Here is a 57,671-nt window from a genome sequence, read left to right on the forward strand (position 1 = left end):
GTGCAGCGGACGGATACTAATCGGTCGAAGTCTTATCCACGCTCAGCACGATACGCGGCGGTGGCCGCGGTCTCGGTATTTGGTTGTCAGGGCCCGACGGGCCGGTCCGGTGGCAACAGCGAAGAGGCCCCACCCGTTCCCATGCCGAACACGGAAGTTAAGCTCTTCAGCGTTGATGATAGCCGGGGGCTCTCCCCCCGTGAAAGTAGATCGCTGCCGGGCGAGCTAAACCGTTTCCCTTTTCGGAGGGGAGCGGTTTTTTTATATTTTTTTCCTTTTTCTCTATGCTACAATAAACATACTAATTATTAGGAGGGAGAAAGATAATATGAATATTGTTCCTATCGGTGATCATGCCTTAAGTGTGCAATTGGAAAACGTAATTTCTCCCTCCGTAAACCGCAGGGTCCACCGGCTTTATAATGCTTTAAAACAAGAGCAGCCGACTGGGATTATCGAGTGCCTTCCCAGCTACTGTGCCTTAACCGTGTATTATGATCCTTTGAAAATAAAATATGAACGTCTTTGTGAGACAATTGATACTATTTTTTTGCATATGAATGATGAATTGGAAAAAACTATACGAACATATTATCTGCCAGTTTGTTATGACGTATCGCTCGGCCAGGACCTTGAACGACTTGCTGCAGAGAAGGAACTTTCTGTAGAAAAAGTAGTGGAGCTGCACAGCGATGCTGACTATTTTATTTATATGCTGGGTTTTACCCCGGGGTTTCCGTACCTCGGCGGACTGAATGAACGACTCCATACCCCTCGTCTTGAAACACCGAGAGGAAAGGTGGAAGCAGGATCTGTGGGCATTGCCAATGCCCAGACAGGGATATATTCGATTGACAGCCCGGGAGGATGGAACATTATTGGAAAGACTCCGGTGCCTTTATTCAATGTTAATAGTGAAGAACCTGCGCTTCTGGCTCCGGGTCATTTGCTCCGCTTTGAACCTGTGTCTCATAACGAATATATTGAAATTGAAGAGAGTGTCAGTCGCGGTGAATATAGCATCCGTATAGAGGAGGGGCAGACACATGACTATTGATTTAAATTGTGACTTAGGCGAAAGCTACGGCGTTTATACACTTGGGATGGATCAGGAGGTGCTTCCTTTAGTGTCTTCAGCCAATATTGCCTGTGGGGGCCACGCAGGAGATGCAGCAGTGATGGCGCACACTGTTGCTCTTGCTAAACAGTACGGCACGGCGGTTGGAGCGCATCCTGGGTTTTTGGATAAAGAAGGGTTTGGCCGTAGACATATAGCAATGAAGGAAGAAGAAATTTATCAGCTTTGTCTCTACCAGATAGGGGCTCTCCATGCCTTCTGCGTGGCAGAAGGAGTAAAGATGCAGCACGTGAAGCCCCACGGGGCTTTATATAATGCCGCCCTTCGCGATAGTGATGTTGCTAAAGGAGTGGTGCGGGCGGTGAAAGATTTTAATAAAGACCTCCTATTGTTTGCCCCCGTCCATACAGAATTGCATGCGCAGGGGGAAAGAGAAGGCTTACAGGTGGTAAAAGAAATATTTGCAGACCGCACGTATACGGCTGAAGGAACATTGACACCAAGAACAGAGAAGAAGGCGTTCATTGACCAACCTGAAAAAGCTGCAGACCAGGTGCTCGAGGTGCTCCAAAAGGGAACCGTGAGGGCAGTGGATGGTACAGTTGTGGCTATGGAGGCAGATACGGTATGCGTACATGGTGATAACGAACAGGCGGTGCTTTTTATTCAGCATCTGAAAAAGCAGCTTGAGCACCATGGTACCAGGGTGCAGGCAGCGGGGGATCGTATATGAGGCGGACACCTTTCTGTACAGTGCGAAAAGCTGGACTATTTACGACCGTTCAGGACACGGGGCGGAGCGGCTATCAGTATCTTGGCGTCCCGGTATCTGGAGCGATGGATATGTACGCCTTTCAAATAGGAAATGCCTTGTGTGGGAACTACCTGACTGCAGCCGGATTGGAATTGACCTTGATGGGGCCGACCCTGGCGTTTCATGAAGAAGCGGTCATTGCTGTTACAGGCGGAAATTTACAACCGGAAATAAACAACAAAGCCATCCCGATGTGGGCGACAAGAAAGGTTTACGAAGGAGATGAATTGTCCTTTAATGGTCCGGCCCAAGGCGCCCGTGCCTATATTTGTATTGCAGGAGGTATAGATGTGCCGGTGGTTTTAGGGAGCCGGGCGACATATACAAAAGCCGGCATAGGAGGTGTGGAGGGCCGTGAGCTTGAAAGCGGAGACAAGCTGTACCAAGCAGAGGGGCGCCCTGCTCCGACTCCTTTCGAACGGCGGTTGTCTTCTGCACTTGTGCCAGTTTATGACAAACAGCAGACACTCCGGGTAGTGGAAGGGCCGGAATTTAATCAATTGACAGCGGAGGCTGAACAGATTTTGCTTCAGGAATCCTACGTCGTGACCCAGGAAGCTGACCGAATGGGGATCCGACTTGAGGGAACGGAAGTTTTTATTCAGAAAGATGGCGGCATAATATCGGATGGAGTAGCTTTTGGAACTGTGCAGCTGGCTTCGAACGGCCGGCCGATGGTTCTAATGGCTGACCGACAGACGACGGGTGGCTATGCCCGGGTGTTAAACGTTATTAGTGCTGATTTACCAAAAGCTGCCCAATTGCAGCCAAAGGCTTCTATAAAGTTTGAACGGGTGTCGCTGAAAGAAGCCCACGAGGCTTTTAAACAGCAGCACCGGTCGATTGAAGACGTGTACTTTGCTGTAAATGATAAAAAATGGCGATAAAATATAAAAAACCCCTTGCGTTCATATAACCCACATGGTAAGATAATAATTGTCTTGTTGAGAGACAGTATACATAGTGCGGTGACAACAGCGAAGAGGTCCCACCCGTTCCCATGCCGAACACGGAAGTTAAGCTCTTCAGCGTTGATGATAGCCGGGGGCTCTCCCCCCGTGAAAGTAGATCGTCGCCGCGCTATACCACATCGCGGGATAGAGCAGTCTGGTAGCTCGTCGGGCTCATAACCCGGAGGTCGGAGGTTCAAATCCTCCTCCCGCAACCAATTATACTAATCGATTAAAGCCGGCAAGGCTTTTTTTTATGAAAAAATTTAATCGACGAAGCGGGAAACCAAGCTACCCTTTGTGCTTATGCACTGAGGGTAGTTTTTCGATAAACGGGGTACAGCCTGCTCGTTTACTGTACGCGATTGCAAGAATACGATAAACTGGCAGGAGACTATTATGAGAGATCATTGAGGAGCAGTTTATGCCATACGACGAATTTGACTGGATTAACGAACGAAAACCAACGCAGACCTTTCAGGAGCGCCTTGAAGTAGGAATAGGTGATGATGCCGCGGTCTATCGGCCGATGGCGCAAATGAATGAAATTGTCTGTGTGGATACGATGATTGAAGACGTCCATTTTCGGAAGGATACGATGAATCCGTTTGATATTGGTTTTAAAGCACTGGCTGCAAACATTAGCGATGTCGCTGCGATGGGAGGCGTGCCGCATTTTTACGTGATATCGATTGCGGTAACGCCCGGTTGGTCCGAAGAGGAATTAAACGAACTGTACCGGGGAATGAATGAACTGGGAGCGCGCTATCAGATGGATATGATTGGCGGAGACACGGTATCCTCCCGGCGCGACTTAATGGTGAGTATTACGGTAATCGGAGCAGTGGAAGAAAGACAGCAGCTGCTGCGGAGCGCTGCGGAACCCGGGGACATCGTATTTTTAACAGGACCGGTCGGCATGTCGGCTGCCGGGCTGGAATTACTGCTTGATCGGACAAAGGACGCTGCGTATTCCGAACGGGAAAAATCGTTGATTGCCTATCATCAGCGTCCGGTACCTCAGGTGGAAGCAGGGCGTCTGTTGGTGGAATACGGTGGCCGCATCGCTTTAAATGATATCAGTGATGGCCTTGCGAGCGAATGCTTTGAAATTGCGGAAGCGAGCAGTGTTTCGATAGAACTGGACTTTTCCGGACTTCCCGTGCATGCAGCCATGAAGCCTCTGGAAGTCCAGACAATGAAAAAGCATATGTTTTACGGTGGAGAGGATTTTGAGCTGGTCGGAACAGTAGCTTCATCAGAGTGGGAAAAGCTGAGAGAACAATTCTGGAACGCCGGGATGCCATTATATGCCATTGGAAAGGTTTCAGAAGGAAACGGACAGGTCATCCTGCAGGAAAACGGCTCCCGTACGAAGCTGCAAAAATCCGGCTACAATCATTTTCGTTCATCATAAGCAGCAGAAAGGAAGAAACGATATGACAGAGTGGGTCATCGACACTTCTTCCCCCGGGGAAACAGCAGCGTGGGGAGAGCTTTTAGGCCGGCAGGCGGAAGCAGATGAGAAAATATGGCTGCTTGGCAGCCTCGGAGCAGGAAAAACACATTTTGCCAAAGGCTTTGCCAGAGGCCTTGGTGTTACCGCGATGGTAAACAGCCCAAGCTTTACAATCGTTAAAGAATACGAAGGAAGGCTGCCATTGTTTCATATTGATCTTTACCGTCTTTCAGAGGAAGAAGCAGAGGAAATCGGGATTGAGGAATACTTTGAGGCAGGCGGAGTTTCGCTTCTAGAATGGCCGATCCGCCTGGAACAATGGCCGGAGGACCGCCTGGAGGTAGAGATACAATATACCGGGGAGACGAGCAGGCAATTGACCTTGAAGGCCGTGGGCGAGCGGTGGAAGGAAAAGATGAAGGAGTTGCAGAACGATGAAAATGCTCGCAATTGACACCTCAACGCATGTGTTGGGCATTGCCCTTGCAGATGAACAAAAAATCCTCGGGGAGTACACCACCAATATTAGAAAAAACCATTCCATCCGTCTGATGCCGGCTGTGGAATCACTGATGAAAGAGAGCGGGACAGCTCCGGGTGATTTGGAGGCAATAGCGGTGACTACCGGTCCGGGATCATACACCGGAGTGCGCATAGGAGTAACGACGGCTAAATCGATGGCCTGGGCTTTAAATATCCCTCTTTATCCTGTGTCGACCCTGCAGATGTTTGCCCAAAACGGTCTTGGATTTCCTGGCCTCGTTTCTCCACTGATAGATGCGCGCAGAAATCAGGTATATACCGCGGCGTTTTCTGGAGAAACGACAAAAAATATCGTGGAACGCCAGGCCGATGATCAAATCATTCTGCTTTCGGAATGGCTCGGGATGCTCGACCAACGGCAGGAAAACGTTTTGTTTGTCGGAGAAGATACAGATACCCGGCGGCCGTTGATCCAGGAACAACTCGGCAGCCGGGCAGTATTTGCGGATTGGGCGGAGCAGACCCCACGGCCTGCAGAAATCATCCGTGTCGCGCGAACTATCGGGGAGCCAAGGGAAGCTCATGCGGTAGTCCCGGAATACGCCCAGCTTGCCGAAGCGGAAAAAAACTGGCAGAAGGCCCAAAGTGGGAGATCCGAATGAAAGCAGAAATACTGATCCGTTTGATGAGCACCGACGATATCGATAACGTAATGGAGGTAGAGCATAACGCTTTTTCGATGCCGTGGAGCCGGCGGGCGTTTGAAAACGAGATGTATAACAACCAGTTTGCCCATTATCTGGTGGCAGAAGTTGATGGCAGAATTGTCGGCTACTGCGGGGTATGGATTGTCATCGACGAAGCTCATGTGACAAACATTGCGGTACACTCACGCTACCGCGGCCGGAAAATTGGGCAGGAGCTGCTGGCCAATTTGATGGAACTGGCCTACACGTACGGTGCCCGGACGATGACGCTCGAGGTGCGTGAAACCAATGAAACCGCCCGGAACCTGTACGATAAATTTGGGTTTGTGCCTGGCGGCGTTCGAAAAAACTATTATGTGGATAATAATGAAAATGCGATAGTAATGTGGGTGAATATGAATGAACGAGCATGAACCAATAGATATTCTGGCTGTGGAAACGAGCTGTGACGAAACAGCCGCTGCGGTGATCAGAAACGGCACGGAGATTCTGTCCAATGTCGTTCTCTCCCAGATGAAAAGCCATAAACGCTTTGGCGGAGTTGTGCCGGAGGTCGCTTCGAGACATCACGCGGAATCCATCACTCAGGTAATGGAACAGGCGCTCGAGGAAGCTGATAGTACATTTTCTGATTTATCCGCCGTGGCGGTTACAGAAGGGCCCGGACTTGTGGGAGCGCTTCTTGTGGGGGTAAATGCTGCGAAGGCGACAGCGTACGCAAAGGGACTGCCGCTGATCGGCGTCCACCATATAGCCGGCCATATCCAGGCGACCCGGCTGGAGGCAGAGTGGGAATATCCTGCGCTTGCGCTCGTTGTTTCCGGCGGTCACACGGAGCTTGTGCTGATCAGGGAAGAAGGACAGTACGAACTGCTGGGCCAGACGAGAGATGATGCAGTTGGGGAAGCATATGACAAAGTTGCACGCACGCTCGGCCTGCCGTATCCTGGAGGGCCGGAGCTCGATAAGCTGGCTAAGACGGGCGATCCATCTGTACCGCTTCCTGTGGCTTGGCTGGAGGAGGGGTCCTATGATTTCAGCTTCAGCGGCTTGAAATCAGCTGTCATGAATACGCTCCACAACGCCCGCCAGCGCGGAGAAGAATGGGCACCGGAAGACGTCGCGGCGAGCTTCCAGCAGAGCGTTATTACCGTGCTGACGGAAAAAACAGCCCGGGCGGCAGCGGCCTGTGAGGCGAAGCAGGTAATGGTTGTAGGCGGTGTGGCAGCCAATAGCGGCCTGCGGGCAGCAATGAAAGAGAAGTTCGAAGAAAGCGGCGTTAAGCTGCAGATTCCGCCGCTGCATTTATGTACTGATAATGCGGCTATGATCGGTGCTGCCGCCTATATCAACTGGAAAAAGGGAAACTTTTCCAGCATGGATTTAAACGGCGTGCCCGGCCTGCCGCTCCATATGTAACAAAAAGCCCGTGACCTCTTCTACTGAGGCCACGGGCTTTGCTGTGTAAAGGGAATGATCTAGGAACTGGATTCTTCAAGCTGCAGCTCTTCCCATTCTTCCATCAGCTGGTCGAGCTCGCTTCTTAATTCGTTAATCGACGACTGATAACCAGCTGCCTTTTCATGGTCTTCATATACGTCAGGTTCGAAGAGAGCAGCTTCCTGCTCCTCGACGAGCTGTTCCTTGGCTTCAATATCCTGTTCAATCTGTTCAATGCGGCGCTGCCGCTTGCGGGCCTCACGCTTGGCTGCTTTGTCGTCTGCAAATGAAGATTTTGCTGCCCCGGTGTCTTCAGGCTTTGGCCCTTCACGCTCAGCCTGGAGCGCCGCTTTTTCCCGTTCTTCTTCCTTTTTGAACAGATAATAGTCATAATCCCCGATGTAGTTGCGGACATCGCCATTTCCCATTTCAAGGATACGGGTTGCAATCCGGTTCAGAAAATACCGGTCGTGGGAAACAAACAAAATGGTGCCCGGATAATCAATCAGGGCGTCTTCAAGAACTTCCTTGCTGTCAAGATCGAGATGGTTGGTCGGCTCGTCGAGCAGCAGAAAATTCGACTTCTGCATCATCATCTTAGCAAGCGAAAGGCGCGCTTTTTCCCCGCCGCTTAAGTCAGATACCTGCTTCAGCACGTCCTCACCGGTAAATAAAAACTGGCCAAGCACCGTGCGGATGTCTTTTTCGTTTTCAAGCGGATATTCGTCCCACAGCTCCTGCAGCACGGTTTTGCCTGAATTCAGTTCGGCCTGCTGCTGGTCGTAATAGCCAAGGTCTACTTTACTTCCGAGCTGAATATGGCCTGCATCCGGCTCAAGCTCTCCCTTGATCGTTTTTAAAAAGGTACTTTTGCCCGTCCCGTTCGGTCCGATCAGCGCGATGCTCTCGCCACGCTGGGCCCGGACATTTAAATGCTCGAAGACGGGCGCCTTGTCGCCAAAGCGGAAGGTAAGGTCTTCTGCTTTTAGTACATCGTTGCCACTCTGCCGGTCAATGTCGAAGCGCAGGGAGGCAGATTTGCCGTCCCGCTGCGGTTTGTCGAGCTTATCCATTTTTTCGAGCTTTTTCCGCCGGCTCTGGGCCCGTTTTGTCGTAGAGGCGCGCACAATATTTTTCTGCACAAAGTCTTCAAGCTCGGCAATTTCCTTCTGCTGCTTTTCATAGGCCTGCATTTCCTGTTCAAACAGTTCCGCCCGTTTTTCCTGAAAGGCACTGTAGTTGCCGTAAAATAAGCGGGCTTTTTTATGAATGATTTCATACACCTTCGTCACGATCTGGTCCAGAAAATACCGGTCGTGGGAGACGATCAGGACAGCACCCGGATAGCTGCTTAAATACTGTTCGAGCCAGCGGAGGGTATCCATATCCAAATGGTTGGTCGGCTCGTCAAGAATCAGGAGATCGGGCCGGGACAGCAGCAGCTTGCCAAGGGCAAGTCGGGTCTTCTGGCCGCCGCTCAGTGACTGCACCGGTGTGTCGAGAGAGAAGCTGCCAAAGCCAAGGCCGGCAAGCACCGTGCGGATGTCGGATTCATAGCGGTAGCCGCCGCGGGCTTCGAATTCCTGCTGGCGCTGATCGTAATCGGCCATTAGCTTTTCGTAGGCTCTGGCGTCATCAATAATGTCGGGCTCAGCCATTCTTGCCTCCATGCGGCGCAGCTCGGCTTCAGCTTTTTGAAGGTGGGTAAAAACATCGAGCATTTCATCCCACATGGTTTTATCGCTGTTCAATCCGGTATGCTGCTCAAGGTATCCGAATGTCGTGCCTTTTGGCATCGTGACGGAGCCGGAATCATACGAGGATTCGCCAGCAAGAATTTTCAGAAGGGTGGATTTGCCGGCCCCGTTGTTGCCGACCAGGGCGACCCGCTCGCCTTCCTTGACTTCAAGTTTTATTTGATCAAGTACGGTTTCTGCCCCAAAAGACTTGGTGACAGCCGAACATTGAAGTAAAATCATATTTATATAGCTCCTTTAATTACAACTCTGATAATATCAGTGTATCGTACTTTTCCGTGAAACGCGAAACAGGATAAGTCTCGTGCATGACAAGCGTTTCGGTACGTTTTCACGGGGACACATGCTATACTGTCTACAGACGATGACAATACATTTAGGTGGAAATAACTATGAATACAGACCAGCAAAAAATTCCGCAGGCAACCGCAAAGCGGCTGCCCCTATATTATCGATTTCTAGAAAGCCTGTATGCAACAGGCAAAACCCGCGTTTCTTCAACGGAGTTGAGCGAGGCGGTGAAAGTGGACTCGGCAACGATCCGCCGGGATTTTTCGTATTTCGGTGCCCTCGGCAAAAAAGGCTACGGCTATAACGTCCAGTATCTGCTGTCGTTTTTTCGGAAAACCCTGGACCAGGACGAGGCAACGGACGTCGTGCTTCTTGGTGTCGGGAATCTCGGCAAAGCGCTGCTTCGCTATAATTTCTCCAAAAATGAAAACACTCGGATTGTGGCTGCATTTGATATTAATAAGGATATGGTGGGCGAGCAGATTGGAAATGTGCCGGTGTATCACACCGACGATCTGGCAGAAAAGCTTGAAGAACATAACGTGTCCGTAGCGATGCTCACGGTGCCATCCGCCGCCGCCCAGACAACTGGAGAAAAACTGGTGGAGGCAGGCATCAGCGGTATTTTAAATTTCACGCCGGCACGTTTATCCGTGCCGGCATCTGTACGCGTGCATCATATCGATCTTGCCATCGAGCTGCAGACACTCGTGTATTTTCTGAAAAATTATCCGCTGGACAGCGAATAGGGCTGCCGGGGGAAGACGTATATTAATCTATTAAAAAGGGACCGCCGAATACTGGCTGGTCCCTTTTGCTATTTCTTTTTGTTCTGCTCTGCCATGAGGCGCAGATAGTTGAAGCCCATAACGAAGTCATAGGCAGCAAAGGCGGCAAGCAGAATACTCCAGAATGACCAGGAGGACTCGCTGACGGAAAAATACGTAAACATCAGCAGCACTCCGCCCAGCACAAAGTAAAAAAGGGCAGCGGTGGAAGCTTTCATATTACATCAACCCCTGAACAAGCAGAATGAGTGCACCCTCGGCTTCACGCATAATACGCTCAATTTCATCCTGAAACAGTACCTGAATGCCAACCACAAACGCGTTCATGACAGAGTGAACGATAATCGGCACAATGATCCGTCCGGTTTTAACATACAAATAAGCAAACACAAAGCCGATCATGGTATAAACGAGCAGGTGCGTAAAATCCAAATGCACAGCAGCAAATATCAAAGAGCTGATGATGGCGGCAACGAAAAAGTTTGTGCGCTTGTACAGGGAGCCAAATATAGCTTTACGGAATACAAGCTCTTCAAGAATCGGGCCGATCACCGCCACGATAATTACAAAGGCTGGCATGCTGTTAACGAGCTCGATAATCTGCGCCGTATTTTCGGAGGCTGAATCAATGCCGAGCAGGTTCTGCTCAATCAGGCCGGCAACAATCTGACCGGCGTAGGCAAGGGCAAAGCCGATGAAAATCCAGGCAGTAGCGTTGGGCCATGGCATCTTCGGTTTATTAAACGCGAGCTGTTGGCCGCGTTCCGGGATTAACAAAATCAAAATGACAATTAAAGCGGTAATAAAGCTTGCAAAAATCCAGAAGTATGAAGCCTGCTGGTCGGAATCAAAGCTGCCTATAGCTAAAAGAGCCGGAACGGCAACGATGCCCGAGAGCTGCATAAGTACGTAAATGATAACAATGCTCCAGTAACGTGCGGCCATGGAAGGAAATCACTCCTAATCTTCGGTTAAATCTGTGTTAGAACGCTCCTATTGTATCACAGGTCTCTGCAGGAATAATAAAGAGAGCAACTGCGAATTTATGACAATTTTCAAATAGAAGGTTAACAAAGAGAGCAGCAGGGAATGTGAATGCAGGTGCCATCAAGCACCGGAGTGGGAAAAGACAGAAAAAATTTTCGGTTCCCTCTTGCAAACAAAGCCCAGGTTGATTAATATAATAATTGGGTTTAGCACTCGGGTTTAATGAGTGCTAACAAAATGGTGTTACTGTCGTTTCCGTTACATATAACGGACGATGAAAATATTCTAAGGAGGTTGTTTTCTTTGTTAAAGCCTTTAGGTGATCGACTCGTACTCGAACAAGTGGAATCAGAAGAAAAAACTGCTGGCGGTATTGTGCTGCCGGACTCCGCCCAGGAGAAACCACAGGAAGGACGCGTGGTGGCTGTTGGTTCCGGAGCTTTAAAAGACAACGGTGAACGCGTAACGCCGGAAGTAAGCGAAGGCGATATCGTCGTTTATTCGAAGTTTGCAGGCACAGAAGTAAAATACGACGGCAAAGAATATTTGATCGTTCGCGAAAGCGACATCCTCGCGGTAGTTCAGTAATCAGCTTCATTTCGAAATCAATATTTCATTAGGAGGATTTCATCATGGCTAAAGATATTAAGTTTAGTGAAAATGGCCGCCGCGCGATGCTCCGCGGTGTGGACGAACTGGCAAACGCTGTAAAAGTAACGCTTGGACCGAAAGGCCGTAACGTTGTTTTGGAGAAAAAGTTCGGTTCCCCGCTTATCACCAATGACGGTGTAACCATCGCCAAAGAAATCGAACTCGAAGATAACTTTGAAAATATGGGTGCGCAGCTTGTATCCGAAGTTGCCAGCAAAACGAATGACATTGCCGGTGACGGTACGACTACAGCAACCGTGCTCGCCCAGGCAATGATTCAGGAAGGCCTGAAAAACGTTACGTCCGGTGCGAACCCAATGGGTATCCGCCGCGGTATGGAGAACGCGACCAAGGTAGCGGTCGAGGAACTCCGTAACGTCAGCAAGCCAATTGAAGGCAAAGAATCCATCACGCAGGTCGGTGCTATTTCCGCAGGCTCTGAAGAAATCGGCCAGATCATTGCAGAAGCGATGGAGCGCGTAGGAAACGACGGCGTTATCACAGTCGAAGAATCCCGCGGCCTTGAAACAGAGCTTGAAGTTGTGGAAGGTATGCAGTTTGACCGCGGCTATGCTTCCCCGTACATGGTTTCCGACAATGAATCCATGACTGCAGAGCTCGATAATCCGTACATCTTAATTACGGACAAGAAGCTTACAAACATCCAGGAAGTACTTCCGCTGCTTGAACAGGTTGTACAGCAGAACCGTCCAATCCTCATCATCGCAGAAGATGTGGAAGGCGAAGCGTTGGCAACACTCGTTGTTAACAAGCTGCGCGGCACATTCAACGCAGTAGCAGTGAAAGCACCAGGCTTTGGCGACCGTCGTAAAGCAATGCTTGAAGATATTGCTACCCTTACCGGTGGTACGGTCATTACAGAAGATGTAGGTCTTGACCTGAAAACAGCGACAATTGATCAGCTCGGTCACGCTAACAAAATCACGATCGATAAAGACAACACAACGATCGTAGAAGGAAGCGGCGATCCGCAGACGATCAGCGCACGTGTTACACAGCTTCGTACGCAGATGGAAGAAACGACTTCCGAATTCGACCGTGAAAAACTTCAGGAGCGCCTCGCGAAGCTTGCCGGCGGCGTAGCCGTTGTTAAAGTCGGCGCAGCTTCTGAAACGGAAATGAAAGAGCGCAAGCTCCGCATCGAAGACGCCCTCAGCTCTACACGCGCAGCGGTAGAAGAAGGCATTGTCTCCGGCGGCGGTACCGCGCTGATGAACGTCTACAAAAAAGTAGAAGAAGAAATGAACAACACAACAGGCGACGAAGCAACCGGCGTGAAAATTGTTCTCCGTGCCCTCGAAGAACCACTCCGTCAGATTGCTCATAACGCAGGCCTTGAAGGCTCCGTTATCGTTGAGCGCCTGAAAACAGAAGCAGTTGGACACGGCTACAACGCAGCGACCGGCGAATGGGTAAACATGATTGACGCAGGCATTGTCGATCCTACAAAAGTTACCCGCTCCGCGCTGCAAAACGCATCGTCCGTATCCTCCATGTTCCTGACAACCGAAGCAGTTATCGCCGATATCCCAGAAGAAAATGGCGGCGGTGCCGGCGGCGGCATGCCAGACATGGGTGGCATGGGCGGAATGGGCGGCATGATGTAGGGCCAACAGGATGTTGGTCACCCGGACGGCTGCGACAGGACGTCGCGGCTTGCGTCCGGGCTCCGCTCAATCCTATGCTATAACCCAGTTTTAATGAAAATGAGCAGAATGCTAATATTTTGCTAACATTTGAATAGAATTTACTTTAAGCTTCTCATGAGTTCACTGAACTTGTGGGAAGCTTTTTTATATTGTTTTTAGTCATTAGGAGCGAAGGCTAGTACCTGTTAGACGAACAACCCAATCGCTAAAAAAGTAAACTGGATACTCGGACACAATAATCGTAAAGTTCTCAATAACTTCTCCAAATCCTCTCTTCAATGAAGTCAAAATCATCTAAAAGCTCTCTTCCATTAGATTTCTGGCTTTACTTTAATATGGTAAAATTTAGCCGATATATGTAAAAAAGGGGGGAGTTTAATGAGGTATAAAGAAAAGAAAAAATGGTATAAACGGATTCCGGGATATCGTTCCAGGGTGAAGTGGAAGATGATTACAGCTTCTATTATTTATGCTTTAATTTTATTTGTTATACTAGTTCCAACTGATTCTTCTACAGAAATAGCTGGGGAAAATACGGCCGAAGATGCTACAGAATTAGAAGCAGAAGATGCTACAGCAGCTACGGATAAGCAAAAGAATAACGAAGAGAAAGAAAAACAGAAAGCGAAGGAAGAGCGTGAGGCTGAGGAAGAGGCTGAGCAGGAAGCCAAGGAAGAGGAAGAGCGCCAGGCTGAAGAAGCCGAGCGGGAAGCAAGGAAAGAAGAAGAGCGCCAGGCTGAAGAGGAAGCGGAGCGGGAAGCCAAGGAAGAAGAGGAGCGTCAGGCTGAAGAGGAAGCGGAGCAGGAAGCCAAGGAAGAGGAAGAACGCCAGGCTGAAGAGGAAGCGGAGCAGGAAGCCAAGGAAGAGGAAGAACGCCAGGCTAAAGAGGAAGCGGAGCAGGAAGCCATGGAAGAGGAAGAGCGTCAGGCTGAAGAAGAATCCAGCGGATCTGCTTCCCAGGAGCAGGCGGTCAGGCAGGCTCAGAGTTATCTGGACTATACAGCCTTTTCTAAATCAGGGTTGATCGAGCAATTAGAATATGAGGGCTTTAGCACAGAGGATGCAACATACGCTGTGGAAAACATCACAGTGGACTGGGAGGAGCAGGCGGTCAGCCAGGCTCAGGATTATCTGGAATACACCGCATTCTCCGAATCAGGATTGATTGAGCAATTGGAGTATGATGGTTTCAGTTCATCGGAAGCGGCTCATGGTGTGACAAACGTCTCAGTGGACTGGGAGGAGCAGGCGGTGCTTCAGGCCGAGGATTATCTGGAGTACAGTTCTTTTTCAAGACAGGGCCTGATTGATCAATTGACCTTTGAAGGGTTCAGCACAGAGCATGCCACCTATGCTGCCGGCCAGGTTGGTTTATAATAGACATATTGATTTTAAGGGAACAGCAAAGGCTGCTCCCTTTATTCATAGGCAATGGCTTTTACAATGAAAAGGTATAAAAGAATGTTGAATAAACAAATGAATTTCATTTGGGAGGAAATGCTATGAAAAACATACGATGGGGCATTATAGGGTGCGGTAACGTGACAGAGGTGAAAAGCGGTCCTGCCTTTCAATTGGCCGAAAACAGCTCCCTACAGGCGGTGATGAGAAGAAATGGAGAAAAGGCGAGGGATTATGCGGAACGTCACGGGGTGCCCAGCTGGTACGATAAAGCGGAGGACCTTATCCATGACGCTGAAGTGGATGCCGTTTATATTGCCACGCCGCCTTCTTCGCACAAGCAATATACGATCATGGCTGCCGACGCAGGGAAGCCAGTATATGTGGAAAAACCAATGGCAGGCAGCACAGACGAATGTGCAGAAATGATAAAAGCCTGTGAAAATAACGGTGTACCGTTGTTTGTTGCCTACTATAGGAGATCTCTGCCGCGTTTTCGAAAGGTGAAAGAGCTGCTGGATGCCGGAAGCATTGGAGAGGTGCGGTTTGCTTCTATTCAGCAGACCCAGCCCATCGTTCAAAAAGATGAAAAAGGCGAATGGCCGTGGAGGGTAAACCCTGAAAAGAGCGGTGCAGGTCTATTCTACGACGTAGGCTCTCATACGCTGGATCTCTTTGATTACCTGCTCGGTCCTTTAAGCGATGTAAAGGGTTCTGCGGTCAATCTGGCTGATTCCTATGCGGCTGAAGACACGGTGAGCGGCACATGGAAATTTGAAAGCGGAGCTGTCGGGATAGGTGTATGGAATTTTTCTTCCTATAATAAAGAAGACGATAACCGCATTGTTGGCACAAAAGGGGAAATAACGTTCTCGACGTTTGACGACAAGCCGATTATCCTTCTGAACGAAGCCGACGAAGAGTTTTTTTATATCGAGCATCCGAAGCATATTCAGTATCACCATATTCAATCTATTATTGATGAACTGCTTGGGAAAGGAACTTGTCCAAGCACCGGTGAAACGGCGTTCCGTACTAATCAGGCAATGGAAGAATTAGTAAAAGAATATTATTAGAAGGTCTTCGCTAAGCGTTATTTATTGACGTTTGGCGAATTTTATATTAGCATATGCTTATATAATAAAACGATGGTAGGTGAATGTATGGAAAAGATTAAACCGGAAATTAAAGACACTGCTTCTGTGCTGAAGCTTTTGGGCGATAACACCCGTCTTTCCATTGTCAGCCTTGTACAAAACCATGAATGCTGCGTATGTGAATTCGTGGAGCTTCTGGATATGTCGCAGTCATCGGTGAGCCAGCACCTCCGAAAGCTCCGGGACGCCGGTCTTGTTAAAGAGCAGCGGAAGGGCCACTGGATTTTTTATTCGTTTAACCGGGAGCACCCTTCTGCAGAAATGGTGGAGGACATACTCCAGCATGTACCGGATCAAAACGAAAAGCTGCAGCAGCTGGAACGGGACGGCCTGCGCATTAATTGCGACTGAGGATCATCACCACTGGAATTAATATTTTGTGAAATGAGGATGCAGTAATGAGTAAAAAGAAATTGTATTTTTTATGTACAGGTAATTCCTGCCGCAGCCAGATGGCTGAAGGCTTCGGCCGTTATTTCCTGGGAAATGACTGGGAGGTCCGTAGTGCCGGTATCGAAGCCCACGGCCTTAATCCAAATGCGGTCGAAGCCATGAACGAAGTCGACATCGATATTTCCACGCAGGAGTCGAGCATGATCGATCCGGAGTATTTAAACAATGCGGACATGGTGGTTACGCTTTGCGGGGATGCTAACGACAAGTGTCCAATGACCCCTCCGCACGTTACGAGGGAGCACTGGGGCTTTGATGACCCGGCAAAAGCAGAGGGCACAGAGGAAGAACGCTGGGCGGTTTTCCAGCGCGTACGTGATGAAATTAAAAACCGTATTCAAAAATTTGCAGAAGAAGGAAAGGAGTCGTTTTATGACGGAAGAACGAATTTATGATGTGATTATCGCGGGTGCCGGCCCGGCCGGCATGACGGCGGCCGTGTACGCCTCGCGGGCGGAAATGGATACGCTCATGCTTGAGCGCGGTGTGCCCGGCGGGCAGATGGCCAACACCGAGGACGTGGAAAACTACCCGGGCTTTGACCATATCCTCGGACCCGACCTGTCGACGAAAATGTTCCAGCACGCCCAGAAGTTCGGCGCGGCGTACGCCTACGGCGACGTCTCCCGCGTCGAGGACGGCAAGGAATACAAAACGGTTTATGCCGGCAGCAAGCAGTACAAAACGCGGTCGCTGATCATTGCGACCGGCGCGGAGTACAAGCAGCTCGGCGTCGAGGGCGAGCAGGAGCTCGGCGGCCGCGGCGTGTCCTACTGCGCGGTGTGTGACGGCGCCTTTTTCCGGAACAAGGAGATCGTGGTCGTCGGCGGCGGGGACTCCGCCGTCGAGGAGGCGGTGTACCTGACCCGGTTTGCCGACAAGGTGACGGTCATCCACCGCCGCGATGAGCTGCGGGCGCAGAAGATCCTGCAGCAGCGCGCGTTTGTGAACGACAAGATCGACTTCAAGTGGAGCACGGTCGTCAAAACGATCAACGGCGACGGCGGCAAGGTCGGAAGCGTCACGCTGACGGACCTGAAGACCGGCGAGGACTATGACTTTGATACGAGCGGGGCGTTCATCTACATCGGGCTGCTGCCGCTGAACGGGGCGTTTCTCGACCTCGGCATCACGAACGACGAGGGCTATATTGAAACGAACGAGGACATGGAAACGAAGATTCCGGGCGTGTTCGCTGCCGGCGACATCCGGGACAAGTTCCTGCGCCAGATCGTCACGGCCACCGGCGACGGGTCACTCGCGGCGCAGACGGCGCAGCAGTACGTGGAAGAACTGAAAAACGCGGTCGAAGCGTAGGCGCTCCCCCTGAAAACTATTACTGAACCACCCGCTTTGCCTTGAAGGCAGAGCGGGTGGTTTTTTATAGTAGTGGTAAAATAATAGAAAGTGATCACTTAGAGACTTGTACTGTTTTCATGAAAGGAGACGTGGAATGATAAATTATCCGTTCAGAAAAATTACAATCGGCCTGTTGATTTTCGGACCGGCATTTCTTGCCGGATGCAGCGCGGAGGAAGATGACGGGGAGCCGGAAGAAAATACGGAAGAAGCTGGGGAGGCTGTTGGTTCAGTTTCTGAAGCAAGCACTGAAGACTGGAACGTGGAAGTGCTGGCGGAAAACCTCGACGTGCCGTGGTCGTTAAATATTCATGAAGACACGTACTATATGACTAACCGCGGAGGCGACGTAATCGAAGTAACTGGGGAAGAAAAAGAACGGCTGCCGCTCGCCGCAAGTGATGAAATAGTAAACGAAGGGGAGGGCGGCCTGCTTGGCTTTGTACTGGCCGAAGATTTTGCCGACTCCTCGAAAGGCTATGCGTACTACACGTACCGCCAGAATGATGGGGCACTCGCTAACAAAGTGGTTGCTGTGGAACGTGAAAGCAGTCAATGGAGTGAAACGGAGGTACTGCTTGATGATATTCCGGGAGACCGGATCCATAATGGGGGCCGGCTGGAAATTGGGCCGGATGGTTATTTATATGCCACCGCCGGAGATTCAGACGAGCCATCGCTTGCACAGGACGAAGACAGCCTGGCTGGCAGCATACTGCGGATGACGGTCGACGGAGAAGTACCGGAGGGCAACCCGTTTGAGAATTCTTATGTCTACAGCTACGGGCACCGGAATCCGCAGGGGATCGCGTGGAACAGCACCGGGAAGCTGTACAGCTCAGAGCACGGGCCGAATGCCCAGGATGAAATCAATGTTATCGAACCTGGAAATAACTACGGCTGGCCGGAAATTACCGGCAGTGAATCGGCAGAAGACCTGGACGCGCCGGTTGTCCAATCGGGAAGCACTACATGGGCACCGTCAGGCACGGCCTTCCTCGAGGACACCCTTCTAGTGGCGGGGCTACGCGGAGAGAGCCTGTATGCCTATGACGAAGAAGCAGAAGAGATGAATGCTGTGTTTGAAGGTGAAGGCAGGCTCCGGGACGTCAAAACCGGGGACGGGGGTGTCTACGTGCTTACGAACAATACAGACGGAAGAGGATCGCCGTCGGAAAATGACGATCAGCTTTTGAAGCTTACCCTTAATGAATAATCATATAAACCATCTCCGCTGGTTGGCCGGAAGAACTGCTGAACGGCGGATTTTTATATTAAAAAGCACCAATTTTTCGAATGTGACAGAAAAAACACGTTTTTTCAGCAATTTAACTAAACAATTATTTGCGGAATTTTCAAAAATTTTGTGAGGTCTTTTTACGAACTTGTGGCAGTCGGGGGAGATATCAATTAAAGTGAATACAGGCTTCAACAATGAATCTAAAGGAGGCATGACAACGTGAATTTTATCCATGTATTTTACCGTGTAATGACGCAGAGGAAATTGAAACAGGCGGCCTCCCATGATTTTGCCGATTCTTTCACAGGCAATGAAGATTCCTGGACAAAGAATATCCAATAACTACAAAAACGGCTAAGTCTTCCACCGGCCAGGCCATCTCAATTTGAACTTACGTTGGCGGTTGGCAGGATAAAAGAAATTGAGTGCTGAATCAACGCAAAAAAGGCTGAAGCGGCCAGGCTTTGTTGCTTCAGCCTTTTTGTCTGCGAATGAACAATGCAAAGCGTTCCTAAAGAGATTTTCAGCAAACTATTCCGGGCAAGTCACCCTGTTATTTTTTAGGCGGCAAAGGGTTAGCCAGGAGGGTAAAACAAAGGCCGCAATAGCCGGCTATGATTAAAGTGGTTATCATGTTTGTTGCTCCTTTCTTTTGCAGTAATACTCCATTAAGCTTGTTTAGGATCTGAAGGTACAAAAAAAGCCATTCCTAAAGAAGGGTTCTTTTAGGAATGGCTTAAAGCGAAAGCATTCTCATCTTTGCTTCGGAGCCGTTATTGGTTGGAAATAATGGATATTTTAAAATAAGATTTCCGCTGCCTCTAGTTATAGTAGCTTTTTTCTGCACAAGACGTCTTTTTCTCTATACATAGTAATGCTCGCCGACATTTTTGTTGAGCTGGGCTGCAAGTTTACCAAATGGTGATTGCCATACGGTCTGTAGGCTATATAGGGTCTGTAACAAAAACGACAAGGCTCCGGTCCCGGTCAAAGTCCCAGTCTACGAAAATATCGCGGACCGCCGTACCAAATATGGAATTAAATTTTTCTTTATAAAGTTCTTCCTTTTCGAGAAGGCGTTTCGTGGATTTTAAAACATCCAGATGGCCGGTTCTGATTAATTCTTTTTCAATTAAAATCAGGCCGCCTGTGCGTACGGCAAGCATCGTCCGCTCATTTACAGGATGTACCGTGATTTCGTCCGGACTTTTCCCGACCTCTTCACTTACACGTTGAATCGCCTGTTTGATATCCTCCTGATGCTGGGTTCGTTGTCCAGACTCGCCTTCTTTTAATTTGTCCGGGTGGAAACCGGTAATAACCCCTGATTTGTTTTCAATGTTCCAGTCAAAATAAAATTCCCAATCTTCAATATCGATAAGGCTGGCAATGTAGTTTTTAATTTCGGGCAGCATTTTCGACATCATGGTTTCCCGTAATTCTTCTACCGCGCTTTTGTCCCGCTGGTCGAGCATCACTTTTTCAATAGGCGATAAAAATTTTCGTATGTGCATAACAATACAGCAGGGATCAACGCTGACATAGACGGATTCCGGTCCTTTGCCAAAATGATCGCGAAGCACTCTGCCGAGGTAGCTTCCGATTTGTTTTTGTTGTTCTTCTATTTGTGCAGGCGCAGAATGTTCGGCCATATTTTCACCTCATGTTCATTATCTAAAATCGATTAAACTACTGCAGTTGATTAATTGCAGCTGCGATGGGCCCGCAGCCCTGACGTCTTTAAACGTGCAGGAGGTGGCGGATTTGCCACCATGAGTAATCAACAGCTTCACCTCCCCGGAGTAATATAAGCCACTTTCCTTGTAATTTCCTGAATATTTTCGGTGAAAGAGAGTGCAATTATTGACTTGAAAAGCCAATTTTTATTTTTATACCCAGAATATACTTGGAAAAACACCTTTAAATATCGCTTGAAACCTTTTCTCTGTTCTTTTCATTACGATAAAGAACTGGGGAAGCGGCGGTAGTATTTTTCCTGAACCGCTCCTTGTTTTTGAGTTCTTCTATTAGGGCGTTCAAGGAATCACGCTGTCCCGAGACCTCCGCTATAGAATTCAGGTAGGCATGGAAATGGCTCTGGTCATGATCAAAAGCCATTTTTCCCTGATAATTCCGGGCGATGCTTTCGGCGTAGTGCCAGCATATATCTGCTGCTTCTCCTTTAAGGGAGCCGGCCAGTAAATGAAGAGCTTCAAGCACGCGGTTGGTAAGTTTAATATCTTCTTTGGCGGCGTCAGCGATTGGTGTAAAGGCAGCGTAAACATAATAGGCAAAGGTTTTTTCTTTCATGACCACCCGTACGTTGTCCTGAGCATCCACGAGGTACGGCCGGTGAGCAGCAGTCCCCGAAATGGAGCGGAGTAAATCAGCCAGCTGATAAATGGCATCTTCAGCGGTGGAGGGTTCATTATTTCCAATAGCTTTTAAGGCAATTTCTGTTAATTTCCGTACGCTGAAGTTCAAATCCTGCATTTCGGTTTTTTTATTGCCGATAAACAAAAATTGGAGATATGTCTGTTCATTCACAGGTGTATTTGCGGTTTGATCATATCTCTGATAAGAAAACAGCGTGTCCCCTTCGAGCATATAATCACCGACCCGGCGCTCAAGATACACAATCAGCCCGTCCAGTTCTGCCTGAGCGATCAGCCGTTTAAAATCAACGATCTGTAAAAACCCTCCGGTGGCGCTGGCGATGGAATAAATGGGTGCTTTCTCAGGAAGTCGGTATTCTTTTTGTGCTGCCGGCCGGTGCTCTTTTAAGCCGTCTTCGTTTGTAGCTGTAATAATGTTCTGCGAGCGTTCATTTAGATTTTTGGTCAGGTTCGCTACCTGCATCCACTTTACAGCGTGGTTGATAAACAAAATAAAATTTACGGCGGACACAGTAGCTGCAACTATCCCAAGTAAAGGGAAGACGACATATTCGCCAACAGAAGGAGTCAGCATAAAAAAGCCGAGAAGAATATAAAAATAAGATACGTTAAATATACCGATCGCATGGAGCGTGCGACGATCCGCAATGAAGCTGAACAAAACCCGGGGCGTAAACTGACCGGAAAAGCTGGTTAATACGATTAATATCATATTGAACGTAAATGCGTGAAGCATTAATACGCCGTAGGCTAGGGTGCTGTAAATCATTTCAGTCAGGGCGTAATCGGCAGTGAAAAAGGAACCAAACGGAAGTGCGGGCTGAAGGCCGAATTCGACGCCATAGGCAGCAAAAGCCGCTGCTGCTGCGAGCAGGATATAGATCATTGGAAGCGGCCATAAGCTTGACCGCAGTTCATACCAGCGCTGGTTTTTGGACATACTCTGTATTTTTCTGATGAATTTGGGCGTTAAACGCTGCACAAGTTTCTCCTTTCTTTATAATGGAAATTTTTTATTCCACCCGGGGGTAGGCATTTAAAGAAGCCAGCCGGCTGTTTCGGACGACCCGCACTTCACAGGAGGCTTTACTGGCCACAGTGCGGGATCTCCTTCCGCGAATAATACGTTCGAAAGACGGGCCCCCGGTTTCGCCGACAAGAATTAAATCCACGTTGTGCGTGAGACACAGATGACGGGCCAGGCGTTTCTCAGGCACGCCGGCATCAACTACTGTTTGAACGTTGGTGACGCCTCTGCGCATTGCCTTCTCTTTGTATGCTTCCAGGTGATAGTCAGCTTTTTCTTTTAAATAGCGAACGGCTCTGGGATCTATGCGTTTCAGGTTTGCGTAGCGGTGTTCATCGAAAACGAAAGCCAGTATTAAAGAAGCCCTGTGCTCCAGGGCCATGGCACAGGCTTCTTCAAAAGCGTCATACGAAGGAGTTTCTAAAACATCCAGGCCGACTAAAATCCGTTCATAACGGCTCATATCATGTTTCCTTTCTAAAGAGGTTTTTGACAATAAAAAAAGCCAGAAAAAGAAAAGTATCTTTTTCTGGCTTATGTTAAAGGCTTTATTATCCCAACATTGCTGCCATTATTAAATATTTGGTAACTATATGCTGTTGTTTTTAAAACAAACACAGGAAAAAACATGACCACAGAGCTTTTTAAGAAAGAAACTCTGGCCCCGGACAGGAAACGACAGAACGGCTCATAAAAAAGCCACAAAGGAGGAAAATCCTCTTTTGTGGCTTATGCTTTAGCTTTATATCTAAGCATTGCTGCCGTGTTTATTTGTCTTTGAATGAAACAACCATCTAAGATCTTAACATAATATCGTTGTTACCGGAAGTAGAAAGATTAAAACATGTTTTTTCGAGTAACATAAAGAATGTGAGATGCCCTATTCCTGGTATTTGTCGCTGGTTACGTAAAACAAGTATAATATCAAAAGAGAGCCGGAGAAAATCAATGAATCTCGAACAGGAGGGACACCGAAACCGGGCGTCCTTCTTTTCTTATCCGCATGAACGTTTTGATTCAGTGTTTCGGGCATAGCCTGCGTGGGGAAGACTTATTATAGTTTGTTGCGCAGTGGAGATATTTATTGCCAGGCGTAAATAAATCGATTTCTGGGAATAGTAATTAGAAAATAAATGCGTAATAATATATTTTGTTTTATTCTCACTTAGGGGGATTCTACACGTATGGACTACAATCACGAAGAACTTGTTGAGCGTCTACAGGAAAACACCTTCCTGAAAAAAGAGGGGAGGGTGGAATTAGTCACAAAAAATATTCCATTTCTGGAGGAAAAAGAAGGCCTGGATCCGAGGGTGAAACGATTTTTAGAACAGGAACGTGACCCTGAATTGAGGCGCCCAATGACGCATGACGATCTCGAAGTCATCAGAAATCGTAAAGAACAGGACAATCACGATTTAAGCTCTAGTATCCGTACGGAAACAATGCTCGTTTCCCTGGAAAATCGGGATCTGGAGCTGAAAATATATAACCGGACGGAAAGCACCAAGCCAGTGCTCATTTATTTTCACGGCGGGGGGTTTTTTGAACGGGACGAGCTTGTAATGGATAATGTATGCAAACTGCTGGCTGAAAAAACGGAAGCTGTAGTGGTGGCGGTGGAATACCGCCTGGCCCCGGAACACAAATACGCAGAAGGGCTGAAGGACTGCTTTGACAGCGTTCAGTACGTATATGAGAATCACAGGGAATTTGGGGCAGACAGAAATCGGATTGGACTGGTCGGTGACAGCGTCGGAGGAAATTTGGCGCTCGGCGTTTATCACTTAAGCCGGGAAATGTCATGGAATATTTGCTACATGAGCCTGTTGTGTCCTTTACTGGATTTGTCCGAGGTATCTGGAGGAAGCCGGAAAATGGAGCAGTACAGCCCGGGCGTGGATAGAGAGCTTGTGCGCCAGGAACTCGTTACGATGCGTGAGTCGCTGTCTTTCATCCAGTCTCTTTACGTTACGGATCTCGAAGAGCTCGATCAGCCGCTTGTATCACCGTTGCGGAGCGAGCAAAGTTTCAATTATCCTCCTATAACAATAGTTACAGCTGAATTTGATTTTCTCCGGCCTCAGGGAGAAGAGTTTACGAAAAAGCTGCAGGAGCAGGAAAGTCCGGTACGGTATATTGAATATAAGGGAATGGCTCACACGTTTTTAAAAAAACTGGGCTACTACCCACAGGCTGCCGATGCGGTTCAGGAAACGGCAGCTCACTTCCGGTACGTACTTCAAAATAATACGCAAAGCAATTAAAAACAGGACTGGCTTCTGCCTGCCGGTCCTGTTTTTAATCGTTATTAGCCACTGGTGGCTTCACATTAGCGAAATTCCCTGCAAAATCCACTAAAATATTTTCGTATTCAGGAATCGAACTGGTGTAAACGAGTTCGTTATCTCCATGCCAGTTATAACCAACGGGACCGAATTCTACGGCAGGCACACCGTAAACCGTAAAATACTGGCCGTCTGAAGAGCCGTGCTGGCCGAAAATATTTACCTTTTCAAGCTGGGTATTGCGGGTAACCGCTTCTGATAACGTCTTTACATAAGGGTTATCCACTTCCGTGTTAACTGGATCGTTGCATATGTGGACAGCCACTTTGTCATCGGACAGGCTGTTAATCTGCTGAAGAATATCCTCTGGCAGCTGATCGGGCAGATAGCGGATATCAAGCGAGAAATCACACTTAGCCGGAACTTTGTTGTAAACGGTACCGGCCTGAATTTTAGCAAGATTAATAGAAGGTTGGGCATATAATTCTGAACGCTCCTGGGAAAAAGGGAGCTGCTTAATACGCTGATACAGCGCGAATGCTTTTTCGATCGCATTCTCCCCTTCCCACGGACGGCTGCCGTGTGTAGAGGAGCCGGACACAGTAATATCAAGCTGAAGCACGCCTTTGGACTGAATGGCGATGCCAAGGCCGGTAGGCTCGCCGCAGATGACGAAGTCCCCTTTATGGTCATGGTCAACTAAATAGCCGGTGCCATTGCGGCCGCCGGTTTCCTCATCAGGGACAATCTGAAGCTGTACCTTGCAGTCAGGCGGGGCATTATTCAAGCGCACCATTGCCGCCATCATAGCCGCGAGCCCGGCTTTCATGTCTGCCGAACCGCGTCCGTACAGCTTTGCGTCTTTTTCGTAAGGAGCGAACTGTTCTTCTTTGCCCTTAACAACGTCCAGGTGGCCGTTAAAAACCAGGGTCTGGCTTCCATTTCCTACTTCGCATACAAGCATCGAGTGGCCGTTGTTTACATATTTCTGGACAGTCAGGCCGTGGCCTTCCAGCCATTCTCTGCAGAACTCCATTGCTTCATTGACTTTGGGAAGACTCGCAGTATTATAGCCGATTAATGTTTTCAACAGAGGAATCGTTTCATCCATTCTGAGCCTCCTTGCAAAAGTGTTTCATCGTCATAAAAAATGACAGTTCCAGTTACACAGTGGAGGATCTCTCGTCTGGGGTCGCAGGAATTCCTTTATCCTTATCGATTTTTACTACCCGGTCGTACCTTGCGAGTTCAATATTTGCTTTATCATTCAACCATTCCGGATAAAGGTCTTTGCCTGCTGCCAGTGCGAGATAAGCTGACGGGATGTTAGCACCGGCGGCATGGGAAAGGGCGTACCCGCCGCCAAATCTTGGGTTAATATCAATGACGTAGTAGTCGTGGCCGTCATAAAACACATCTGTGTTAATGTAGCCGACATGCTGTAAATTTTCCCCGATCTTTCTGCCAACCTCCAGCAGTTCCTCATCCTTCACAGAAACAGCTTTATCGACGTCGCCTCCACGCATTTCGAGCTGTTTGAGCACCAGGGTAGTTAAATAATTCCCTTCTAAGTCATTGACGACATCCACGCTGTATTTTTCCCCATCTACGACCTGTTGAATCACGATATTGTCTTCAGGGCTGCGGCCCGAGTCATCAGCGATCGGGCTGTCTTTAATCGCATCTACCGCCTGCTTATAAGCAAAACGCATATCTTCGACAGAGGAGACAGTATTAATCCCTACAGAAGCTGAACCATTGCGAGGCTTCACGATTAGCGGCCAGTTGACCTCCTGGTCTTCAACGCCCTGGGCTGCTTCTTCCACCGTCAAATAAGATACTGGGGCAGCTACGCCAAATCTGCCGAGCAGCTCCCGGTACTGGTGCTTGTCTCTCATAGCCTGCACAGTGGAAGCGTCGGGAGTGAAAACTCTCACACCCAGCTTTTCAAACTCATGCCGGGCTTCGGCGAATTTCGCAATTTCCCAGTCATTCAATGGGATAAGCATTTTGATTTTTTCATTTTCACATATAGACAGGACGGCATTAAGGTAGTTTTGATCGGTCTGATGTGGCGTGATATAGGATCGGTCAGCCTGTTGAAGGCCCGGGGCGCCGGGATCAGGATCAGTAGCGATGATTGAGCCTTCGATGTTCAGCCCGTTTATGGAGTCCTGAAAAAACTGTACGAAATCTATTCGGCGTGCTGCCGAAGTTAACAATACATTCATAACGAACCTCCACTTTAGTTATATAATTCACAGCCTTCCTGGCTGGTAAGTTTTCCTCGGCTTAATAAAAACAACTTTCATTTTTTCTAAACTTTTCCACCTGTATAAAAAGGAGCCGAAAAGGTGGCGGGTACCTTTCCGGCTCATGCTTTGCTTCAGATCAAAGCATTGCTGCCAATATCATTGCAATGCAATACTAATAACATATACCATATTTTAAAAAGGCTTAAACGTAGAAGTAAATGAAGCCGGCCACTGTTGAAGTAATGGGCAAATACTAACTGAATATGCGCAGGATGATATACATAGTAAATATAATAACTAACACTGTTACAATAGTTACAGTAACCTTCACTGTATCACCTGCTTTCTTTGAAAATTAGAACCCACCTGTAATGGAGCAGGAGCAGTTAATTAGGGAGCGCGGATTTCACCACAGACTGGAAAAACATAAGATAGTACTTGTAGTCATGCTTGTACGGATGGGGACAGGCCCTATGCCATGGTTTGGCCGGGCCGGTAAAGTGAACAATGGCAGGAGAGCTGATAGCTTCGATTACTTTTTTGCCGTAACGGTCTGGAGGAAGCTTGTCAGTGAACATACTGGTCATCGTATTCCAGCGGGGATGCAGTTCCTTACGCAAGCTGTACAGCACAGCATTGAGGCCATCCTGGTCGTGATAATACATTTTGTCTTCATTCCTTTGAATAAAAGAAATCACTTTTTCTGTAATACGGTTTCTCCGCCATTGCCAGGCATTTACCATTAAAATGCCAGAATTAAAATAGCCGGAGCTGTACGGAATCCCCAGTGCTTCAAAGCGGTCGACACCACCGAAGTTTTCTGCTGCGGCAAGAACAGCATCATCAAGCTCCTGCTCCCAAAGCGCTGTAACATCTGTTTTTACGATAGTATCGCAGTCAATATACAGAAATTTCTCTATAGAAGAATCGAGGCCATGCGGAAGCAGCAGACGGTAATAAGCAGTTTCGGAAATATGATAAGAATTTTCGTGTTCGGCTAAATATATATTGTTAAACTGGGAACGGTCGATAGTAACGAAGTTAATGTTGGTGTGAAAATAATCAGCGACCTGGCGCAGATTTTCTTTATTGCCGGCTGAAATTCCTCCATCAATAATTTGAATGGAGAGGCGCCGGGCCTGATTTGTATTATTTAATAAAGAGATGAGCGTCACACCCAGGCATTCTGCATAATTATCGTCAGCAGCTGAAGTAACGGTGTAATATTGGCTGTGATCCATAATATTCCTCCTATTAAATAAAAAAGAGCCGAAAAGAAAGAATATTCTCTCTTTTCGGCTCTTTTTTCGCGTCTTTTCAAAACATTGCTGCCGCTTTGGCTGTGTAATTGTAAGCATCTGTCTATTTCAATTTATACCTTATTTATATTTCTCTCAAACGTATACTCTCAACAGGATATAAAAAACCGGCCCGGGCAAAGACATACGGGCGGCGGCTATCTTTTCTTCTCGGGCTCTAAAGATAAAACCATATATCCTTTATCTTCCTGAAAATTCCAATCAGTGAAAACGTCCGTAATTTTTCTCTGCAGAATTGGCTCCATGTGTTCTTCCTGAAACAGTCGTCGTTCCATTGGACGTTTAGCAGTTTTAAGCTGTTCCTCGAAGCCTGCGTGAATAAGCTCTTTCTCAATTTCGACAAAAATACCAGCACGGTAAATCATAACTGAGCGTTCATCAATCCAATAGGATTTTGTATAGTCTGGTTCTTTCTGTCCTTTAATACTCAGGTTTATAATTTTTCTTTCAAAGGCTCTTTGGCTAAGGTGACCCGGCCAACGAAAATTTTTTGACGGCTCTTCCTCCATCACCGCCCAAATCATGCCAGTGTGGGCTTCAAAATTCCAATCAAAGTACCATTCCTTGATTGAACCGTTTACCATATCTTCAATGTCCGGCTGAACCCGGGGACAGAATTCATCCATAATGAATTCTCTCGATTGCGCCACACGCTGTTCTTCATTTTGCTGCAGTAGAATATTTTCCATTGGCCCCAAAAAATCTTTAACGTACATAACCAAAAAGGGGCGCTTATAGGAAACATGAATATTAACAGGTCCTTTCCCAAAATGGTCCCTTAATGCTTTGCCGATATAAGCTGCAATCATCTGGGCTTCAGTTTGTTGTTGTTCCATAAAGTCTCCTTTTTGCCAGAACCGGGGTTCTTCTGGACTGGATACTATTATACTGTTAAATAAGCTTTTTATATACAAAATTCGGATTTATTGAGTCTAAACGACTAGGCCTGAAATTATAGTTGTACCTGGCTCTTTAATTTTGCTGGCTATTTTTCTTTATCTGAATAAAAGTAATGATCATTTATCAGGACCATGCATTCTCTTTTACTTCAAAAGAATAGAAGCGTAGTATATTAAGTGGAAGGCACATAAAATGGTGCCTTCTCCATAGAAAAACTCTTCCTATGCCGGCAGGAAGAGTTTTTTATAGGTTAAGAAAGATTCCAGTTCCTTTATAGGGGCGATTTAGCCCCTGTTATAATGAAAATACCTTAAAAAGACTCACGTTTTCTAATCCATTTAAACAGCCACCGCAGTATCGGTGGGACGGCAATAAAGATAAACAGAATGCGGAACAGCTGATAGCAGATGACAATGGAGATATCGGCGTTTACTTCCCGGCCGATAATGCCCATCTGATCCATGCCGCCCGGGGCAAGGCTCAAAAGGGCAGTAGCAGGTGTGACGTGATGCAGGTGCTCAAGAATCAGGCTGAGGCTGAATGCCCCAGCGATCAGAATAACACCGCCGGCTACGGTCAAGGCTCCTATCCTTGCTTTTTTTTGCAGCTGTTCGGGCTTGAGAAGCAGGCCAAAATAAGTGCCAATTAACAGCTGGGCCCCGTTCGTGATGGAAACCGGGAGAGCGGGCGCCTGCAAATCGGCAAGGGTAACACCGATCATCACAAGCATGGGGGCGAGCATATAAGAAGTAGGAAGCCGAAGCTTCTGGCCGGTCCAGGCAGAAGCAAAGCAAAGCCCGAGAAACAGCACAGCCGAGGGAAAAATACTGCTCCAGGATGCGGCCGTCTGGCCTGAGCCTCCGCCGGCTGCTGCCTCCCCATTCGTAAATAGGGGACTCACCGCAAGCACAGGAACGAGAAACATAATTAAAATAATCCGGGTCACTTGCATGAAGGTCACGATCGTAATATCAATCTGTTTTTCTTCTTCTGCGAGAGTTACCATCTGCGAAAGGCCACCTGGAATGCTTCCGGTCAAAGCCGTTGGCAGGGAAACGCCGGAAAGAGAAGCAAATCCGAAGGCCATTAATCCGGAAAACAAAAGAAGCAGCATCGTTAGTCCAATCATCATCGGCAGCTGAGTGCCAATTTGGTGGAACGTCTCCATCGTAAACGACAGGCCGATCGTATAGCCGACGATAATTAACCCTGTGTTCCGAAGGGACTGCGGCCAGTACATCTGCACTCGCGGCAGCTTCGAAAGAAGTAATACAACCGCCATAGGTCCGAGCAGCCATGGCACAGGGATGTTTAAGACAGAAAAGAAACAGCCGCCGGCAAAAGCAGCTGAGACAGTAACAAAAAGGCGCAGCCAGGCCGGCTGCACACGTACAGTTTCAGAATACATACAAAGACCTTCTTTATGGGAATTCATGTTGATAATAATACTATCATAGCATAAATTGACAGCAGTACCGATGTATTTGGCTTATTCCTCTCTTTCTGTCTGTACAGGAAGGTCTTCCCAAAATGAAATATCCTGGCCTTCGATAGTGCCGTCTGCGACTGCCCGGGAAGTGGCGCTCAATGTTTCTACTGTCTGTTTTGTAAGGTAGCCATTGCTTTTTTGCCCTAATACTTCATCATCATTTGCATTATCGGCAGTGCCGCGCATTTCAAACAACAATGTGGAAATACCATACGTATTCGCAATGCCATAAACGCCGATGCCCTGGTCATATGCTGTTCCTCCTCCTGCATATTTTCCAAGATGCCCCCAGCCCTTCGGTTCAATAGCTTCATAAACGATGCCTCCGAGCTGCTTAGACTCATACAGGGTTTCATCTTCAGTATGATCGGGATGTGGGTAAAGGATAGCGCCCGACACATACTTCCCGTCTTTTTCCCACTGGGACCCCTGGTGGTGCAGGTCAATCATATAATTAATATCATAAGTGCTCAGCACATTATCATGAAAGGCCTGGGTTTCCGGCTGTGAACGGGCTTCATGATCCCGGTTTAAATCAACCCTGTCCGCATTCATGCGCGTTAAGTGACGGTCGCCGCTAGCCGCATAATCCTCCAGTTCGAAATTCACGTCCCCCATTGCACCATCCGCATTATACATAGGAATGAAAAGCAAATTAACGTCATCCAGCAGCCCCCTGGTTTTGCCAGTACCAAGCTGTTTAATAAAATCAAGCGATCCCTCGGTCGTTAATGCTTCATCCCCGTGCTGCTGGGCAATGTACAAAATAGTAGGATTATCCGGGTCAGACATATACTTTACAAGATGCATGTCCCGCCCTTTGACAGTTTCACCAAACACCTCGAGTTCCATAGAAGGTTGCTTGGCATCCTGTTTTTTTAGAAAATTTGTCATTTCTTCGTATGTATGCAAAATGGAAGTGTTTACTGTTTCGTGCCCCTGGTAATTTGGCCCGTTTCCTGCAGCGTAAGCTGTTTCTCCTCCCGTCATGATGCCTCCAGCAAGCACAGTACTGACCGCAGCTGCTAATACGATATGTTTTTTCAAAGTAAGCCCCCCTAATAACTTTCAATCTCTTCGTCCTGTTCTACGAAAATTAAGCGATTCCTGTTATGAAAAAGAAAACGTGAAGAAAGTAATGAAAGAGATTCATTTAGGTGGAGAACGAAAAATTCGCTAGGTCGCCCTGCCCTGCGGCCAAACATAATAGTTTTTTAATTTATGTTAATGTATAAGAGATAAAAGCGAAGTATTTATCCCCAGAATAGGCAAAGGAGATAATTATGGTTAATAACGAAGAACTTGTGTATACAACAAAAAGATACCTGCGCAAGCAGACGCTGGCAACGATTCTCGATCAATTTGACGACCGGTTGATGAAGCTGAACAAAACCCGGAGGAAGGCAAAATACGTCAAGATGAAACAGGATCCCTACAGCTTTTTTCGGGGAAGCGCGTATTTATTCTACTACGATGTAGTCAACATCCCCTTTCGGCATCATACGCCAACAGACAAGCCGACCTGGATCATGGGCGACATGCATATGGAAAATTTCAGCAGCTTTCAAAACGAAAACGGAGAGATTGTTTTTGACGTGGATGACTTTGACGAGGGGTATCTTGGTTCCTATTTGTATGACGTCCTCCGTATGGTGGTCAGCATCCGGCTGTTTGCTATGCAGCAGGGGTTTGACGATGAGGAGCGGGACGCTTTCGTCCGGACATATTTAGAAGCGTACTATAAGCGTCTGAAAAAATTTAAAAAAGGCAAAAAGAATCCGGTAAAAACGCAATTCACTTCCCGGAACACCAGGCAGCCGATAAAAAAAACTCTGCAGAAACTTGAAGACCGAAAGGCTACGCATGAGCTCGACAAGCAAACCATCGTCAATGACAGCGGCGATCGTGTGTTTGAACGGGGAAAATCCAAACTTGATTCAGTGACCGATAACGAGTATCAGGGAATAACGAAAATCTGGAACCAGTATTTAGGAAGTCTTGCGGAGGAAAGCTACCGGAGCGAAGAACACTACGAAATCAAAGACATCGTGAAAAAGACCGGAGCAGGCATCGGTTCTACGGGACTGAAGCGCTTTTACATTCTAATTGAAGGCGAAGAGGATCACGTTATTCTGGAAGCAAAAGAGGCACGGACGCCCATTCCTGCTTACTTTTTCCCTTATGAAGAAACATTCTGGACCACGAACAAACACCAGGGCAAGCGGGTAATCAAGACCCAGCGGGCCATGCACCACCTGGCGGATCCGTATTTAGGCTATTTCACCCTGCAGCACCGCGACTACTACGTCCGGGAACGCTCGCCGTATGATAAAGATTTAAAAAGCAAGCACCTGGAAGAACCAAAACGAATGCACCAGACGGTACAGACAATGGGAAAGATATCGGCAAAGGTGCATGCCCGGGCGGATATTGATATTCAGCAGGGGCTGCTGGATTATCACAGCGAGGATGAAATTTTGAAAGCTATTGGGAACGAGGAAGAGATTTTCATTCAGGAAATGATTACGTGGTCAAAGTTTTACAAGGAGCGGGTAGAGGAAGATTATGAACTGTTTCTTGAATGGTTAAAAGAAAACTTTAAATAAAAGGAAACAAAAGGATGCCGGCAGAAACCGGCATTTTGTCTATACATACGAAAGAAACTGAAATACCTCTTCGCTTGTATACTTATACAGCAAGTAAGTGGAAGCCTGCGGAAGATCGAATTCCGGAACGTTTACATGAAGGACTCTTCCTTCCATGAGCTCCCTTCTTACTGCAGAACGTGGAAGAAAGGAAACCCCAAGGCCTTCCTCAATGAATCGTTTTGTCACGTGGCTCTGGGAAACTGTCATAGTTTGCAGCCGGGGGAAACGTGTGTGCAGCATCTGCAGAAGCGAATCCCAATATCCCGGATGATTATAGGTAAAAACCACGTTTTCCGTAAGCACAGTAGTGGCGTCGAGCGGCGGCATCGTTTCAGCGTCGCCGCCATCATGAGGGGCGACCAAAAGCACCGGTTCCTGGTGTAAAAGCTTCTGGTGTATATTACTGCCAGAAGCGGGAAGCAGGGAAAGGCCAATATCAGCAGAGCCGTCGTGGAGGCGGCGTTCGATGAAAACCGACTCCTGGACATCGATAACTACGTCAATATGCGGGTGGGCTTTGGTGAATATGCGTATGATACGGGGAAGTACTGATGCCGCAAGCAGTGGAGAAATGACGATCGTCAGGGTGCGTGTTTTGCCCTGGCGCCATTGTTCCATATCCTTGAGACCAGAATGATAGCTTTTAAGTACAGCCTGAGCATGCGGGAGAAATCTCCGCCCTTCCTCACTCAACAAAACCCGGCGCCCCTGAGTAGTAAATAAGTTGAACCCCAGCTGTTTTTCAAGGTTTTTAATATGGATAGTGACCGCCGGCTGGGAAATAAAAAGGATTTCGGCCGCCTGGCGGAAACTTTCATGTGCAGCGGCAGTAGCAAATGTCTGCAGCCATTCTAATTTCATAACGCTCTCCCCTTATAATAAAACTTTATCAATAAAAGCAATTTTATTTAATATTTATTATTACACACCCGCGTTAAACTAAATACAACAAAAAGTAAGGGGGGAAGTAAAATTGAACGGAAAAGGACTGGAAAACGTAATTGCTGCAGAAACAGCTGTCAGTATGGTGGACGGGGAAGATGGAAAGCTGATTTACCGTGGATACCTGGCAGCAGATATAGCGATGGAATCCTCGTTCGAAGAAGCTGCCTATTTACTACTCGAAGGAGAAAAGCCAAATACGCAGCAGCTGCTGGCATTCACCGATTCGCTAAAGGAAAGGCGCACTGTGCCCGGGCATATTCAAAAGATGGTACAACAGATGCCTGCTGATGTGGAGATGATGAATGTGCTTGAAGCGGCTGTATCCGCCTTGGCAGAAAAGGATACGCTACAGGAATCACCGCGCAGCCAAGCAGCAAGGCTGATCGCTTTGCTGCCTGTTATTATCGCCAGCCGGCACCGGCTTATTCAGAAAAAAGAAATCGTGCAGGCAGACCCCGCCCTCTCCCACGCTGCTAATTATTTGTATATGCTCCGTGGTCGACAGCCAGCAGAAACAGAGACACGGGCACTCGAGGCATATTTAATTTTAACAATGGAACACGGAATGAACGCTTCCACCTTCACCTCACGGGTGATTGCTTCTACTGAATCGGACTTCTTTTCAGCTGCTGCCGGAGCGATGGGCGCCCTGAAAGGCCCGCTTCACGGCGGGGCGCCGGGCGGAGTTATGGATATGCTTGAAGCTGTAGGCTGTAAAGAAAACGCCGAAGCATGGCTGCGGAAAAGAATAGAAGCCGGTGAAAAGGTGATGGGGTTCGGCCACAGGGTGTATAAAACGATTGATCCAAGAGCAGAGGCATTAAAGAAAATATGTGAAAGCACCGCAAATGATAATGACTGGCTTGATACTGCGCATTACGTAGAGCAAAAAGCGGTGCAGCTGCTGAAGGAGTATAAACCAGAGAGGAAGCTGTACACAAATGTAGAATTCTATGCAGCGGCTGTGTTAAAAGCGGTTGATTTTCCTAAAGAGCTGTTTACCCCAACTTTTGCTCTTTCCCGGAGCGTCGGCTGGAGCGCCCATATTTTGGAGCAAAGAAGTGACAACCGGATTATCCGCCCCCAGTCCGTATATACTGGGAAAATAAATTAAACGGTGGAAATTTAACAAAAACTCTTCAGCTAAAAAAGTTGGAGAGTTTTTTATTAAAAGCAAGCTGGCGGGAGAGAAGGGTAGTATGATTAAGAAAAAAACGTGGGAGGCAGTGGTTCCTGGGGAAACTACGACGAAAGGAGATATGGGGATGAAAAGTAAAATTGGGGATGGCAGGTATACAACAGCAGGAGATCGGGATATTACTGTGTTTGTGATAGGAATGAGAATTAATAACTGGAGGGCGGTGCATAAATGGCTTCCAGTGCTGCTTGCGATGCCCCCGATGATAAAAGAATTATCCATGCACAAAGAGCTGGGGTGTATGGGAATGCAAAGCTATGTTCAATTTCCGGCGACAATGATGATTCAGTACTGGAATTCCAAAGAAGAACTGCTTGCATATGCGAAGGCACCAAAGCATTTAAAGGCGTGGCGTACGTTTAATAAAAGAACGAGAGGAAACACCGCAGTTGGAATTTATCACGAGACCTACCTTGTGCCCAGCGGGGCATACGAATCAATTTATGTAAACATGCCGCCGTTCGGTCTCGGAAAAGCTATTGGTACAGAACCAGTAACGAAAGCGACCGGTACAGCCGAAGAACGAATAGGACAGAAAGCTAAAAAATAAAATTTCAAACAGACACTAGGACTTATCTCATGTTTTGGCGTATAATAAATAGTAGCACCACCCCTGAGGACGACTAGTTAGGGTATTTTTAACAAAAAGTGAGCAGATAAGATGAAAAAACTTTGGATTGCCCTGACGCTTCTCTTAGTGGGGGGCCTCACAGCAGGGTTACTACTATTTTCGGAATGCACACAGGCAACAGGTAATGCATGCCTTTATGTATCGACTGATGGAAACGACAGCAACGATGGCAGCAGGTCAGACCCCCTGCGGACGCTGGATGCAGCTTCTGAACAGACAGAACCCGGGATGACAGTATATGTCCGGGGCGGCACGTACGAAGAACCATTAGAAGTAGCGGAAAGCGGAAGCTCCTCGAAGCCGATAACATTTGAAGCATATGAAGACGAAGAAGTGATTTTAAGTGGCAGCTCCCTGGAGGAGTCTGCGGGCATTACGGCAATGATTAAGGTTGAAAACCAGGATTTTATCACGATTCGAGGATTTACTATACAGGATTTATCCACAGAGCTTAACAATGAGACCCCTGTAGGCATTTTCGTTCATGACAGCGCTGAAGGCATCACGGTTGATAACAATCATGTCCGCGGCATAGAAACGAACGCAGACAGCGGGAATGCTCATGGGATTGCTGTATACGGCCGTGAAGCAGTAACGGATATCGAAATCAGTAATAATACGGTGGAAGATCTGGTCCTTGGTTCAAGTGAAGCAGTAGTACTGAATGGTAATGTAGAAGATTTTACGATTGCTTCAAACACAGTGCGCCATAACGATAATATTGGGATTGACATGATTGGATATGAAGATGTGGGGGACGACCCGGCCCTTGACTATACCCGGAATGGCACAGTGGAAAATAATACGGTTTATGATAACTCTTCATATGGCAACCCTGCTTACGGAGAGGGAGAGGTTTACGGCGCGGGCGGTATCTATGTGGATGGCGGCAGCGATATTGATATAAAAAACAATACAGTCTACCGGAATGACCTGGGTATTGAAGCTACTTCAGAGCAGGACGGGGAGCATGCGGACGATATCCGGATTACCGGGAATACAGTTTATGAGAATAATTTTACCGGCATATCAATCGGTGGGTATGACGAAAAACGCGGTGGTACGAAAGACAGTACGATCGCAGAAAATATTATGTACCGTAATGATACAAAAGATTTAGACGGCGGGCAGCTGCTGCTTCAAAATGATACGGAAAACAACCGCATTGAAAATAATATTTTAACGGCAAGCAGTTCACGTGTGTTTATCGCCAATTACTTTGAAAACAACACAGGCAATGAATTCAGGCAAAATGTGTACCATCGGGAAAAGGGAAAAGAAAGTATTTGGGTATGGGAAAATGAACAGGTATCTACGCTCAATGAATTCCAGTCCCTGGTCGACAGTGGAACTAATTCCCGCTACGTGAACCCCGAATACAAAAATGCCTCTAATTACAATTTTGAACTGTCCCAGGATTCTCCCGCACGTGAGGTCATAGAATAAAAAGAGCCGGACGGGGAGCAGCATCCGTCCGGCTCTTTCGTATGCTTTTAAAGAATAGTTCGTTTGTTCATCCACTGGCTGAGTTTTGTGAACAGCGTGGGCGGATTTGGGCGCTCAAGGTTGTTCGGGTTGCAAAAAGCGAAATAATCGACTTTTTCGATAAAGTACGTAAGGCGGAGCAGAGCAAACAGCAGGGCACCGCTCGATCCGAGGGCAAAGCTGAGTCCATAGCCGTTAAAGCCGAAAGGAAGCAACAGGAAGGTGAGTACAGCGTTTAAAGAGAAAAACAGGATGGAAGTAATCATCGCGCCGCGCCGGTCTTCAAAGTAAAGAAGGATAAGCGTGAGGACAAGAACCATCGCGTTTGAAAACGCTCCGACCGTTGTAAAACGGAAGATTGAGATAATGTCGTTTTCGACGGGGACAAAAGTGGCAGCGTAGCCAATCGATAAGATGATCACTATGGAAATCAGGCCCTGGCTGCGCACGAGCCGCTCAAGCTCCTGCTTTAAGACGTATTGCATAGATTCTTTTGACGATTTGATCTGTTGAAGCGTACCGCCTTGATTGATATAGCCGTAAAATGAACGGTAGCGTTCGTAGAAACGGGTCTCTACCGACACCACAAAGATAATCAGCGTAGGAATAATCGTCAGATAGGACCAAAAAATCGCTGTGTCGTATACCCGATTATAGACAAACGTATCAAGTAGAATTGATCTTCCCTCGCCAAACCAGATAATCCAGTTACACACCCAGATACCGACGTTATACAAAAATCCGGTCCAGAAGAGGGTCGGATATTTGTCGAAATAGCCGATGTATTGAAACTGGCTGTCCGATGTATGAAGCGGAAACGTAATCAGCATCGAAAACAGCAGCCCGAACAATGTGACAATCATGCCGCTCGTAAAGCCAAGCAAAAGCATAAAGCTCGTAGCATGAGGAATAAACATAAAAGCTTCCGCAGAGCGGCCGAGAAGAAATACCATGCCGACGGCAATCACTGCGCCGGATAAAAAACTGTAGGCAACGGCCTGGTAAAACTTTGCGGCACTTAAGAATAAAAACAGGACCCAGATCAAGTTAATGGTTACAAATAACACAAGGAGCAAAAGCTCATACAGAAATGGGAGAGAGCTTATCCATATAAAGATAAGCCAGGCGGTTACCACCAGAAAAAGAGTTACTTTCGTCATGCCAAGAAATGTTGGAAACACTTTATTCGTCTTTTTTTCATAGAATAAATCTGCCACATACCGCGTGACTACCAACTGCTGGATACCAAAAAGCACCTGGGAAAATATAAACGAATAGGAAATAGATAAGTTGAACAGCTCCCTTTCCTGCAGCGTAACAGGAAGAAACACCATGGAAAACCATTGGATCATTGCAATCGTGGCGATAACAACAATCCAGGGCCCGGCCGTTACCAGGCCGGCGAAAGCATAGGCTTTCATCCTGGAGGAAAAATAGTCTTCCTGGAATAACTGCTGAAGTTTAAACCCTATGCCGGCCATATTCGACCCCCCTTTGATGATAACGTTCTGTGTATTCCTGAATAAACTGGTGAATCTGGTAATATGCTTCGACCCGGTTTTGGCCGTTGCGGCCAAACTTTTCCGCTTCCTCCGGGTGCTGGTAGATCCACTCGCAGCGCTGGGCGACCTGATCCGGATTAACCGGAGGAACGACAAAGCCGGCAGGCCCGTATGGGTCCCCTTCCCGTCCGTGAATCAGCTCCGAGCAGGAGCCGACATTTGTTGCAATAAATGGAAGCCCTGCTGCCATACCTTCGAGAACGGCGAGGGGCTGGCCTTCGGAAATACTTGTCAGCAAGCACACATCAAAGGTAGGCAGGTAATCAGTAATATTAACTTTTCCGACAAGAAAAACGTGGTCCTGCAGACCAAGCTGATCGACAAGACGCCGGCACTCGCCGGCATATTCGAGATCTTCATCAAGCGGTCCCATAATAGTGAGTTTAAAGGGGACGGACCGGCTTTTTAAAATGTTGCCGGCATGGATCATCGTCTTAATGTCTTTAATGGGAACGACGCGTACAATAGCCCCGATATGAACGTACGAACGATGGTGTTTATCCTTTTCGACAAGTGATAAACGGGAGTAGTCGATTCCGTTTGGAATGATTTCAATTTTAGCCGGATCGGCTCCGATCTCCTCCTGCAGTTCCCCGTTACGGGCGAAAAGTGTGATTACATCATCAGCTTCTTTGTACGCTTGACGCGAAAGATGATGGAAAAACGTAATCCAGCGCTGCTTATAGTAGTCCGGTATCCAGTCAGCCTGCAGAATCTCTTCCTCCCGCTCCCTGGAATAGATCCCGTGCTCGGTCAGCAGATACGGAATACCCTGCTGCTGTTTAATAGCAGCAGCCACCATCCCGGCGTAGCCTGTTGAAGCCGAATGAACAATATCAAGGTCTGGAAATGAGAATTGCAGCAGTTCGATAACGGGCGCAAACATGCCGCGCCACATCCAGAAATAGTCAATAAATGAGCCGGACTGTTTTTCTTTATCATAACTCTGCTGCACAATTTCCCAGAACAGGCCGCTGGAGAAAAAGTTTTCCGTGCCTCCAAGCTTCTGGCCTAGAGCAAGAAGGGCATCCGAACGGACGGATTCAAACATCATCCACTCAGTGATGGCTTCTTCGTCCACCGGAGTCAGAGAGAAATTACGCTGCCGTCTCGGCTGCTGCATGTTCAGCGGAAGATTAAGCACCTGCGAAATATTGCCGGGCAGTTCATAACGATAGTCCTCCGGGGAAATCGGCTCTGGGGTAATGGCGATGATGATGAATTCATGCTCGGGCATCTGTTTTACGAGCATCTGCACCCAGCTGGCCACCCCGCCGCTTACGTACGGATAGCTGCCTTCTACAACCATGCCTATTTTCATGAAGCATCATCCTTTAATGGAATTTCAGCCTGCGGCTCTTCAAGAGTGAGACGGTACAGTGTGCCGGTGTCCCCATAGGCTTCGATTGAACCGAAATCAAAGCTTCCCGTTTCGATAGAAGTGCCTTTATCAACACGAAGCATCATGGTGGATGGCTCAAGCAGGTTTTCCCCCTGAATCATAATTCTGTCTTCATTGTACGTGACTTCAATGTTTGAGGCCTGGTAGCTTTTTATTCGTTCAGTCGCCTGCGCCTGGGTCATGCTGTCGAGGTATGGATAAGTGTTTTCGACAAAAACCGCCATGTCCTCAAACTGAGCTTTCATATCCTCCCAGCCGTCCCCATAGGCCCGGTCCGGGTCAAGCACGTCATCCGGGTGAATAAAGTGGGAAAACACGCCGAAGTTGGCAATAGCGTCTGCCTGAATAAATTGTGAATCCGCGCTTTCCCAATATCCACTGGAAATACGGGGGAAATGGTAAAGTGACGGATATTTTTCGTCTTCTTCAAACTCCTGGATAAAGCTTCCTTCCCCTTCGCCGGTATAGAGGGAAGCGATCGTATTGATGCTTGGCAGAGCTTCATGGATTGCTTCAATTCCCGTTCTGTTTAAAACGTTGGAAGGAGGGACATACGTTTTGAACTCTTCTTCAGGATAGTAATGCTGAAATACTTCTTCTACCCGTGTCAGTGACTCCTTCATTTTTTCTTTATCTTCCCACGGGGTGTATAAAAGTTCGGGATCCATAGGATCGTCTTCGGTTACAAGCGGCTGGTGATTGTAACCGTGCAGGCCGATCTCCCCGTCGTGCCGGTAGACGTTTCTGCCGAAGAAAAGCAGGGGGAATCGGTCACTTTCAATAAGTTCTTCCGCTGTGAGATCCATCGTATCCTGGTATGTGCCAATTATTAACCCGGTGTACGTAAGGTCATGATCCATGCCGATTTGTTTCATGTCCTCCCACCAGACATCGGCATAAAAGTCTTCCACAGACATGTTGTATTGACTGGCAATTTGCTCATCTTCCGCCGATGGTGCTGGCGCAGGGAAATCGTCAATGTGGGCCATTTTAATATCAGCCTGGCTGCTTGCAAAAGCAGGCGGAAGAATAGAAAGTGATTGGAGAAGCATGCCGCGTGCATTTTTCATTTCCATAGCAGTCGTATTCCAAAAAAGAGCTTTGCCATCCCCGTATTCATTGGTCCACATCAACGGGTCGCCTTCAGTGGATAAATAAGGCTCGGCTCCTTCACGCAGCGTCATGTTGGCGATGCTGTGCGAAAAAAGTGCTGAATCATTGCCAAGGTCCGTATAGCCTGGAAAAAGTTCCTGCTCAAACGTCAGACCCTGCCGGTTGCTGAAATCATTCACATCATCGATACCGAGCATTTCGTTGTAGCGTGTATCGATAAAACGGGCTCCGATAAAGAGACGGCCCCCTTCTTCGACAAATGATTCTATCTCTTCAAAAGGCCATTCCTCGGCGTGTTCGCCGGCAAGCACAAGCACATTATAAGGAGAGGGCTCAAGGTCTGCAATTTCGTCCTGAGAAATTTCGGTATAAGGCACTTTGGCGTAATCCAGGGCATGTTCAAAGTTATTCAACGTGTTTTTAGAAAGGTCGCTGTCGTTTTCGTGCACGTAGATGTTCATTTCTTCCCCTGCCGTTTCCGCGTTGCTTGAGTTCATTGTTTCCGTTTTTTCCGCTGTATTTGAGGCCTGGTGGGGGAGCCAAAGCTGAAAACGTTCGAGCCTGATGAATTGAAGAATAAGAAGGACGCTTAAAATCACCACAAAGAGCCCCACCGTTGATTTCATCATCTGTTTTCTCACGAAACGACACCCCCCATCTGCCTGACAATATACTGGCGGTTTTCCGGTATTTTATCTGCATCCACATTTTCATGCATCCGGGTGAGCACCTGCTCAATCCCGGACCAATCTTTTTGGTTATAATAATACTCAATTAAATTTAAATAGCCGTCAGCTTTGTGAGGAAATGCCTGGAGCATATACATATACGTATTAACCGCCTGGGTCGCAGAGCCGTGCTGCAGGTAAATATATCCAAGCTGGTTAAAAACCTCCATATGGCCTGGGAAATCCTTGGCCGACTGTTCCAAAAATTGAAGAAATACATAGCGGAGGTGCTCCTGCGAATGGTCATCCAGTAAACGGCTGTCCAGATAGCCGCGGTAAATACCTATTAATCTACTGAGAGTCTCTTCACTGTAGAAGTGTTCATGCTCTGCCCTCGCTGTATCAAGATTTTTTTCGTAGCGGTCCACAAGCAGATTCATCGTCGTCGCCGCATAGTGTACAGTTTCCGAATCATCATTGTTAAGACCGAGGTTTAAATACTTTCCTTTGTCTGAGATGTTGGAGTTGATAAGCTTCAGCATTAAGCTTTTACGATCCGGCTGATTATCATTTGTGAATGCTTCCATCAGAGGAGTGAGATTTTTGTTGTCTTTTGCTTCGTGTCGCAGGTGTTCCAGGTTAATCGGCTGAAACTTTACGTAGTCTGTATAGTCAGAGACGATTTTATTTGAATCCACCCGCTTGGAAGCCCACCAGGCGAGGAGGCCCAGCGCTTCCCCAAGCAGTGGAAGAAAACAGCTGATCAGCACTATCCAAATGACAGCTCCGTGCTGCTCGGACTGAAGTCTTTTTTTTGCAACTTTTGCTGCTGCAAATAAAACGACGGCGTGAACAATGTAAAAAAGGATCACTAGTATCGTCGGCTGTGTGAGATTACCCAGCATGAGTACCTCCTTTTTCCTTTAAGGCTTTCTTGATCCGCTTTTCTACTACTTGGGCGTTTTCAGCATCGGTGCCCGGGAGAAGGAAATAGAGAACGCTTTGGTTGGACTCAAAGCCAATAATATCTATTTCGCGCAGATAAGTCCGTAAAATAACCTCAGCTTCGGCGACAGACATTCCTTCAAAGCGGTCAAACTGAATGGCTACCGTGCTGTAAGGCACACCGTATTCTTCCTGGCGCACGTCCTGCTGAGCCACATGGGCGTCGAAGGCTTCTTTATAATAGACGTTTGTACCTGGAAGCATTTGTTTCTCTTCATCCTTCGCCTGCCACTCACGTGCTTTTTCAATACGATTGGAAATCCAGTCGAGCACAAAGGACATGATTTGAATTTCATGGGTAGTGAGGCGGGCGAAATCAAGCTGATCGATAATCAGCACTTCCTGAATTTCTTTATTATAAACAATAGGGCCGGCAATTACCGGAGCGTTTTGCTCGTCTTTGACGTTGCGAAGCGTGATTGCTTTTTCTGTAAATAAACGTTGGTAAAAAGAAGATTCTTCGCTTAGAAATACAGTTTGTGGGAGCACCTGCGAGCTTCCCTGGCGGACTCTCAGACGGAGAGATCTTTTAGACGAGTCGACGTGATAAATCGCAATATCATCAGCTTTAAATAAATCGGAGATAATCGCAATGGCTTCGTTTCGCACAAGCTCCGGCGTCGGCTGATCGAGCTTGAGGCCGACCTGGTAAATCTGGGCAAGAGTATGCTCGGAATCCAGTACCTTCTCTTGCATGACACGCTGGGACTCCTCGAGTTCTCTAATGGTTTTGGTCAGTTCTTTATTATCATCTTTTAATTCATCCTGGGTGTACGTAAGGCTTTCGTAACGCTCCCGGTAGGACGAGCTGTAAAGGCCGCATATAACAGCCAAAAGCAGGGAAAACAATAAATAAAGATAGTCACCGGTATCATAAAACAGCAGAAATAAATCATCGCCTGCTGTGAACGTGGCAATAACATGATACACAAGGGTCGTAAAAAAGCTCAGAATGGCAATATTAATGCCGTATCGCAGAGAAAAAAACAATATAACAAACAAAAATGGATTAAGCGTCCAATCAAGCATTCCCAACTGAAATGCCTGATCGATGACTCCCAGTACAAGAACGACAACGAGCAGCTCCGCAACTTTTCTCCACACATTTTTCTGCGTGTAAATCATCCCATCACCTCTTCAAAAAGTTATATTAGGTTTATGTACCGTATTGCCAGGACCGCACTCTCAGGGTAAGATCAGTAAAACTTTATACTTACAAAAGAATTGAAAATGCGGTCTTCAGGGTTTAATGGCATGGTTCATAAATCCCTGCACTTAAAAAGGACCAGTCCTATCTCTGTGCTTTAACGCGTGATTACTATCTATAAGGGGGAGCATTATGGGTATTATCTCACAAAAAATGATTTTTGTTACAAATTTTTCTCTATTTTTTTATGAGTCTTTTCTAATGAAGCTGAAACCCGCTTCTCATGGCGCTCCTTCAATGGGTGAAATAAAAAATTACAAGATTTTTTATGATTCTCCAAACAAAACCATACTCAAAAAGATGAAAAATTATGATGTGGTGATCATCGAGCCGGTATACTATACAAGGCAGCAGGTAAAGTACATTCAGCGGGCAGGCACAAGAGTTTACGGCTATATTAATGCGATGGAAGCTGACCGGTGGAATGAATCTTTATATGTACAGCTGGACGAAAAAGATTTTTTCCGGCGCCACGGGACCCTCGTATATTACAAACAGTGGGATTCCTATTTAATGGACATGAATGCCTCTCACTACCGTGAGGTGCTTTTGAACGAAGTAACGAAACAGATTCACGCCAAAGGGTGTGATGGCGTGTTTTTAGACACGGTGGGAAATATCGATGACGAGCATGAAAACCACCCGAAAACACTGCGGGAACAGCGGGTGGCGATAGCTGCATTTATGCGGGGTATTAAAGAAAAACATTCGCAGCTGGCCGTCATCCAAAATTGGGGTTTCGATACACTCAGCACGACTACGTACCCGTTTGTAGCCGGCATTATGTGGGAAGGATTTGATTATTCTGCAGTTGCTGGGGATGAATGGGCGCAACAGAAAATTGCCAAATTAAAAAAGCTGCGGAAAAAATATAAAATTGAAGTGCTGACCGTCTCGGGAAGGGAAGAAAAAGAAAGCCGGAAGTATGCAGAATCTCATGGCTTCTGCCATTTTCATTCTACGCATGGATATAACGTCTGGGAGTAGGGCAAAGAAAGCAGGACAGCAAAGATTCTTTCGTAGAAGAGTGTTGTTATTCAAAAGAAAATGATGTAGTTTGGAAATAATAAATAACCAAATTTTGGGGGAGATCAGTGATGATACTAGTAACCGGAGGCGCGGGGTATATAGGAAGCCATATTTGCGTAGAGCTGTTGGAAGAAGGCCATGAAGTAATAGTTATTGATAATTTTTCCAACAGCCGTCCCGTCTCTCTGAGGCGGGTGGAAGAAATTACTGGAAAAAGCCTCGAATACTTCGATGTGGATCTGCTTGACCGCAAAGAAATGGAGAGCATATTTGAAAGATTCGACATCGAAGCGGTTATTCACCTCGCAGGATTAAAGGCGGTTGGAGAATCAGTGGAAGTTCCGCTCAAATACTACCATAACAATATTACCGGAAGTATTATTCTTCTTGAAACAATGAAAAAATTTAATGTAAAGAAAATGATTTTTTCGTCCTCGGCTACAGTATATGGTACGCCAAAAACAAATCCAATTACAGAAGACTTTGAGCTGCAGGCAACGAATCCGTATGGAAATTCGAAACTAATGATTGAAGATATTCTCCGGGATCTTTATGTGTCCGATCACGAATGGAGTATTTCCATCCTCCGGTACTTTAATCCGATCGGTGCCCATCCGAGCGGCCGAATCGGGGAATCTCCAAGCGGCATCCCGAATAATTTGATGCCGTATATAACACAGGTAGCGGTCGGAAAGCTTCCGCAGCTGAACGTGTTCGGCGATGATTACCCTACAAAGGACGGCACGGGAGTGCGCGACTATATTCACGTGGTAGATCTTGCAAAGGGCCATTTGAGTGCTCTGCATAAATCAATGGAGGGGCCTGGAATCGGAGAATTTAATCTTGGCACCGGACAGGGCTACAGCGTACTGGAATTAGTAGAAGCATTCGAAAAAGCCTCCGGAAAAGAAGTTCCGTATGAAATAAAGAACCGCCGTCCGGGAGATATTGCTGTTTGTTATGCAGATCCAGCTAAGGCACGTGACGAGCTGGGCTGGACCGCTGATAAAGGAGTCAAAGATATGTGCGAAGATTCCTGGCGTTGGATTAAACATAATCCGGAAGGATATTCCACTCTGTAAATAGTAACTGTTAAGAAAAAAGCCTGTTTTATCAGGCTTTTTTTGTTTTTATTTCTAAATTTAAGAGATATTTCTAAAAAAATGTACTTTATATGTATAAAATATAGTGCTTTAAGCACGGTACTTATTACTAAATTAGAAGTATAATAAAGGAAATAATGAATGATTGTTCACTCGTACATATGCCGGGTGACCGGCATAACTAAATAAATGGGGTGAGCAGGATGGGTATGAAGTGGTTAAAAGCCGCTGTCCTTCTAGTGTTTTTGCTTGTTACCTGTTTTTCGTTCCCGTTGCAGGCGGATGCCGCCAGTTCAAAGTATGTAGTGAAAGGCAACACTTCTAGCAAGGTAGTAGCACTGACTTTTGATGACGGCGCGGACGGGGCAAACATTTCGAGAATTCTTCAGACACTGTCGACTCACAACGTAAAAGCGACCTTTTTCTTAACGGGGGGCGGAACGAAGGATCATCCGCAGTCCATACGGAATATCGCTGCTGCCGGACACCAGCTCGGCAATCATTCATACTCCCATCCTGATTTCACCACCATTTCCACTACTAAAATGAAAAAAGAATTAGCAGACACCGAAGCCCTGGTGAAAAGCACTACCGGTAAATCAACCAAGCCAATTTTTCGGGCTCCGTTTGGCGCTACCAATTCCACCGTGCTTAAAGCAGTAGGAGATGCCGGCTATACGCATACTCTTCACTGGAATATCGATACAATTGACTGGAGGGGCCTTTCGAAAACCCAGGTGCTGAATAAAGTAGTGAATAATATTGAACCAGGCTCCATCGTATTGATGCATACCGGAGCAGGCGCCCCTGGTACGCCAGCTGCGCTGCCGGAGATGATTACGAAGCTGAAAGCACAAGGCTACAAATTTGTAACAGTCTCAGAATTACTGCAGCTTCAGGGTGCACCTTCGGACGGGGCTTCATATACCGTGAAATCAGGGGACACGCTGTACAGCATCGCGAACCGTAACAACGTAAGCGTGACCGAGCTGAAAAAAGCGAACGGCATCCCGACGAGCTCGAACGTGATCCGGGTCGGTCAGGTCCTGAAAATTCCAGGTAAAGGCACGACCGCTCCGCCTGCTTCCTCCACTACGTACACTGTGAAAGCGGGGGATACGCTATATAGCATCGCTAGAAGATATGACACTACGGTTCAAAAAATTGCTGCGGATAATAATATTTCCAATACGAGTGTGATTAGTGTCGGCCGGGTATTGAAAATTGCTTCATAATAATAAATATTAGATGGTTGAACGTGAACGCTGGGCGGGTAAAGAGAACCAGACCGTAAGAAAAGGGAGGTTCTTCAATGACCGAAATTACGTTTAAACCAGAAAAAGGCACGCATACTACTAAAAGCAGCGAAGGCCATAACATTCAGTATACGATCAATTTCGTGGAAAAAAATGATGAGCGGGCCGTGCACGTGAATTACGAAACGAAGGACCGTCTCACCCCGCAGGCAGGAACAGTACTATTTGAGATGGGTCAGACAACGATAGAGCAGCGCGGAGTTGTTTTTCACCTGGACGGGACACTCGAAAAAGGCGAAAACGAATAACCGGCCGAAATCATCGGCCGGTTATATTTTTGGAAAAAAGAGGATTGCAGCTGCTTTTTTGGTATAATAGCTTTTCGGGAAGGAGCAAGTGCCTGTGATATTATTACTGGTATTTTCGTTTAAAGTAATTTTAGCCATCATTGCTGCTGCAGATATTCTTTTAGAGGCCTTTACTCCGCAACCGCTGTTTGCCGGCTGGATGAAAGGCATCCACGTATTGAGTCTGCTTTATTTATTGTATTTCAGCCTTCATAAGAATTTTGCCGTAGAAGAGGGAAATGAATGGAAGGAAAGCTACCGTTGGATCCTGCCTCCGCGGAAAAGAAAAGAAAAAGTGATACTCATGAAGGAAAAGAAAAGAAAGAAAAAAACTGTTATGACTAAAGTAACTATACATGTTCTTCTCTTTGGAAGGACGGTCGTTTTTTAAATTAATTTACAGGATCTTGACATATTAAAAAGCTAAGTGTAGTATTATCTTTAATTAAAGATATTTTAATTAAGGGTATGATGATGATGATGAGTAATACAAATAGTGGCCAGGACCTTGCTTTAAAATCGTTAGTCGTATTATCAAGAGCTAATCACGCAGTGGAAGAAAAAATACGGGAGGATATCCGTGCGCACGGATTGAATCCTACCGAATTTGCTGTACTTGAGCTTTTGTATCACAAAGGAGAACAGGCTATTCAGCGCATCGGGGAAAAAATTCTGCTCTCGAGCGGGAGCATGACATACGTTATTGACAAACTCGAAAAGAAAAAGTATCTCCTTCGAAGCCGTTGTCCGCAAGACCGGAGGATTATTAATGTGTGTATCACAGAAGAAGGGTCTGCCTTGATGGACGAGATTTTTCCCCAGCATCAGGCGGCTATTCAGGAAATGTTCAGTATACTTGATGAAAAAGAAAAAGAAACATTTATAGCTATGTTGAAAAAATTAGGCCTTTCTCTCGAAAAATAAATTTTTTTATATTATTATCTTGAATTAAAGATATATGGTATCGAAATAATTGAAAGTGAATAAACAAAGTTAATGTTTATCATATTACTGCCATTGAAGGAGGATTACAGTGAAACACATTTTTCAACAGGGGAACGACCAAAACAAACCAACATTCATGCTGCTCCACGGTACAGGAGGCACAGAGAATGATTTGCTGCCAGTAGCGGGTATGATCGATAACTCCGCCTCAATACTAGGAGTGCGGGGAAATATTACAGAAAACGGCATGCCGAGATTCTTTAAACGGCTGGCTGAAGGTGTGTTCGATGAAGAAGATTTGATGAAACAGACCGGCGGCCTGTATGAATTCATAGATACTGCATCTGCTGAGCATTCCTTTGACCGGGAAAACGTCATAGCAATTGGATATTCCAACGGGGCCAATATTGCTGCAAATCTTCTTTTCCATTATGAACAGCCGGTAAAAGGAGCAGCGCTGTTTCACCCGATGGTGCCGCGCCGGGGCATTCAGCTGCCGGATTTAACAGGGATGCCTGTATTCATCGGAGCGGGAAAGAATGACCCTATCTGCCGTCCGGAAGAAACAGAAGAGCTCGCGGAAATGCTTGAAGCAGCCGGCGCAGCTGTCACCCTCCACTGGGAAGACGGGGGCCACCAGCTAACCAGGGAAGAAGTGGCCCAGGCGGCTGAATGGTATAAGCATACAGTACTGTAAATGTCTTTCGTGCGTGAAAGGGGCGCACAGTCTTACATCAAAAATACACTGGTGTTAAAAGAAATGGTGGTGTACGAAATTGGGGTTATTTGATTTTTTGAAACAAAATATAAGGAGAGATGAAGCAATGGAAAACGTAAAAGTAGCAGTCATTTATTACAGTGCAACAGGCACGAATTATACAATGGGACAATGGGCCGTGGAAGGTGCGGAAGCAGCCGGGGCAGAAGCGAAGCTCGTCCGTGTGCCGGAGCTTGCTCCTGACGAAGCAGTACATGCAAACCCGGTCTGGAAGCAGCATCTCGAAGATACATCCCATATTCCAGAAGCGACACTGGCTGATCTGGAATGGGCAGACGCTTTCATTTTCAGCATGCCGACGCGTTTTGGCAATCTGCCGGCGCAGATGAAGCAGTTCATTGATACTACCGGCGGCCTGTGGATGAACGGCCAGCTGATCAATAAAGTAGTAAGCGGCATGTCTTCCGCTCAAAATCCGCACGGGGGACAGGAAGCTACAGTGAAGAACCTGTATACGACAATGATGCACTGGGGAGCTATTATTGCTTCCCCAGGCTACACAGATCCAGTCACATTCGCTTCCGGAGGCAACCCTTATGGCACGAGTGTAACAGTTGATCAGGAAGGAAACATGCAGGAAGACGTTGAAGAAGCTGTAAAGCACCAGGCGAAGCGTACAGTTACGGTAGCTTCATGGGTGAAAAAGGGCATGGAGCAGCAGTAGCTGGAAGGGGCGTAGAACGCTCCTTTTCCATGCAGTCATCTTCGTAGATAAATAAAATTAACGGAAAAAGGAGGAACGCAGCGTGGAAGGGATCCGAGGCCTGCACCATGTAACAGCTATTACGAGCAGCGCAGAAAAAAACTACGAGTTTTTCACGTATGTTCTGGGCATGAGACTAATCAAAAAGACCGTCAATCAGGACGATATTCAGACGTATCATTTGTTTTTTGCCGATGATGAGGGAAACGCCGGCACAGACATGACATTTTTCGATTTTCCGGGCATTCCTAAAGGCACACACGGTACAAACGAAATCGCACGTACGTCTTTCCGGGTGCCAAGTGATGAAGCGCTGGACTACTGGGCAAAGAGGTTTGCCCGGAAAGATGTTAAGCATCAGGGCATTTATGAACGGTTCGGTAAAAAACGCCTCCCGTTCGTCGATTTTGACGATCAACAGTATGAACTCGTTTCCGACGAAAACAATGAAGGAGTGCCGGCAGGGAAACCGTGGAAAAACGGTCCTGTCCCGGATGAATACGCGATTACCGGGCTAGGTCCCATTTATGTCCGTATTGATAACATTGACTACTTTAAAGAAATGATGGAGCGCGTGCTCATGTTTGAAGAAATCGGGCATGACGGCTCGTTTCATTTGTTTGAGGTCGGAGAAGGAGGCAACGGCGCCCAGGTGATTGTCGAATACAATGCAGTTCTTCCGCCGGCGAGACAGGGATACGGGACCGTTCACCACTCCGCTTTCCGGGTAAGGGACCGCGAGGAACTCGAAGCCTGGATTCAGCGGATGGCGGACTTTCGCTTCCGCACCTCGGGCTATGTGAACCGCCACTATTTTGAATCGCTGTATTCCCAGGTGGCGCCGCAGATTTTGTTTGAATTTGCGACGGACGGCCCGGGATTTATGGGAGACGAGCCGTATGAAACGCTTGGAGAAAATCTTGCGCTTCCGCCCATGCTTGAGCCGCAGCGTGAACAGATTGAAGCTTCTGTGCGGCCGATTGATACCGTGCGAAGCACAAAAGTATTTGAAAAAGAGTATAATGATTAAGCCTTTCCTTCGGCCCCCGGGCCGAAGGTTTTTTATTGGGGAGGACTTTGCCTGAAAAATGGAAAGTGTAGTAAGCTGGTAAAAAGAACTCAGCATTCATCCTTCTTTAGAAAGGCGGCATTGGAATGAAAAAAGATATTCATGTAGTCGGAGCAGTCATTTACGACAAAGATTGGATTCTTTGCGCCCAGCGGGGCCAGACGAAAACTCTTCCATTAAAATGGGAATTTCCGGGCGGGAAAATAGAAGCAGGAGAAACGCCGGAGAAGGCGCTGCAAAGAGAAATCAGAGAAGAAATGAAATGCGGAATCACCATTGAAGACAGGATCGAAGAAACGACATATGAATATGATTTTGGCATTGTGCATCTTACGACGTTTTACTGCAGGCTTATAGGAGAAGAGCCAACATTGACAGAACATCGCCGGATCAAATGGGTACAAAAAGATGATTTGCAAGAGTTGGACTGGGCCCCGGCGGATATTCCCGCCATTTATAAGATCACCCAATAGTTTTTTATTACAAACATAGGCAGGAGCTTGATGATGGATACAGTGCGTCAACTACAGGAATCGTTATACCGAGGCTTTATTGACCAGAATAGCTACGATCGCAGCCCTTATGCGCCTAAGCTGTTGATAAATGACAAAAAGAAGCATGAAGAGGTGCTCACCACCCTGCTTCATGAATTGTACCGGTGCGAGTCATTTTTCTTTTCGGTAGCTTTTATTACAGAAAGCGGGTTGGCTACGCTGAAAACGCATCTGCTCGAACTAAAAAAACGCGGCGTGTATGGGAGAATACTTACATCCACCTTCCTACAGTTTAATCAACCGAAGGTATTTCAGGAACTGCTGAAAATTACAAATGTGGAAGTACGGCTGGCGGAAATTGAAGGCTTCCATTCCAAAGGGTACGTGTTTAAACATAAAGACCACTATTCACTGATGGTTGGGAGCTCGAACCTGACGGTGCATGCGCTGAAGGTAAACTACGAATGGAACATTAAGCTTCATTCTCATGAAAACGGAGAAGTGATTCACCACTTCGGGCAGCAGTTTGAAGATACCTGGTCTCAGGCAATACCGTTAACGAAGGAATGGATAGAAAAATATCAGCAGCTGTATCGTCCGCAGGCACATGAAAAGATCGCCGAGCTTTCACCCGGATGGATTGACCGGAATGCAATGAAAGAAGCACTAGAAATCAAGCCCAATAAAATGCAGGAAGCGGCTTTAAAGGAACTGGACGCTTTGAGAACGGCCGGGCAGCGAAAGGGACTAATCATCTCGGCAACAGGCACAGGAAAAACGTATTTGGCCGCGTTTGATGTACGAAAGTATCAGCCCCGAAAGATGCTTTTTATTGTACACCGGGAGCAGATTCTCCGGAAAGCAAAGGATGACTTTGCCCAGGTTCTCGGCGGACGCACGGAGGATTTCGGATTATATACCGGTGCCGGTCAGGACAACGGGGCCCGCTACGTGTTTGCAACGATACAAATGATTTCAAGAGATATTCATCTGCAACAGTTTGATCCTGAAGCATTTGATTATATTTTAATTGATGAAGTACATAAAGCAGGGGCCCCGTCATATCAAAAAGTGATCGATTATTTTCAGCCATCGTTTTTACTTGGTATGACAGCGACCCCGGAACGAAGCGACGATGTGAATATTTTCGCTCTGTTTGACTATCAGGTGGCGTATGAAATACGGCTGCAGGAAGCACTTGAAGAAGAAATGCTATGCCCTTTTCATTATTTCGGGGTAACCGATTATGAGAAAGATGGAGAAGTAATTGATCAGACGACAGATTTGAGCCGGCTTATATCGGAGGAACGGGTAGAGCACCTGCTCGAAAAAATCCATTATTATGGTCATTCCGGGGAGACAGTGCGCGGGCTGATTTTTTGCAGCCGTAACCGGGAGGCAGAGGAGCTGTCGACTCTAATGAATCAAAAAGGAAGAAATACCGTAGTGCTGACGGGAGCCGATTCGCAGGACGAGCGGTGGAGGCAGGTGAACCGTCTTGAAAATGGCGTGATTGAATACATTATTACAGTGGATATATTCAATGAAGGCATTGATATACCGGGGGTGAATCAGGTCGTCATGCTCCGGCAGACGCAGTCGCGCATTATTTTTACCCAGCAGCTCGGCCGGGGCCTGCGTAAAGATCCCTCCAAGGATTTTGTGACCGTCATTGATTTTATTGGTAATTATAAAAATAACTACCTGATTCCAGTGGCGCTTTCCGGCGACCGCTCGCTCAATAAAGACCATATCCGCCGGCGGATGCAGACCAATAGCTTTGTTCAGGGCGTTTCCTCCATTAATTTTGAAGAGGTGGCCAAGAAGAAGGTGTTTGCTGCTATCGATCAGACGAATCTGCAGGAAATGCGAAAACTGAAGGAATCTTATATGAATGTAAAGCAGCGTATCGGACGGAGACCGCTTTTAAAGGATTTTTTACAGCAGAATGCCGTAGATCCCGAAATGATCACCTCCAAACACGGAAGCTATTACAGGTTCCTGGACAAAATGAAGGAAGAGACTCCACGTCTGTCCCCACTCGAAGACCAGCTGCTTTATCTCATTTCTGCTGAATTTATTAACGGAAAACGACGGCATGAAGCTGAAGTGCTACGCTATCTTCTCACGCACGGCCGCATTACGACAGAAGAAATAGAGCGCATTGTGTATGCCTCGGGGGAGAGCGAAACAAAAGCAGCGGCTGCATCAGTAAAACGTCTTTTAACGACGGATTTTTTCACAGAAACTTATCAAAAAAAGTACGGCAGAACCCCTCTGATTAAAGAAGAGCAAGGAATTTTTCTTTGGAGCACCGCGATGAACGAAGCGCTCGCTGGTTCATCCTGGTTTAACATACTCGTAGAAGATGTGCTTTTCTGTGCAGCGATGAAAAATGAGCAATACGGCAAGCCGCCGTTTACGCTGTATCAAAAGTATTCCCGTAAAGACGTATGCCGGCTTCTGAATTGGAAAAACGATGAAAGCTCAACAATTTATGGCTATAAAACGAAATACGGCACCACTCCCATTTTTATTACGTACCATAAACCAGAAGATGTAGAAGCCAATATTAATTATGAGGATGAGTTTATCAGCCGCCGGGAGCTGCAATGGTACACTAGAAGCAACCGGACGACTGCTTCAAAGGAAGTGCAGGAAATTATCGATGCAGATGAACGGGGTAACCGTATTTATATCTTTGTAAAAAAAGATGATGATGAAGGCCGGGAATTTTATTACATGGGCGAAGCAAATCCGTTGAAACATACGGCAGAAGACACATCCATGCTGGACAAAAGCGGGAAATCAATTCCGGTTGTACGGCTGAAGCTCCAATTAAAGGAAGAAATCGATGCCGATTTGTACCGTTACCTGCACAGTGATTAAAATACAGAAAAAACTGAGCCTGCAACAGATTAAGATCTGCAGGCTTTTTCTTATCAGGGGGCAATGTCATGATTCGCAGTTTACACAAAGATAAAGAACTAACAAATTTCGGCATAGTGGCGATGGGTATGCTTGCTGGGCAGTGGATATTATTTCTTACTGGTTTTTATACGATACTTCCGTATGCTGCTGCGAAAAAAATATTTATTCCTGCCTGGGCGGTCTCCGCCGCTGTAGGATTTGCGGGCGCTGCCCGGGAGTGGAGGAACAATCGAAGGTTTTCACGGCTGCTGTTGGTGCTTGCTATTTTGAATGGCTTTTTCGCCTGGGGGGCTCATGGCCTGGGAAGCATGTAAAATAGATTTCCGTTTTCAGATTTAACGTACATAGAATATGTCTATTTTAACAGCTTGTTTCTCGGACTAGGCTGCTCATCCTACGGGTATAGGAGAGCATGCAGATCGGGAGGAGGAGTATATCATGAAAAAGAACGCGTTGGTGACTGGTGGAAATCGGGGTATTGGACTGGAAGCCTGCCGGCAGCTGGCTCAAAGCGGTTTTAAAGTATGGCTTGGAGCAAGGGACGAAAAAGCAGGCATGGAAGCAGCGAAAGCACTGCAGGACGAAAACCTTGAAGTACAGTTCATTGCATTGGACGTCGGTCTCCCTGATATGGTGGGGGCGGTCAAAAAACAGATACTGAATGAAGACGGAAAGCTGGACGTGCTGGTAAATAATGCCGGAATCTTTCCGGATCAAAAGCAATCTATCATTGATATTGAACCAGAAACGTTCGAAGACATTCAATTAACAAATTACTTCGGGCCATTTTTTACGATGAGAAGCTTTATGCCTTTCATGCTTGAAGCAGGCTATGGTCGTATAGTAAACATAGCTGCTGAAATCGGAGTTTCCGGCACAATGGATGCCCCAATGGGCGGAGCGTATAAATCCTCTAAATACGGATTGAATGCTCTGACTCGTCTGTTCGCCGGAACGGTGCGGAAAAAGAACGTGAAAGTGAATTCGGTCAGCCCGGGATGGGTACAGACCGATTTGGGCGGAGAAAAAGCAAAACGGAAGCCGGCTGAGGCAATGGAGGGTATTTTGTGGCTTGCCCAGCTTGAAGAGGACGGTCCGAACGGAAAGTTCTTCCGTGATAAGGACGAACTGGATTTTTAAAACAGGCGCACCTTCTGGAGTTCGTTTTTTTGCTGGGCAAAATTTCTCTACAGCAAAAAAACCTCCACCTTAATCCGTGGTAGAGGTATCGCCTGCTTCATCGTTAATAATGTTAACGACCTGCTGCGTGGCCCGGCGGCCCTCCTCAGTATTCTGCAGCTGAAACACATGAGGCATTTCCGGATACTCATAATAGTTAATGGGGATTCCCTTTTCATCGGTTATTTCAGAAAACTTCCGGGCGTCCGCAAGGAATAATTCGTGGGTGCCTATAATCAGGGTCATATCTCCAAGCCCGGTCATATCTCCGTAAATCGGGCTCACCATTGGGTTTCTCAAATCGGCATCCCCGGCATAAGAAGAACCGGCATTCAGCAGCCATTCCAAATCAAGAAAAGGATCCACAGAAGTTAAATCCTGGATACCGGGATTGCTCATACTAACATCAAGCCACGGAGAAAGCATGATAATATCTCCAGGCTGGGCAATGTTCTGGCGGTTTAGCTCCTGCGCGAGTGCTAGCGCGAGGCCGCCGCCGGCAGAATCCCCCATAATAACAATATTTTCAGCTTCTGTGGTTTTCAGAGTCTGTTCATAGAGAGGGACCAGTTTATCAAAGGCTTCTTCATACTGATGCTGAGGAGCTTTAGGATAGACAGGAAGTATTGCCGTACTATCGGTACGCCCCTGGACCCCCGCGAGCCACTGAAAATGACGGGGGTTAGGCTGGCTGACGTAGCCGCCGCCATGCAAATAAATGATTTTCCTTTCAGCGGCGCTTTCGTTTTTTAAAACATAGCTGTTCATGCCGTTTAGTGACATCTTTTCATAATCATAACGAACGTCAATATCTTCAGGAAGCTGATACGCCGGCCTGTCCGGATAGGGACCGTCTTTGGCGTTTTCTTCCGGGCCGTCAGCGAAGCTTTTCACGACAGATATCACCGGGCGGTCTTCATGCCAGCTTGTATAAAGAATAAACGCAGAAAATCCTGCAGCGAAAAGACCCAAAAGACTCAAAATCCAGTAGTGTAGTTTTCTCTTTGGTGTTTGTCTTTTCATGCACCGACCTTCCTTAATATTTCTTCGTGGGAATCAATACGTTTCATCTTAACACAGGCGCCAGATTGTTTACAGTTATCGGCACAAACGTTAGTGAACACCTACTTGCCGATAAGAAACGGGGCTTTGTTTTTAATGAAATACACAAATGGCACGCTGATTAAAAGCGTAGCTGCTGTAAACATAATCCCCCATAAGGAAGTGAATTCCATAGGGTTACCTTCAATACCAAAGCCGTACTGAAGCGTAATCCGGATGATAGCAAAGATCATAAAATGAAGAGCGAAAATAATCAATGAATTCTGCCCTAAATAACTGAGGATGCGGCTTTTCCCCTCCAAGCGAAAACTCAAAAATAAAATGCCCGCGATACCAAGCAGGGAAGTAGATATGAAAATAGGGATAGATTCATACTCTCCCGAACGCATGTCGATGCGGTTCGTAAATTGAATGAGTGGGTAAATCAAGCCAAGAGAGGCAATAGCTGCCACCCAGCCGAAGACATACTCAAATATTTTTGTCCGGGCCTTTAACAAAAATCCAAGGCCAAAAAACAATAAGGCAACGGTAGCTACTTGGATACTCCAGGGA

General features: G+C 47.0%; 56 protein-coding genes, 1 tRNA gene and 2 rRNA genes (1 of these 59 running past the window's edge). 39 read left to right on the forward strand and 20 right to left on the reverse strand.

Annotated elements, in window-relative coordinates; translation table 11 throughout:
* Positions 1-105 precede the first annotated feature (105 nt).
* The 11 genes from rrf (B5066_RS01165) (at position 106) to tsaD (ending at position 6,910) form a co-directional block, all read left to right on the forward strand.
* Positions 106-222, forward strand: a 5S ribosomal RNA gene (gene rrf, locus B5066_RS01165).
* A 106-nt stretch (positions 223-328) separates the two neighbouring features.
* Entirely contained in the window at positions 329-1,057 is a 729-nt protein-coding gene (gene pxpB, locus B5066_RS01170; protein ID WP_079474139.1) for a 5-oxoprolinase subunit PxpB, read from the forward strand.
* Positions 1,047-1,811 (forward strand): 5-oxoprolinase subunit PxpA, encoded by a 765-nt coding sequence (locus B5066_RS01175; RefSeq protein ID WP_079474140.1) that lies wholly within the window; start codon positions 1,047-1,049, stop codon positions 1,809-1,811. Before pxpB ends, B5066_RS01175 begins: the two co-directional genes overlap by 11 nt.
* Complete coding sequence (locus B5066_RS01180) at positions 1,808-2,779, forward strand: 5-oxoprolinase subunit C family protein (RefSeq protein ID WP_079474141.1); 972 nt, start codon at positions 1,808-1,810, stop codon at positions 2,777-2,779. Before B5066_RS01175 ends, B5066_RS01180 begins: the two co-directional genes overlap by 4 nt.
* 77 nt (positions 2,780-2,856) lie before the next feature.
* Positions 2,857-2,973: ribosomal RNA gene (gene rrf / locus B5066_RS01185) — 5S ribosomal RNA — on the forward strand.
* Between the two features lie 10 nt (positions 2,974-2,983).
* Positions 2,984-3,060, forward strand: a tRNA-Met gene (locus tag B5066_RS01190).
* Between the two features lie 206 nt (positions 3,061-3,266).
* Positions 3,267-4,259, forward strand: coding sequence for a thiamine-phosphate kinase (thiL, locus tag B5066_RS01195; RefSeq protein ID WP_079474142.1), 993 nt, complete (start codon positions 3,267-3,269; stop codon positions 4,257-4,259).
* Between the two features lie 22 nt (positions 4,260-4,281).
* Positions 4,282-4,755: a tRNA (adenosine(37)-N6)-threonylcarbamoyltransferase complex ATPase subunit type 1 TsaE gene (gene tsaE / locus B5066_RS01200; protein WP_079474143.1), complete on the forward strand. Its 474-nt coding sequence runs from the start codon at positions 4,282-4,284 to the stop codon at positions 4,753-4,755.
* Positions 4,736-5,446, forward strand: a complete 711-nt coding sequence (gene tsaB / locus B5066_RS01205; protein WP_079474144.1) for a tRNA (adenosine(37)-N6)-threonylcarbamoyltransferase complex dimerization subunit type 1 TsaB — start codon at positions 4,736-4,738, stop codon at positions 5,444-5,446. The genes tsaE and tsaB overlap by 20 nt, the downstream gene beginning before the upstream one ends.
* The gene (gene rimI / locus B5066_RS01210) at positions 5,443-5,904 is read left to right on the forward strand and encodes a ribosomal protein S18-alanine N-acetyltransferase (RefSeq protein ID WP_079474145.1); all 462 of its coding nucleotides are present in this window, start codon (positions 5,443-5,445) and stop codon (positions 5,902-5,904) included. The genes tsaB and rimI overlap by 4 nt, the downstream gene beginning before the upstream one ends.
* Positions 5,891-6,910, forward strand: coding sequence for a tRNA (adenosine(37)-N6)-threonylcarbamoyltransferase complex transferase subunit TsaD (gene tsaD, locus B5066_RS01215; RefSeq protein ID WP_079474146.1), 1,020 nt, complete (start codon positions 5,891-5,893; stop codon positions 6,908-6,910). The genes rimI and tsaD overlap by 14 nt, the downstream gene beginning before the upstream one ends.
* Before the next feature lie 59 nt (positions 6,911-6,969).
* Here tsaD and B5066_RS01220 read toward each other — a convergent pair whose 3' ends face one another.
* Positions 6,970-8,910 (reverse strand): ABC-F family ATP-binding cassette domain-containing protein, encoded by a 1,941-nt coding sequence (locus tag B5066_RS01220; protein WP_079474147.1) that lies wholly within the window; start codon positions 8,908-8,910, stop codon positions 6,970-6,972.
* Between the two features lie 170 nt (positions 8,911-9,080).
* On the opposite strand from B5066_RS01220, the gene B5066_RS01225 reads away from it, so the two are divergent.
* Entirely contained in the window at positions 9,081-9,728 is a 648-nt protein-coding gene (locus B5066_RS01225; RefSeq protein WP_079474148.1) for a redox-sensing transcriptional repressor Rex, read from the forward strand.
* A 68-nt stretch (positions 9,729-9,796) separates the two neighbouring features.
* Here the strand turns inward: B5066_RS01225 and B5066_RS01230 are convergent, their stop codons facing one another.
* Both B5066_RS01230 and B5066_RS01235 read right to left on the reverse strand, forming a co-directional pair.
* Entirely contained in the window at positions 9,797-9,985 is a 189-nt protein-coding gene (locus tag B5066_RS01230) for a DUF4305 domain-containing protein (RefSeq protein WP_079474149.1), read from the reverse strand.
* 1 nt (position 9,986) lies between these two features.
* A complete protein-coding gene (locus B5066_RS01235; protein WP_079474150.1) occupies positions 9,987-10,712 on the reverse strand; it encodes a CPBP family intramembrane glutamic endopeptidase in 726 nt (241 codons plus the stop codon).
* A 345-nt stretch (positions 10,713-11,057) separates the two neighbouring features.
* Here B5066_RS01235 and groES point away from each other — a divergent pair, with 345 nt between their 5' ends.
* The 9 genes from groES to B5066_RS16975 all read left to right on the forward strand — a co-directional run bounded on the left by groES (position 11,058) and on the right by B5066_RS16975 (position 19,027).
* Positions 11,058-11,342 carry a co-chaperone GroES gene (gene groES, locus B5066_RS01240; RefSeq protein WP_022794320.1) on the forward strand — a complete coding sequence of 95 codons (285 nt, stop codon included), beginning with the start codon at positions 11,058-11,060 and terminating at the stop codon, positions 11,340-11,342.
* 44 nt (positions 11,343-11,386) lie between these two features.
* The gene (groL, locus tag B5066_RS01245; protein ID WP_079474151.1) at positions 11,387-13,033 is read left to right on the forward strand and encodes a chaperonin GroEL; all 1,647 of its coding nucleotides are present in this window, start codon (positions 11,387-11,389) and stop codon (positions 13,031-13,033) included.
* A 420-nt stretch (positions 13,034-13,453) separates the two neighbouring features.
* Complete coding sequence (locus B5066_RS01250; RefSeq protein WP_179124004.1) at positions 13,454-14,452, forward strand: Ltp family lipoprotein; 999 nt, start codon at positions 13,454-13,456, stop codon at positions 14,450-14,452.
* A 125-nt stretch (positions 14,453-14,577) separates the two neighbouring features.
* Positions 14,578-15,552 (forward strand): Gfo/Idh/MocA family protein, encoded by a 975-nt coding sequence (locus tag B5066_RS01255; protein WP_079474152.1) that lies wholly within the window; start codon positions 14,578-14,580, stop codon positions 15,550-15,552.
* 87 nt (positions 15,553-15,639) lie between these two features.
* On the forward strand, positions 15,640-15,984 hold the full coding sequence (locus B5066_RS01260; RefSeq protein WP_079474153.1) for an ArsR/SmtB family transcription factor: 345 nt from the start codon (positions 15,640-15,642) through the stop codon (positions 15,982-15,984).
* A 47-nt stretch (positions 15,985-16,031) separates the two neighbouring features.
* Positions 16,032-16,481, forward strand: coding sequence for an arsenate reductase (thioredoxin) (gene arsC, locus B5066_RS01265; protein WP_079474154.1), 450 nt, complete (start codon positions 16,032-16,034; stop codon positions 16,479-16,481).
* Positions 16,459-17,403, forward strand: coding sequence for a thioredoxin-disulfide reductase (trxB, locus tag B5066_RS01270; protein ID WP_079474155.1), 945 nt, complete (start codon positions 16,459-16,461; stop codon positions 17,401-17,403). The genes arsC and trxB overlap by 23 nt, the downstream gene beginning before the upstream one ends.
* Positions 17,404-17,539: 136 nt before the next feature.
* Entirely contained in the window at positions 17,540-18,661 is a 1,122-nt protein-coding gene (locus tag B5066_RS01275; protein ID WP_079474156.1) for a PQQ-dependent sugar dehydrogenase, read from the forward strand.
* A gap of 243 nt (positions 18,662-18,904) precedes the next feature.
* The gene (locus tag B5066_RS16975) at positions 18,905-19,027 is read left to right on the forward strand and encodes a hypothetical protein (RefSeq protein WP_261764008.1); all 123 of its coding nucleotides are present in this window, start codon (positions 18,905-18,907) and stop codon (positions 19,025-19,027) included.
* Between the two features lie 602 nt (positions 19,028-19,629).
* Here the strand turns inward: B5066_RS16975 and B5066_RS01285 are convergent.
* From B5066_RS01285 to B5066_RS01295, 3 genes are all read right to left on the reverse strand, one after another.
* A complete protein-coding gene (locus B5066_RS01285; protein WP_079474158.1) occupies positions 19,630-20,337 on the reverse strand; it encodes a Na-translocating system protein MpsC family protein in 708 nt (235 codons plus the stop codon).
* 268 nt (positions 20,338-20,605) lie between these two features.
* Positions 20,606-22,063, reverse strand: coding sequence for a DUF2254 domain-containing protein (locus tag B5066_RS01290; RefSeq protein WP_079474159.1), 1,458 nt, complete (start codon positions 22,061-22,063; stop codon positions 20,606-20,608).
* 31 nt (positions 22,064-22,094) lie between these two features.
* A complete protein-coding gene (locus B5066_RS01295) occupies positions 22,095-22,571 on the reverse strand; it encodes a universal stress protein (RefSeq protein WP_079474160.1) in 477 nt (158 codons plus the stop codon).
* A 721-nt stretch (positions 22,572-23,292) separates the two neighbouring features.
* Here B5066_RS01295 and B5066_RS01300 point away from each other — a divergent pair.
* Entirely contained in the window at positions 23,293-24,375 is a 1,083-nt protein-coding gene (locus B5066_RS01300) for an alpha/beta hydrolase (RefSeq protein ID WP_079474161.1), read from the forward strand.
* Positions 24,376-24,409: 34 nt separating this feature from the next.
* Here the strand turns inward: B5066_RS01300 and B5066_RS01305 are convergent, their stop codons facing one another.
* From B5066_RS01305 to B5066_RS01330, 6 genes are all read right to left on the reverse strand, one after another.
* Entirely contained in the window at positions 24,410-25,507 is a 1,098-nt protein-coding gene (locus tag B5066_RS01305; RefSeq protein ID WP_079474162.1) for a M20 family metallopeptidase, read from the reverse strand.
* Positions 25,508-25,559: 52 nt separating this feature from the next.
* Positions 25,560-26,627, reverse strand: a complete 1,068-nt coding sequence (locus tag B5066_RS01310; protein WP_079474163.1) for an ATP-grasp domain-containing protein — start codon at positions 26,625-26,627, stop codon at positions 25,560-25,562.
* A 410-nt stretch (positions 26,628-27,037) separates the two neighbouring features.
* Positions 27,038-27,892, reverse strand: coding sequence for a glycosyltransferase family 8 protein (locus B5066_RS01315; RefSeq protein WP_179124005.1), 855 nt, complete (start codon positions 27,890-27,892; stop codon positions 27,038-27,040).
* Between the two features lie 215 nt (positions 27,893-28,107).
* On the reverse strand, positions 28,108-28,806 hold the full coding sequence (locus B5066_RS01320) for a Na-translocating system protein MpsC family protein (RefSeq protein ID WP_079474165.1): 699 nt from the start codon (positions 28,804-28,806) through the stop codon (positions 28,108-28,110).
* A gap of 374 nt (positions 28,807-29,180) precedes the next feature.
* Positions 29,181-30,278: an AbrB family transcriptional regulator gene (locus B5066_RS01325; RefSeq protein ID WP_079474166.1), complete on the reverse strand. Its 1,098-nt coding sequence runs from the start codon at positions 30,276-30,278 to the stop codon at positions 29,181-29,183.
* 81 nt (positions 30,279-30,359) lie between these two features.
* Positions 30,360-31,406, reverse strand: a complete 1,047-nt coding sequence (locus tag B5066_RS01330; RefSeq protein WP_425320075.1) for a M14 family zinc carboxypeptidase — start codon at positions 31,404-31,406, stop codon at positions 30,360-30,362.
* Between the two features lie 236 nt (positions 31,407-31,642).
* Here B5066_RS01330 and B5066_RS01335 point away from each other — a divergent pair, with 236 nt between their 5' ends.
* Positions 31,643-32,965 carry a DUF2252 domain-containing protein gene (locus tag B5066_RS01335; protein WP_079474167.1) on the forward strand — a complete coding sequence of 441 codons (1,323 nt, stop codon included), beginning with the start codon at positions 31,643-31,645 and terminating at the stop codon, positions 32,963-32,965.
* Between the two features lie 39 nt (positions 32,966-33,004).
* On the opposite strand, the gene B5066_RS01340 is transcribed toward B5066_RS01335, so the two are convergent.
* Positions 33,005-33,868, reverse strand: a complete 864-nt coding sequence (locus B5066_RS01340; protein ID WP_079474168.1) for a LysR family transcriptional regulator — start codon at positions 33,866-33,868, stop codon at positions 33,005-33,007.
* Positions 33,869-33,980: 112 nt separating this feature from the next.
* Between B5066_RS01340 and B5066_RS01345 the strand changes: the two genes are divergently transcribed.
* The 3 genes from B5066_RS01345 to B5066_RS01355 all read left to right on the forward strand — a co-directional run bounded on the left by B5066_RS01345 (position 33,981) and on the right by B5066_RS01355 (position 37,227).
* Positions 33,981-35,066 (forward strand): citrate synthase/methylcitrate synthase, encoded by a 1,086-nt coding sequence (locus tag B5066_RS01345; RefSeq protein WP_143745375.1) that lies wholly within the window; start codon positions 33,981-33,983, stop codon positions 35,064-35,066.
* A 151-nt stretch (positions 35,067-35,217) separates the two neighbouring features.
* The gene (locus B5066_RS01350; protein WP_079474357.1) at positions 35,218-35,700 is read left to right on the forward strand and encodes a DUF4188 domain-containing protein; all 483 of its coding nucleotides are present in this window, start codon (positions 35,218-35,220) and stop codon (positions 35,698-35,700) included.
* 111 nt (positions 35,701-35,811) lie between these two features.
* Complete coding sequence (locus B5066_RS01355; protein ID WP_079474169.1) at positions 35,812-37,227, forward strand: right-handed parallel beta-helix repeat-containing protein; 1,416 nt, start codon at positions 35,812-35,814, stop codon at positions 37,225-37,227.
* 47 nt (positions 37,228-37,274) lie between these two features.
* On the opposite strand, the gene pelG is transcribed toward B5066_RS01355, so the two are convergent.
* From pelG to B5066_RS01380, 5 genes are read right to left on the reverse strand one after another with little or no spacing between them, the layout of a single operon-like run.
* Complete coding sequence (gene pelG / locus B5066_RS01360; protein ID WP_079474170.1) at positions 37,275-38,747, reverse strand: exopolysaccharide Pel transporter PelG; 1,473 nt, start codon at positions 38,745-38,747, stop codon at positions 37,275-37,277.
* Entirely contained in the window at positions 38,728-40,149 is a 1,422-nt protein-coding gene (gene pelF / locus B5066_RS01365; RefSeq protein WP_079474171.1) for a GT4 family glycosyltransferase PelF, read from the reverse strand. Before pelF ends, pelG begins: the two co-directional genes overlap by 20 nt.
* Positions 40,146-41,984, reverse strand: coding sequence for a DUF2194 domain-containing protein (locus B5066_RS01370; RefSeq protein ID WP_079474172.1), 1,839 nt, complete (start codon positions 41,982-41,984; stop codon positions 40,146-40,148). Before B5066_RS01370 ends, pelF begins: the two co-directional genes overlap by 4 nt.
* Positions 41,981-42,916 (reverse strand): tetratricopeptide repeat protein, encoded by a 936-nt coding sequence (locus tag B5066_RS01375; protein ID WP_079474173.1) that lies wholly within the window; start codon positions 42,914-42,916, stop codon positions 41,981-41,983. The genes B5066_RS01370 and B5066_RS01375 overlap by 4 nt, the downstream gene beginning before the upstream one ends.
* Positions 42,906-44,141: a hypothetical protein gene (locus B5066_RS01380; RefSeq protein WP_079474174.1), complete on the reverse strand. Its 1,236-nt coding sequence runs from the start codon at positions 44,139-44,141 to the stop codon at positions 42,906-42,908. The genes B5066_RS01375 and B5066_RS01380 overlap by 11 nt, the downstream gene beginning before the upstream one ends.
* A gap of 283 nt (positions 44,142-44,424) precedes the next feature.
* Here B5066_RS01380 and B5066_RS01385 point away from each other — a divergent pair, with 283 nt between their 5' ends.
* The 13 genes from B5066_RS01385 to B5066_RS01445 all read left to right on the forward strand — a co-directional run bounded on the left by B5066_RS01385 (position 44,425) and on the right by B5066_RS01445 (position 56,018).
* The gene (locus tag B5066_RS01385; RefSeq protein ID WP_179124006.1) at positions 44,425-45,210 is read left to right on the forward strand and encodes a glycoside hydrolase family 191 protein; all 786 of its coding nucleotides are present in this window, start codon (positions 44,425-44,427) and stop codon (positions 45,208-45,210) included.
* A 107-nt stretch (positions 45,211-45,317) separates the two neighbouring features.
* Positions 45,318-46,334: a UDP-glucose 4-epimerase GalE gene (galE, locus tag B5066_RS01390; RefSeq protein WP_079474176.1), complete on the forward strand. Its 1,017-nt coding sequence runs from the start codon at positions 45,318-45,320 to the stop codon at positions 46,332-46,334.
* Between the two features lie 230 nt (positions 46,335-46,564).
* Positions 46,565-47,590: a LysM peptidoglycan-binding domain-containing protein gene (locus tag B5066_RS01395; protein WP_342351574.1), complete on the forward strand. Its 1,026-nt coding sequence runs from the start codon at positions 46,565-46,567 to the stop codon at positions 47,588-47,590.
* A gap of 77 nt (positions 47,591-47,667) precedes the next feature.
* Complete coding sequence (locus B5066_RS01400) at positions 47,668-47,919, forward strand: hypothetical protein (protein WP_079474178.1); 252 nt, start codon at positions 47,668-47,670, stop codon at positions 47,917-47,919.
* A gap of 94 nt (positions 47,920-48,013) precedes the next feature.
* Positions 48,014-48,349, forward strand: coding sequence for a hypothetical protein (locus tag B5066_RS01405; RefSeq protein ID WP_079474179.1), 336 nt, complete (start codon positions 48,014-48,016; stop codon positions 48,347-48,349).
* An 86-nt stretch (positions 48,350-48,435) separates the two neighbouring features.
* Entirely contained in the window at positions 48,436-48,882 is a 447-nt protein-coding gene (locus B5066_RS01410; RefSeq protein ID WP_079474358.1) for a MarR family winged helix-turn-helix transcriptional regulator, read from the forward strand.
* Positions 48,883-48,991: 109 nt separating this feature from the next.
* A complete protein-coding gene (locus B5066_RS01415) occupies positions 48,992-49,600 on the forward strand; it encodes an alpha/beta hydrolase (RefSeq protein ID WP_079474180.1) in 609 nt (202 codons plus the stop codon).
* A 127-nt stretch (positions 49,601-49,727) separates the two neighbouring features.
* Complete coding sequence (wrbA, locus tag B5066_RS01420) at positions 49,728-50,345, forward strand: NAD(P)H:quinone oxidoreductase (RefSeq protein ID WP_079474181.1); 618 nt, start codon at positions 49,728-49,730, stop codon at positions 50,343-50,345.
* Positions 50,346-50,427: 82 nt separating this feature from the next.
* The gene (locus B5066_RS01425; protein ID WP_079474182.1) at positions 50,428-51,414 is read left to right on the forward strand and encodes a ring-cleaving dioxygenase; all 987 of its coding nucleotides are present in this window, start codon (positions 50,428-50,430) and stop codon (positions 51,412-51,414) included.
* Between the two features lie 125 nt (positions 51,415-51,539).
* A complete protein-coding gene (locus B5066_RS01430; RefSeq protein WP_079474183.1) occupies positions 51,540-51,926 on the forward strand; it encodes a (deoxy)nucleoside triphosphate pyrophosphohydrolase in 387 nt (128 codons plus the stop codon).
* 30 nt (positions 51,927-51,956) lie between these two features.
* On the forward strand, positions 51,957-54,836 hold the full coding sequence (locus B5066_RS01435; RefSeq protein ID WP_079474184.1) for a DEAD/DEAH box helicase: 2,880 nt from the start codon (positions 51,957-51,959) through the stop codon (positions 54,834-54,836).
* A gap of 68 nt (positions 54,837-54,904) precedes the next feature.
* Positions 54,905-55,192 (forward strand): hypothetical protein, encoded by a 288-nt coding sequence (locus B5066_RS01440; RefSeq protein WP_079474185.1) that lies wholly within the window; start codon positions 54,905-54,907, stop codon positions 55,190-55,192.
* Between the two features lie 124 nt (positions 55,193-55,316).
* Positions 55,317-56,018, forward strand: a complete 702-nt coding sequence (locus B5066_RS01445) for an SDR family NAD(P)-dependent oxidoreductase (protein WP_079474186.1) — start codon at positions 55,317-55,319, stop codon at positions 56,016-56,018.
* 69 nt (positions 56,019-56,087) lie between these two features.
* On the opposite strand, the gene B5066_RS01450 is transcribed toward B5066_RS01445, so the two are convergent.
* Positions 56,088-57,080, reverse strand: a complete 993-nt coding sequence (locus tag B5066_RS01450) for an alpha/beta hydrolase fold domain-containing protein (RefSeq protein ID WP_079474187.1) — start codon at positions 57,078-57,080, stop codon at positions 56,088-56,090.
* A 101-nt stretch (positions 57,081-57,181) separates the two neighbouring features.
* Positions 57,182-57,671: the 3' portion of an acyltransferase family protein gene (locus tag B5066_RS01455; RefSeq protein WP_079474188.1), read on the reverse strand. 515 nt of this gene lie beyond the right edge of the window; only the last 490 of its 1,005 coding nucleotides appear in the window; its start codon lies off the right edge, out of view — the gene reads right to left on this strand; it ends in the stop codon at positions 57,182-57,184.

It is taken from the genome of Marinococcus halophilus (assembly GCF_900166605.1).
Classification (GTDB): Bacteria; Bacillota; Bacilli; order Bacillales; family Marinococcaceae; genus Marinococcus; species Marinococcus halophilus.

What these genes read in the sequence shown, in the direction of transcription:
- B5066_RS01175 (WP_079474140.1), top strand. Translation starts at nt 1,047, where the DNA reads ATGACTATTGATTTAAATTGTGACTTAGGCGAAAGCTACGGCGTTTAT.
- B5066_RS01295 (WP_079474160.1), bottom strand. Translation starts at nt 22,571, where the DNA reads ATGAGCCGTTATGAACGGATTTTAGTCGGCCTGGATGTTTTAGAAACT.
- B5066_RS01300 (WP_079474161.1), top strand. Translation starts at nt 23,293, where the DNA reads ATGGACTACAATCACGAAGAACTTGTTGAGCGTCTACAGGAAAACACC.
- pelF (WP_079474171.1), bottom strand. Translation starts at nt 40,149, where the DNA reads ATGAAAATAGGCATGGTTGTAGAAGGCAGCTATCCGTACGTAAGCGGC.
- B5066_RS01315 (WP_179124005.1), bottom strand. Translation starts at nt 27,892, where the DNA reads ATGGATCACAGCCAATATTACACCGTTACTTCAGCTGCTGACGATAAT.
- B5066_RS01335 (WP_079474167.1), top strand. Translation starts at nt 31,643, where the DNA reads ATGGTTAATAACGAAGAACTTGTGTATACAACAAAAAGATACCTGCGC.
- wrbA (WP_079474181.1), top strand. Translation starts at nt 49,728, where the DNA reads ATGGAAAACGTAAAAGTAGCAGTCATTTATTACAGTGCAACAGGCACG.
- B5066_RS01255 (WP_079474152.1), top strand. Translation starts at nt 14,578, where the DNA reads ATGAAAAACATACGATGGGGCATTATAGGGTGCGGTAACGTGACAGAG.
- B5066_RS01410 (WP_079474358.1), top strand. Translation starts at nt 48,436, where the DNA reads ATGATGAGTAATACAAATAGTGGCCAGGACCTTGCTTTAAAATCGTTA.
- B5066_RS01220 (WP_079474147.1), bottom strand. Translation starts at nt 8,910, where the DNA reads ATGATTTTACTTCAATGTTCGGCTGTCACCAAGTCTTTTGGGGCAGAA.
- pxpB (WP_079474139.1), top strand. Translation starts at nt 329, where the DNA reads ATGAATATTGTTCCTATCGGTGATCATGCCTTAAGTGTGCAATTGGAA.
- B5066_RS01375 (WP_079474173.1), bottom strand. Translation starts at nt 42,916, where the DNA reads ATGCTGGGTAATCTCACACAGCCGACGATACTAGTGATCCTTTTTTAC.
- B5066_RS01385 (WP_179124006.1), top strand. Translation starts at nt 44,425, where the DNA reads ATGAAGCTGAAACCCGCTTCTCATGGCGCTCCTTCAATGGGTGAAATA.
- B5066_RS01440 (WP_079474185.1), top strand. Translation starts at nt 54,905, where the DNA reads ATGATTCGCAGTTTACACAAAGATAAAGAACTAACAAATTTCGGCATA.
- B5066_RS01225 (WP_079474148.1), top strand. Translation starts at nt 9,081, where the DNA reads ATGAATACAGACCAGCAAAAAATTCCGCAGGCAACCGCAAAGCGGCTG.
- B5066_RS01275 (WP_079474156.1), top strand. Translation starts at nt 17,540, where the DNA reads ATGATAAATTATCCGTTCAGAAAAATTACAATCGGCCTGTTGATTTTC.
- pelG (WP_079474170.1), bottom strand. Translation starts at nt 38,747, where the DNA reads ATGGCCGGCATAGGGTTTAAACTTCAGCAGTTATTCCAGGAAGACTAT.
- B5066_RS01350 (WP_079474357.1), top strand. Translation starts at nt 35,218, where the DNA reads ATGAAAAGTAAAATTGGGGATGGCAGGTATACAACAGCAGGAGATCGG.
- tsaD (WP_079474146.1), top strand. Translation starts at nt 5,891, where the DNA reads ATGAACGAGCATGAACCAATAGATATTCTGGCTGTGGAAACGAGCTGT.
- B5066_RS01180 (WP_079474141.1), top strand. Translation starts at nt 1,808, where the DNA reads ATGAGGCGGACACCTTTCTGTACAGTGCGAAAAGCTGGACTATTTACG.
- B5066_RS01435 (WP_079474184.1), top strand. Translation starts at nt 51,957, where the DNA reads ATGATGGATACAGTGCGTCAACTACAGGAATCGTTATACCGAGGCTTT.
- B5066_RS01320 (WP_079474165.1), bottom strand. Translation starts at nt 28,806, where the DNA reads ATGGAACAACAACAAACTGAAGCCCAGATGATTGCAGCTTATATCGGC.
- B5066_RS01450 (WP_079474187.1), bottom strand. Translation starts at nt 57,080, where the DNA reads ATGAAAAGACAAACACCAAAGAGAAAACTACACTACTGGATTTTGAGT.
- trxB (WP_079474155.1), top strand. Translation starts at nt 16,459, where the DNA reads ATGACGGAAGAACGAATTTATGATGTGATTATCGCGGGTGCCGGCCCG.
- B5066_RS01400 (WP_079474178.1), top strand. Translation starts at nt 47,668, where the DNA reads ATGACCGAAATTACGTTTAAACCAGAAAAAGGCACGCATACTACTAAA.
- B5066_RS01340 (WP_079474168.1), bottom strand. Translation starts at nt 33,868, where the DNA reads ATGAAATTAGAATGGCTGCAGACATTTGCTACTGCCGCTGCACATGAA.
- B5066_RS01430 (WP_079474183.1), top strand. Translation starts at nt 51,540, where the DNA reads ATGAAAAAAGATATTCATGTAGTCGGAGCAGTCATTTACGACAAAGAT.
- B5066_RS01325 (WP_079474166.1), bottom strand. Translation starts at nt 30,278, where the DNA reads ATGTATTCTGAAACTGTACGTGTGCAGCCGGCCTGGCTGCGCCTTTTT.
- B5066_RS01310 (WP_079474163.1), bottom strand. Translation starts at nt 26,627, where the DNA reads ATGAATGTATTGTTAACTTCGGCAGCACGCCGAATAGATTTCGTACAG.
- tsaB (WP_079474144.1), top strand. Translation starts at nt 4,736, where the DNA reads ATGAAAATGCTCGCAATTGACACCTCAACGCATGTGTTGGGCATTGCC.
- B5066_RS01305 (WP_079474162.1), bottom strand. Translation starts at nt 25,507, where the DNA reads ATGGATGAAACGATTCCTCTGTTGAAAACATTAATCGGCTATAATACT.
- B5066_RS01250 (WP_179124004.1), top strand. Translation starts at nt 13,454, where the DNA reads ATGAGGTATAAAGAAAAGAAAAAATGGTATAAACGGATTCCGGGATAT.
- tsaE (WP_079474143.1), top strand. Translation starts at nt 4,282, where the DNA reads ATGACAGAGTGGGTCATCGACACTTCTTCCCCCGGGGAAACAGCAGCG.
- B5066_RS01380 (WP_079474174.1), bottom strand. Translation starts at nt 44,141, where the DNA reads ATGATTTACACGCAGAAAAATGTGTGGAGAAAAGTTGCGGAGCTGCTC.
- B5066_RS01355 (WP_079474169.1), top strand. Translation starts at nt 35,812, where the DNA reads ATGAAAAAACTTTGGATTGCCCTGACGCTTCTCTTAGTGGGGGGCCTC.
- B5066_RS01235 (WP_079474150.1), bottom strand. Translation starts at nt 10,712, where the DNA reads ATGGCCGCACGTTACTGGAGCATTGTTATCATTTACGTACTTATGCAG.
- B5066_RS01395 (WP_342351574.1), top strand. Translation starts at nt 46,565, where the DNA reads ATGAAGTGGTTAAAAGCCGCTGTCCTTCTAGTGTTTTTGCTTGTTACC.
- B5066_RS01230 (WP_079474149.1), bottom strand. Translation starts at nt 9,985, where the DNA reads ATGAAAGCTTCCACCGCTGCCCTTTTTTACTTTGTGCTGGGCGGAGTG.
- B5066_RS01285 (WP_079474158.1), bottom strand. Translation starts at nt 20,337, where the DNA reads ATGGCCGAACATTCTGCGCCTGCACAAATAGAAGAACAACAAAAACAA.
- thiL (WP_079474142.1), top strand. Translation starts at nt 3,267, where the DNA reads ATGCCATACGACGAATTTGACTGGATTAACGAACGAAAACCAACGCAG.
- arsC (WP_079474154.1), top strand. Translation starts at nt 16,032, where the DNA reads ATGAGTAAAAAGAAATTGTATTTTTTATGTACAGGTAATTCCTGCCGC.
- B5066_RS01445 (WP_079474186.1), top strand. Translation starts at nt 55,317, where the DNA reads ATGAAAAAGAACGCGTTGGTGACTGGTGGAAATCGGGGTATTGGACTG.
- rimI (WP_079474145.1), top strand. Translation starts at nt 5,443, where the DNA reads ATGAAAGCAGAAATACTGATCCGTTTGATGAGCACCGACGATATCGAT.
- B5066_RS01260 (WP_079474153.1), top strand. Translation starts at nt 15,640, where the DNA reads ATGGAAAAGATTAAACCGGAAATTAAAGACACTGCTTCTGTGCTGAAG.
- groL (WP_079474151.1), top strand. Translation starts at nt 11,387, where the DNA reads ATGGCTAAAGATATTAAGTTTAGTGAAAATGGCCGCCGCGCGATGCTC.